This window comes from Pseudoalteromonas sp. SR41-4, assembly GCF_014163985.1.
Taxonomy (GTDB): domain Bacteria; phylum Pseudomonadota; class Gammaproteobacteria; order Enterobacterales; family Alteromonadaceae; genus Pseudoalteromonas; species Pseudoalteromonas rhizosphaerae.
On record NZ_JACJEI010000008.1, the window covers coordinates 100,762 to 157,515 of the forward strand.

The following is a 56,754-nucleotide window of genomic DNA, read 5'->3' on the forward strand; positions in this document are numbered from 1 at the left end:
GGGTTCGAATCCCCTTGGGGACGCCACTTACTTATTTTAAGTAATGTATAAAGCAGTGTGACACCGCACTCTCTATGCACGACGTTAACAAGAGTACTAATCTCTTGGGGACGCCACTTACTTATGTTAAATAAGGAAGTGCAGTGTTATTAAGTAGCTCGCCTGAAACGAGTTAAACCATTCAGTTGTCCTAGTGACACATATTCTGTGTCCCCATCGTCTAGAGGCCTAGGACACCGCCCTTTCACGGCGGTAACAGGGGTTCGAATCCCCTTGGGGACGCCACTTACTATTTTCATAGTCAGTGCAGTGTTATGAAGCAGCTCGCCTGAAACGAGTTAAACTATTCAGTCGTCCTAGTGACACATATTCTGTGTCCCCATCGTCTAGAGGCCTAGGACACCGCCCTTTCACGGCGGTAACAGGGGTTCGAATCCCCTTGGGGACGCCACTTACTTATTTTAAGTAATGTATAAAGCAGTGTGACACCGCACTCTCTATGCACGACGTTAACAAGAGTACTAATCTCTTGGGGACGCCACTTACTTATTTTAAATAGGGAAGTGCAGTGTTATTAAGCAGCTCGCCTGAAACGAGTTAAACCATTCAGTTGTCCTAGTGACACAGAAAATGTTTCTGAGAAGATAATGCCATTCGCCTTGCAGGCTCGGCTCATCTTACGCAGAAATAGCAAATCAGTGATTTGCAAACCAATTTCTGCGTCCCCATCGTCTAGAGGCCTAGGACACCGCCCTTTCACGGCGGTAACAGGGGTTCGAATCCCCTTGGGGACGCCATTTACTTTTTTTAAGTAATGTGCAAGGAAGTGTGACACCGCACTCTCTATACACAACGTTAACAAGAGTACTAATCTCTTGGGACGAAACTTACTATTTATTAGTAAGATGGCTTTTATTAAAAAGCCAGTAACATCAATTTAACTGCATTTCTATAGTTACTTCAGAATTATTCATCCAAGTTAAAATCTAAAATCTAAAAATTAAATATTTTATATAATAATTCCTAAATTTTATTAGTATCTTTCCCTTTCTTATATTCAGCTTAAATAAACTTCATCTATGTTAGCGTACATATAAACGTCCAAATAAATAGGAGGTTATATGGCAAGTGGATGGGCACGAGAGGGTGCAATTCAAGATCAAATTGATGCCAGCGTTAATGATGCTGTGCAATATGCTAGAAGTAATTTAGTTTCTGGAGCTAGTGCCGAGCTATGTGAAGAATGTGATGAACCAATACTACAAGCACGAAGGCTCGCGTTACCTGGTGTGAAGTATTGTGTAAGTTGCCAAGCTGAACTAGAAGGTAAAGGCACGCTTTCTAAAGGGTTTAACCGACGTGGCAGTAAAGACAGTCAATTACGATAAAAAGGTGCATACAGCACCTTTTTTAATATCGTATCAGAGTTGAGCTTAAATAAATAAAAAGCGGATTAGCAAACCTATTACATATATTTGCTAAAATTTACTCATATTTTCTTTCTTCTGAATTAATTCAATTGAGTAGCCATCTGGATCTTTTACAAAAGCAATTTCTGTTGTGCCGCCTTTAACAGGTCCTGGCTCACGGCTAACATTACCGCCAGCGGCCTTGATATCAGCACAGGCTTTATAGATATCATCAAATTCAATGGCGATATGACCATAGGCATTGCCTAAATCATAGCTGTCGGTATCCCAGTTATAGGTCAGCTCAAGTACTGCTGTGTCTTTTTCATCGCCATAGCCTACGAAGGCTAGGGTATAGCGATACTCTTCGTTATCAGCACGGCGTAACTCTTTCATGCCGAGTACTTGAGTATAAAACGCAATTGATTTATCTAGATCAGCAACCCGTAACATGGTGTGTAATAAACGCATTTAAATCCTCTTTAAAATTCACATAAATTTTTGATAACGCAGCTACTCTGTAACTACTGCTGCGCTGTTAAAATATCAATAATCCGATTATAAATTATTTCTGTGAGCAACACAGTATCATTGCCATTAGTATTTATAAACTGCACAACGACTGTATCGATATCTTTATAATAACGAGCAATGCTTGAATACCCTAATACCCAACCTGTGTGCTCATATTTATAGAGTGATGCGTACAAAGCCTGCTCTTGTTCACTAAAAAATGTGCCATTATTTAATGCCACAATAAAGTCGCCCACATCTTGTGCTGTTGCCACATACCCTTGATCGAGTGCTTTAAAGTCATTCTCATAACCTACGTAGTAACCACTCATCAAATCTACTAAATTGATTTCATGTACAGATGAAAACGTATGCGTTAGGCCCAGTGGCGTTAAAATTACATCTTTAATATATTGGTTATGATCATAACCCAGCACGTTAGACATAATTTTTCGCAGCAACAAATAATTGGTATTAGAATAGCCATAGTCAGCATCAGGGCTAAAATCAGCGGGTTTATCGAGTACTAATGCAAGTGGGTCAGGGTAGGTGATTGACCAATCGAAATTATCAGTGTCTGTGTAATTGGGTATGCCACTTTTGTGTTTTACCATCATTCGTAGTGTTATTTTATCTGCGTTTTCAATGCGTCCAATTAATGATGGAAGATAATCAGCCAGTGTTTTATCTACATCAATACGTCCAGCGGCTGAAAGTTTGGTTAAAGCTGCTGCATCATATAACTTTCGAATGCTGCCAATTTTAAAAAGTGCACTAGGGTAAGCGGGGATTTTTTGCTCTCGATTATGCCAACCGTTTGCAAAATATTCAGGTTGCTGTCCTTGTCTATGAATATACACAATAATGCCATCGACTCCTTGTTCAATAGCCTCTTGTGTTTGTTCTTTGATCGTCGCCGGTAGCGGTTGCAAGTAATATAAAGCAAATTTCCAAGGGGCAAAAAAGTATATGCTCATGATGGTGACAATAAATGCAGCAATGCGCATTAAAGTAAGCGTTTTTTTGTTCTTAACTAGCATTATTACGCATCCGCTTCATTTATTTTTGTAGTGTCAGGGTCAGTTCTTTAATCTACTATACTTCGTATTATTTACTCTGTCTTATCTTTAAATTCTGACGTGATATTACCTAATACTAACATGAGCTTAGCACACCAAGTTCTATTAAAGTGGCCTAGAATTATAACGCACTAAACAGCAATATCGTGTGACATTGCTGTTTAGTTATAAGGAGTTCGACTGTATTAAAGTATATTTTTACTTTTGAACTTTGCCCTTAAGAACATAGATTTCACCATCAAAACTCCCTTGAATCGTCAAACCTTGTCCTGCTAACTCTTTAAGGTACTCTATATGTTCCTCTGTAATATGCTGTCCCGGCACCAAAAGAGGAATGCCTGGCGGATAGGGGGTGACTAAACCGGCACAAATACGGTTGTTACTTTTACCGATAGGCACAGATTCGCGCTCGCCATAAAAGGCATCGCTTGGAATACACGCTAAGTCTATGGCTGGTAGATTCTCAGGCAAGCGAGATCGTCGCGTCGATTTTGACAACTTCACTTTACCGCTGTCGAGTTTTTTGAGCGCATTGTAAAGACGAATTATTTTTGAGCGTGTGCCGCCAAGCGTCAGTAATACTAAGATGGTGCTGTGAGTGTACTTCTCTATTTCTAGGCCAATTTCATCCAGCAGGTATTTATGAATATCCTTTAATGAATAAGGTAATTCGCTAATATCGATGAGAATTTTTAGCGGATCGTGACCCATGTTATCACCACTAAAGTGCGGAAATATTTCCATAAAGTCTTGTTTACCTAGCACTTTAATTTGCTTGAGTGAAGCCATCTGTTGTTTAAATTCTTCCACATGGTTCAACAAAGCATTGAGTAACTTATAGCCTTCCATCTCTAACTGCTTTTGGCACACGTCAAGCGATGCGATAAGCTGATATTTTGGCGATGTACTGGCGTAAATACTGTAAATCTCGCGAAAGAAATCAGCATCGAAATCGGGATCGTTAACATGAATATAAGACGCCTGAGAAAACGCCGATACCACTTTATGTGCTGAATGGGTGACGTAGTCAGCGCCAGCATGAATGGCGGAATAGTATCGTAGGCTTGGATGAAACAGAGAGTAAGCAAACCACGCTTCGTCAATAAATACTTTAATACCATGTTGATGGGCAAACTCTACCACCTGTTTCAGATCGCTCAGTAGGCCATCGTAAGTACAACCCGTGAGGACTAGCAATTTCGCATCGGTATTTTGTTCTATCGCCTGTTTAATGTCGGCCAACGACGGCGGCGCGAAGATGCCATATTTTGGATTTAAAATACTCGACAAATAAACAGGTAAACTCGCTGATTGTAAAATGCCATAGTGCACAGATTTATGACAATTGCGGTCGATAATCACTTTATCGCCCTTGCGCAGCAATGTCTGCAAGATGATTTTATTTGAGGTAGACGACCCATTGGTAACGAAATAGGTATGCTTAACCTCAAACGTCGCCGCTGCTGACTCTTGCGCACGGCCAATTGTATTGGTGCTATCTGACAATGAACCTAAAGAGTCCACTGAAACCGACAGATCGCCAACGAACACATTACGACCATAAAACTGATAAAAATCTTTGATATAAGGGGAATTTCTAAAGCTAGAGCCGCCGCTGTGTCCCGGTGTATGCCAAGAATCGTTTGCTTCGCCAACATAACGGCGATACGCCGTCCAAAATGGGGTTTCTGAGCGGTCATCGAAATCGTTGATCATATAGCCTAAAATTGCTTCAGGATCAGAAATCACCTCATCTTTAAAGAAGAAAGACTCAATCTCCTCCGACTCATTAACTATTTCTAGCCCTTTCGTATCATCGCCAATAACATAAACAGGCAACTCAAGGCGGATCCCCTTTAACTGCTCGATAAAGCGACTATAAGTGCGTTCGCCAACCTTATTTTGCAAATCCCAGCTAAGCACTACGGCCTGAATATCGCCATCTTCCTCTACAATGTCCAATGCTTGTTTTAGCTCAAGACGCTCAATAATATCGATATGAATATCATCTCGCTCAAAATTTGGGATGGTTTTCGACAGATTAGTAGAAAGCTCTTGCAAGGTGGCGGGGTCTTGCTCAATTAACAAGATACGAAGTATAGGTAACATAGGAATTCTCGCAATAAAATTTCATAATGCTCAACAGCATAACTAAAGGATTGACGCTTGTGAAATTAATACTTTGAAAATATTCTAATAATTACGCCAAATCACGAATAAACAGATTTTATTTAAATTGATTTTCAAGGTATGGAAAATGAAAGGTGCCAAAGTTAGGCACCTACTTTAATAAACAGAAAAAAAGACTGGAATGCGAATTAATCACTGAGCTTATTCTTATAAGCCTGATAATTGAGGTTTATAATTAATAATCGTTTAAAATGAAGGTGTTTTATCTACAGGTTTGGGTCTATATCTACTCAGTTTTATCTTTAAACTCGCACAAATCTTCAATAATACAGCTGCCACATTTAGGCTTACGGGCTGTACAAACATAACGACCATGTAAAATAAGCCAGTGATGTACGTCTACTTTAAATTCTTTTGGGATCACTTTTTCGAGCTTTTAACCGCGGACCACGTCTTTACCCATAGTAAGCTTAGTACGGTTTGATACACGGTCTATGTGGGTATCTACAGCAATGGTTGGCCAGCCAAAATATAATGAACCTAGAGCGAAAATACTTACTTTTGCAAGACTGCTTTGAGCGAGAAGCAGCCGCTCAGCTAAAATCTGCGCCTATTACGTTATGAAATTTAAAGCCTAAGTTCATAATATAAATTACATTCCTGAGCCATTTTTGATTTGCTTATCTCAAATCCACATTTCTCTAGCACTTTAATAGAAGCAATATTGTCAGTTTCAACACCTGCAAGCAGGATGCTGGCTTTAGCTTGGTTTTTATAATAATTGACCAACGCAGTTAAAACCTCGCTTGCATAACCTTTCCCCCAATATTTTTCACCAATCAAATACCCTATATTAAAAGAGACAGGACTTACATTTTCTTCCGTCTTATGGATAAAAACAAACCCAATAATTTCATGTGATTGCTTTAACTTAATTGCAAGTAAATTGCTTTCATTAAACCTATCATTCAACCAATTAAGTGCTTGTTTAGGCGTTTCAATACCTTGCCAGCCAATAGGGAGTGCCTTCACTACTTGCGGTGTAAGCAGCTCGACTACTTTTTCTACCACAAAAGTTTGATTTTCTAAAAATATCGAAGCACAGGAATAAACCGAAAGATGTTCACTCGTGAATAAACTGTTATCACTTGATATATCATTAGTTGTCATATCTGCCATCCTATTTTCAATTAAGCACTTTCATCTTCTAGCATTGCTTTTCGAAACTCTTGTGTCATTTGATGCCCCTTAATAGCTGGGACTGCGATTGCGCTAAAACATAAATTGCCAAACATAATGAGTAATGCTGTCGCTAAAGCATCTAAAAACCAAGCTATTGGCACACCTAGTACACCAAGATATTGTGGCATAGAAGTTAAGCTCTCAAGCGTACTAATGCCAGTTATACCGTGCAATGCTAAGGCAATCCAAAAGCCAAAACAAAATGGACAACGCCACGCATCATATAGATAAGCTAAAGGTTTAGGCAATCGCTTCACTATCCAATTGAACCAGTTTCCCCAATCAGGAAGCTTTTCCCATATCAATGTATGTAGAGCTAATCCCATCAAAGCCAATGTTAAACTCATCTAAAAATCTCCAGTCATTAAATTGTAGGTATGCCAAATATCGGCTTTTTGTTTTGTTAGAATCTATTATCCATTCAATGTTCGAGTTTTTATATGGATACCTCTACGCTATAATCGGCTTATTGTTCGTTTAGCTGAAAAGGGGGGTAAATGCATTCGGAACATACGATTAGTATTGGGCATGAATTTATTGACAACTTAAGTGGCGAAGAACACGGTTCTCAAACAGAATATATTGTTACCTTTATTAATAAAGGCACTCTAAAAATGCATCATAGAGGAGTAGTGGAATTAGACGCTAATATGTTCACACTAATTCCAGCAGGTATGCCCCATAGTTTAATTGAAGGCGAAAACTTGGATGTGTGGTGGGTCAGTTTTTGCCCAAGTTGCCTTGGTTTCAATGAGAATGATCCCTTAATGCGTCCATTTCGACAAGTTCGATTAGGTGCTCTACCTATTTTAAAGTTGGATGAAAAGCGTTTATCGAGCATAACATTTTTGTTTAATGAACTTCAGCAAGCATTAAAAAATGCACATACTAACTATTTGGAGGTTTATAGGAGTCTACTAATTTTGATTTTATATGAAATTGAGAAGGCCACACAATTAGAAAAGTACGTTGTTACAGGCTCTAACAAAGTTGTCTCAGCGTTGGATTATATTCAGCGGCACTTTTTAGAGCCGATTTCACTGAAAGATGTAGCAAAGGCCATCCATTGCAGCCCATCACACTTAGCTACGTTAGTGAAAAAAGATACGGGATACTCTATTGGAGATTGGATTACTAGGAATCGTTTAACAGAAGCTTGTTCAAGATTGTTACATACAAAAGCTCCCATAAATTTGATCGTTGAAGAGCTTGGTTGGAATGATACTACTCACTTCATCAGACAATTTAAAAAAGCATATGGCGATACCCCAGCAGCATGGAGAAAGCAACAGAGAGCAATATTAAATGAGACATGAAGTACTAATTTTGCAGGGGATCTATTCAACATCCGTTCATGACACAAAGCAGGCTTTGATTACTCTGTTTTCTCTTTAAACTCACACAAGTCTTCAATAATACAGCTGCCACACTTTGGCTTACGCGCCACACAGGTATAACGTCCATGTAAAATGAGCCAGTGGTGCACGTCTACTTTAAATTCTTTGGGGATCACTTTTTCAAGTTTTTGTTCAACCGCAACCACGTCTTTACCCATAGCAAGCTTAGTACGGTTTGATACACGGAAAATATGCGTATCAACTGCAATTGTCGGCCAGCCAAAATATAATGAACGTAGATAGTCAAAGGTAAAACTTATAAGCTGCTTTTAGCCATAAGCGGACGTTAAGTGTTGTACTCGCGGTGCAAATAGAGATGTAATGAAAATTCACTCAATGTTTTAGCTCAATACGGACTACGTCTTCCCTAGTCGGTTATGGATATGAGCTAGTTTATTTCACCTAGATTTAATAAGTTAACTTAAATCCAACAGAAATTGATTACTTAGTATACCCGTCTCTAAAGAGACGGGGGAAGTCCTTTGAGTATTATTCATCAATCAAATAAACTTTTTAAGTGTTTATTCTGTGGCAAACTATTGATGTATTCTCTGTTTTGGTCTTCCGCTTCATAATATAAAGAACGAAGCAAAGGGCCAGGGAAATCATTCAGATTCTTTAGTAATGCTTTTGTAGGCAAATATTCATTTCCCTCTTCAATGCCTTCGATTAACAAAGGTTTATCGACATAATCTTCCAGAAGGTCTATTAAATTATCCCTACCAGAAAAACCGTAAACGTCTCCAATTAAAATGCTAGATTGCCAATCAAGATTGAGAAGGTATTTACTGCCTATATTGATTAATTTTATGCCATCAGTATTCAATGAAATCATGATGTATATTTTATGCTTATCATCTGAAAAGCTAGCTACTCCTTGCTCCCAATCTACCTCTTGGTTTCCAAGTTGATTAACAACACTTTGAAATAATTTATATGAACTCTCTTTACCATCAAATTCCTGCCAAAAGGTTGTTGCTATCCTCTTAGATATTTTTTCATCTGAAAAAATAATTAATGGTTTGATCTTATCTGCTTGTTGCCTAGCCTTTGAACTAAAAACCAGATCACTGTGCGATTTGTATCCGAGCGTTCGAGCTAAAGCATCATTTCTTTTAAAAGAAGATAGATTACTTTTTACGAGATTAGCACGGTTTAAAGCCCATACAATCTTTTCTGATTTTTCTTTAAATTGTTTGAGTTGAGAAGGGTATATTGGAAATTTAGGTGTATCTTGTCCCATCATTGTTAATCCTATGCACATGGCAGCCTTGTGTTTGTAAATATGATAAAGAAAACATATTTATGCTTCACTACGTTCCATTCGCGCTAGCACCAAAACCACCTGATAAGCTAACAAAAATATAATCGTCGTTGACCACATGGAAGGTCTAGGTGACGAACCTAAAATAACCATACAAGATATTTACCGTTATTACAAGGGGTTATTTGACAGGGTAAAAGAAAATCGTTCTATAGATTAGCTAGAAAGGTAACGTTCGCTATCGTATCGTAGCAGACAGAAATTGCTCTGTTTTCTCTTTAAACTCGCACAAATCTTCAATAATACAGCTGCCACATTTAGGCTTACGGGCGGTACACACGTAGCGGCCGTGCAGAATTAGCCAGTGGTGTACGTCTACTTTAAATTCTTTGGGGATCACTTTTTCGAGTTTTTGTTCAACCGCAACCACGTCTTTACCCATGGCAAGCTTAGTACGGTTTGATACACGGAATATATGCGTATCTACAGCGATGGTGGGCCAGCCAAAATATAATGAACGTAGACTTTTGCAAGACTGCTTTAAGCGAGAAGCAGACGGTTGGGTAAACTCGTTTTTGGACAGAAGTGAGTTATAGTTTCATCCAAAAATCAACAGGTGTAGGGGAAGTAAGTCTACATCACTTGGTAAAACGTAAAAATCTCTTAGTTACAATCAAATCAGGTTAGTCTTACACAATAGTAATTATCTGCTTGGCTTTGCTAGAAACTCAAGTCGATAATTTATTTTTTACAAGAGTTTTTTAGTTATAGCGCTATGCCAGCATAAAACATCTCAAACTAAATGGATTTCATAATGTTAAGAAGAATTAGAAAAATTGAAGGTATTGGTAGCTACCACAGTGCAAGAGCGGGAGGCACGCAATTTTCAGATGTGAATATAATCTATGGTGAGAACCGAAATGGTAAAAGTACATTGTGTGACATTTTCTACTCTCTAGCGTCTAATAACCCAGAGTTAATCAAAGATCGTAAGGCTATACCGGAACAAGGAGCTGCGGCTAATGCGATGAGAGTCGAACTACAGTTCGATAACGCGCCAATAACATCGTTTTCAAATGAAACTTGGGCACCGGGATTACCTGCTGATTGTGAATTGCTCATCTTTGACCACAACTTTATCCATCGAAATGTAATAAGCGGCACAGTAAATAATCGTGAAAATTCAGAGAATATTTCTAACTTCATTCTAGGGGAAGAAAGTACAGAGCTTTTTGAGACTCTCAAAGCTGAGAAAGAAGCTTTAGCCATTACAGCTGCAAATTTACGAGCTGCTAAAATTGTTATATCCTTTTGAGAAATTACCAATGATTAAACCCAACTTTAGTCAGTAACATACTTGTAGATCCAATTCCATGTAGCTTTATCTAACCCTGCGTAATCGAGAGTTACTTTTATTACTAACAAGTCATCATTATTATCCATCTTTTTTCTGAGCCTGTCCGATAATTTCTTCGCATTTTCTGTGGTAGATATTAACCAAATCGAATCAAGTGCATGACACCAGCCCGGTGATAACTTTATCTCATCGTATAGCGCATTGTAGTTTTGCCCAGATTTATTTAAATCATAAGTTACACAAAAAACTGTAGGCGAGCACTTTATTGTTTAGAAAGTGTTTACAAATATAAAATCAATGACATACAATGCAAATGATAATTAACATCATTACCTTTAAGGGGAAATTTATGCGATTTATTAGTTCGTTGTTACTATTAAGTTCAACTTTAATTGCTTGCTCATCTGTATCTCAAGCTAGCACGTATAATGGAGCAGAGTGTTATCAGTGCACTAGTTTGGAAAGGCAATCTAAAGCAAATTCATGGGCAATGAATAATATTAGTAAATCGAGTCTTGGCTCAAGCAATTCTAAAACTGTTAATGTTGTAGACTTATATAATAAAGAAATTTCTACCTATAAGGTTTGGTTGGAATCGACTCCACTTCCACCACCAAGACCCCCTGAAGTAGCACCACGCTCATCGTTAACAGCAACATCTAGCACTGTGCAGAAGTATATGAATAATGTTAAGACCTCTATTAAAGGTTTACATTCAAGCGCCCAAAATATTGAGATACAAACTGGAGGAAATACCGGTATAGAAAATGCGTGGTCATTTGTAAATTGTGCATTTTGTAAAGCTGAAATTAATTCTCAGTTAAATGACAGTATGTATTCTTCCATGAGAACAGCTGAAGCAAGTTTGATCACCATAGGTAAAGCGTTTGGTTTACTTAAAACCGATATTCCAGACCAATTTCTTATCCCACTTTCATCAGGTGGTCACATAAAGGTTACTCTTAAATTACTTTCACAACCAATAAAAATTGAAGCAACAATAAATGAGGTGGTGGATGAGCAGGGTAATACAATACCTAAAAATGCTAAGGAACTAGCAGATTTAAGAATAAGAGTAGGCTCTTCTTCACAGGCACATGACATTAACATTACAATAAATAATTTTAACTATTTTATTCCTATTAGAACTGGAACTGTCACTATCAAGGATTGTTCAGGTATTGATGCACCAGCATGTGGTGGTTAAGGTTTAGTTTATATTGAGGGTTTCTTCAAAACCCTCAATTTTATAAAAATGTGTGCTGCCGATTGTTAAAAGAAAACCTATAAAGGCTATCTTGTTAAAATGTAGCGCTGAACAAGAGCATTAGTGCTCCCACATCTTTTTTATAGGTCAATTTTTCTGGGTCTTGAACTGTTGTTGTCATCCCATCAGAGTACTCATCGCGCATGAGAGTTGCTTCAGTATTAACGTAATAACCTAGACCAACGTTCCAAGATACATTCGATTCCTGGTCATATTTCCAACCAAGCATGTATCCAGCACCAAAAGTAGATAGTGGCTCAATGCTGTCTTCACCTATAATGCCAATGGCAACAAAAGGGCCATGGCCAAAAAATTCATAATTATCATTGTTAAAGAAATAGTGACTTTCTAACATTGCCACGGCTGAGTGGACTTCCCATAGTTTGCTAGACGGTACCCGCTAACTTACTTTGGGGCAGAAACGAGTTACGCCTCAATGTCCGTTCATAGCACAAAGCAGGCTTTGATTATTCTGCTTTATCTTTAAACTCACATAAGTCTTCAATAATACAGCTGCCACACTTTGGCTTACGCGCCACACAGGTATAACGTCCATGTAAAATGAGCCAGTGATGTACATCAACTTTAAACTCTGTTGGTACAACTTTTAAAAGTTTTTGTTCAACCGCAACAACACCTTTACCCATGGCAAGCTTAGTACGGTTTGATACACGGAATATATGCGTATCTACAGCAATGGTTGGCCAACTTAAATATAAGGAAGGCAGATGTAACTAGCTTTCAAAATGTTGGTAGTTGAAATCCTAAAGAGCAAAGATCATGTGTTTGCATTAGGCTTCATCGGAACTTTTAGTTACAAAGTTAATTTGGTAACTCATATTAACTGTGTTGTAGTTAATATAATTACAGCACGAGATAGGGAATTATGTATGAAAGAGGATATTGATGAGCTAAAAAGTGAATTTCAAGCAAAACTTCTATCTTGGAATAATATAAAAAGTAAAAAAATTAAAGTTACATTTATATTCATATTTTTCGGTTTGATTGGATTAAAGGTTTTTACTACTATCTTAACTGTTGATTGGCTTGCAGGGTTAATATGATGATCACTTTTCGCCCACTTAACAAACATGATTTTAACTATTCAAAAGTTATAGACCTTTTTTTCGAAGCTTTTCCAAAAGTTCACAGACTACCAGAATGGCTTGTTAAATACAGAATGAGGAATGGAAAAAATGGCTTTGATGTTATTTATGATCATAATAAATGGGTTGGTTTTCTCTACACTAAAGAATATAAACAAATTATCTGTGTAAAGTTTTTTGCTATATCTGAATTGCTCCGCTCAAGTGGTTACGGAAGCAAAGTAATGGATTCTATGAATGAAAAGCATTCAAATAAAAGAATAGTACTCACTATTGAGGAGCTTGATGAAAAGACAGAAAACTATCAACAAAGAGTTAAGCGCAAAGCGTTTTATGAAAAAAATGGGTTCAGTTCTACCGGGTTTATCATAAAAGAGCCAGCTGAGCGGCAAGAAGTCCTTATACGTGGTGGAACTATCTCTCAAGAAGAAATAGAAGCTATGTACAAGCATTTTTTAGGCAATCTATTGTTTTCTTTACTTAAAATCGAAGTATTAAAAATTGAATAGGAATACCGTCATTTGAATGTAATTGATTAGTCATTAGCAGTTAAATAATGCATACAAACAACTAAGATAAAAACTTAAAATTTACTTATTGGCTCAAAAAAGAATAAACATTATTCAGTTTTATCCTTGAACTCACACAAGTCTTCAATAATACAGCTGCCACATTTTGGTTTACGGGCAACACAGGTATAACGTCCGTGCAGTATGAGCCAATGTTGTACGTCTACTTTAAATTCTTTGGGGATCACTTTTTCGAGTTTTTGCTCAACGGCTACCACGTCTTTATCCATGGCAAGCTTAGTACGGTTTGATACACGGAATATATGCGTATCTACAGCAATGGTTGGCCAACCGAATGATAATTATCGTAGATAGGCATTAAGACTTACATACGTATTCATGTTAATAGTTTATTGAAAATAATTTCACTACATCGCATATTGTTAAAACTTAATCGTTTAAGGGGCTTTATAAATGAAAAACCTTTCAATAATATTACTATTTTTAGGGCTGTGTGCCTGCACTAATATAAGTAAAAAAACTAAGACAACAAATATTTCCTCTAATTATGTTCCACAAGAATATGTGAAGTTAACGCATCCTCAGTGGAGTAAGAACGCAAGTTTTTATCAAATTAATACGCGACAGTTCACACCTGAAGGAACATTTGCAGCCGCTGAGCATCAACTACCACGATTAAAAGAACTTGGCGTCGATATTCTTTGGTTAATGCCGATTCATCCGATTGGCGAAGAAAACAGAAAAGGGTCGCTGGGTAGCCCTTATTCAGTAAAAGATTACTACGGTGTTAATCCTGAGTTTGGTACCTTAGATGACTTAAAAAGCTTTGTTAACGCTGCTCACGAATTAGGTATGTACGTTATTCTAGATTGGGTAGCAAATCATAGTGCTTGGGATAATGAATTAAGACATAAGCACCCAAATTGGTATACAAAAAATTCGCAAGGTAATTTTCAACCTACGCCGTGGTGGGATTGGTCAGACATAATCGACTTTGATTATAACGTACCAGAAATGCGTGAATACATGACTGATGCAATGAAGTATTGGGTCAAAGAAGTAAATATTGATGGTTATCGATGTGATGTAGCTGGTTTTGTTCCTCTCGATTTTTGGGAAAACGTTAGGGCGGAGCTAGACGCGATCAAGCCCGTTTTTATGTTAGCTGAATGGGAAATGCGTGATTTACATGCTAAAGCTTTTGATGCTACTTATGCATGGTCTTGGCAGGAAGCTATTCATGATATTTTAAGTGGTCACGCTGATTTAAATAGATTGTTTGTATACTATTCATGGAATGAGGGAGCGTATCCGAAAAATAGCTATCGGATGACGTATGTTTCAAATCACGATGCTAATTCATGGGAAGGAACCGTGTTTGAGCGTTATGGTAGCGAAGAAAAAGTAGCGACAGCAATCGTATTGTCTATTGTCGGTGAAGGTATGCCATTAATTTATAATGGACTTGAAGCTGGGAATATTAAGCGGCTTGAGTTTTTTGAAAAAGATCCTATCGAATGGAAAGAACATAAATTTAAGCCATTGATTCAGAAGCTCTTAGCTTTGCAGAAACAAAATAGTGCGTTGTGGCATGGTAAATATGGCGCGACAATGGAGCGTATTTATAATACTAATCCGACAGAGGTGTTTAGTTTTATCCGCGAAAATACCAAAGATAAAGTGTTTGTTGTGATTAATTTTTCTGATAAAGAGCAAGATATTCAATTTATGGGTCCACAAACAGCTGGAGTATATACAGAGCTATTTAGCAAACAAAAGGCAACGCTTACTGAAGACGCAAGCCTTAAGTTGGCGCCTTGGGAGTATAGAGTTTATGTCCGGTAATGTTTAAAGGTTAAGCGTTTATTTGAGGTTTTCAAATTAAGATAATCATACGTAGGGCACATATCGTATGATTATCTTAATATTTCAATTAAAAATTAGTTACTCAGTCTTTTCTTTAAACTCACATAAATCTTCAATTATACAGCTGCCACACTTTGGCTTACGCGCCACACAGGTATAACGTCCATGTAAAATGAGCCAGTGATGTACATCTACTTTAAACTCTGCTGGTACAACTTTTAATAGCTTTTTTTCTACTTCAACAACGTTCTTACCCATAGCAAATTTAGTGCGGTTTGATACGCGGTCTATGTGGGTATCTACCGCGATTGTCGGCCAGCCGAAGGCGGTGTTGAGTACCACATTGGCAGTTTTACGGCCAACGCCGGGTAGGGCTTCTAGGGCTTCACGATTCTCAGGCACTTCGCTGTTGTGCTTATCAACTAAAATTTGGCACATTTTGTACACATTGGCAGCTTTAGAATTAAACAAACCGATGGTTTTAATGTAATCGCGAAGTTTATCGTGACCTAAATCTAAAATAGCTTGCGGCGTATTGGCGACGGGAAAGAGCTTACGGGTGGCTTTATTTACCCCAACGTCAGTTGCTTGTGCTGATAGCGTTACCGCAACTAACAGTTCAAACGGGCTTGAATATTCAAGCTCGGTTTCTGGATGTGGGTTTTGCTCGCGCAAGCGAGAGAGTATTTCGTATCGTTTTTCTTTATTCATGCAACTTAAACGCACAGTAAATACTGTGCGCTTCCCCTTAAGTTAAACTGGTGACCCTTGCTCGTGGGCCTTTTTCGGCCACTGGTGGTGCTACTTGTTTTGCTTTTATTTGCGCATCAATGACATTTTTAGCAGCAATCAGTAAGCCCAAACCTAAAAATGCACCGGGTGGTAAAATAGCGAGCAAAAATTGATTATCAAAACTAAATACTTCAATGCGTAAAACCGATGCCCATGGGCCCAGTAGTAAATCGGCGCCATCAAATAAGGTACCTTGGCCGATCAACTCACGCATTGCGCCAAGCACAACCAGTACTACCATAAAGCCAGAGCCCATCATTAAACCGTCAAACGCTGATAAATGAATCGGATTCTTAGAGGCATACGCTTCAGCGCGGCCGATAATAGCGCAGTTAGTAACTATCAGTGGAATAAATATTCCTAGCGATTGATATAAGCCAAACGTATAGGCATTCATTAATAGCTGCACTATGGTTACAAAGCCTGCGATAAACATCACAAATACAGGAATGCGGATATCTTTTGGCACGAAATTACGCACCGCAGAAATTGTGACGTTCGAGCCAACTAATACCAGCAGAGTGGCTAAACCGAGGCCCATCGCATTGGTTATCGTTGATGTGACGGCCAGTAGTGGGCACAAACCGAGTAATTGCACGAGGGCAGGGTTGTTTTTCCACATTCCTTCGTTAAACAGTTCTTTTAATTGGCTCATGGCTCACCTACTTGGCATGCGTTATCAGCACTAAATACCGCATCGAAATTGTTTTTTGAGAATAACACAGCGTGTTTTACTGAGCCAACCACGGCACGTGGTGTAATGGTAGCGCCAGTGAATTGATCAAAGTCTCCGCCATCTTTTTTTACTGCCCAGCGAGTATCGTCGTCATCAAGTACAGTTTTATCTTTAAATGAAGTGATCCAAAGAGATTTTTTCATTTCTACTTTATCACCAAGACCAGGCGTTTCTTCGTGTTTAGTAACACGTACTCCGGCAACGTCCCCGTTTGCAAATACGGCAGTTAATAAACTTATATCGCCGCTATAACCTTTTGGCGTCACGTGGCGCATTACTAAAGCAACAGGTTGGCCACCCTTGCGAGCACGATAAACGGTTTGTGGTTTATTACCAAGTAGTGGATCATCAATGATGGCACAATCTTGATAAAGAGTATTATCGTAAAAATTAGGGGCGAGTACATCTTGCAGCTGTAATGAAAGTTGTTTGCGCTCTTGGTCTGCAATACTGTCAGCCGTGAGGTTATGGATAATACCAACAGCGCCGGTAGTGAGCAGGGCAAACAGGGCTAAAATAGCGCCATTTTTTGTCATTGATGAAATAATCATTTATTCACCCCATGGCCATAAGTACGTGGTTGAGTGTAATAGTCTATCAGTGGCACGGCCATATTGAGTAGTAACACAGCAAACGCCATGACATCTGGGTAACCGCCAAAAGTACGGATCAAATAAACTAATAAACCAATCAATGCGCCGTAAATTAACCGGCCGCGATTAGTGGTAGCTGCCGAAACCGGATCCGTGGCTATGAAAAAGGCCCCTAACATGGTTGCGCCACTAAATAAATGAAATACCATACCAGGCTCAGTACCAGGTGCTGCGATATAACCAATTGCGCTGCACACAGCAATTGATGCAAGTACACCAACTGGGATATGCCAATTTATAACTTTGGCTTTAATAAGGTATAAGCCACCGATTAAAAAGCCAAGATTTACCCAGCCCCAACCTTGTCCTAACCAACTATTAAAAATAGCGGCTTGCATGCTTTCAGATACGGTTAAACCATGAGCGATATCAGTCTTGATGGTATCCAAAGGTGTGGCCATTGTTACGCCATCAACCCCAACTCTAAGTTGATCAACACTAAAACCTGCACTGGTAAAGCCATTAAAAATAACGCTAAGCTGTTGAGTAAGACTAATTGGGTTTGCCAGTAAGTCACTAACTGGCATCCAAGTGGTCATTTGCACAGGGAACGAAATAAGCAATAACACGTATGCAGCCATGGCAGGGTTAAATAAATTGAAACCAAGGCCACCATAGAGCTGTTTAACAATGACGATGGCAAAAAAGCTACCGATCACAATAACCCACCATGGGGCGAGTGGCGGAATACTTAATGCTAATAAGACCGAAGTAAGCCATGCACTGCCATCTCCAAGCGCAGGCCATACAGGGCGCTTGCGAATAAGCATAATAATGGCTTCACTGATACTAACCGTGACTAACGCTAAAATTAGCTGGATCAATACACCCGTACCAAAAAAATACAGTTGTGCGATAAGTCCAGGAATACAGGCTAAGATCACTGTTTGCATCAACCTGCTAAGTGATTTATGACTGTGGCTATGCGGCGAACTGGCCATCGTTAGCTTCATTACTTATCACTTCCTTCTTGTTGTAATTTTTTAGCCTTTGCACGGGCAATCGCAGCGGCAACAGCGGCCTTTTTCTTATCTTGTGCGGTCTGTTCTGGTTTATCTTCAGCGATTTCAGCTTCGTTTATCGCTGTAGCCGAAGTTTCATTTTCAGCATCGTCGTTTTCTTCGCTAGCCGCTTGTTCAGCTTTTGCAGCCTTTTTCGCTTTCGCGCGGGCAATGGCGGCAGCGACAGCGGCTTTTTTATCATCGGCAGGTGAGGCTGTAGCGACTTCACTTTCAGAATTGTCGTTTTCTACGCTTGCTGCTTGTGCTGCCTTTTTCGCTTTTGCACGAGCAATAGCAGCAGCGACAGCGGCTTTTTTATCATCGGCAGGTGAGGCTGTAGCGACTTCACTTTCAGAGTTGTCGTTTTCTACGCTTGCTGTTTGTGCTGCCTTTTTCGCTTTTGCACGAGCAATAGCAGCAGCGACAGCGGCTTTTTTATCATCGGCAGGTGAGGCTGTAGCGACTTCACTTTCAGAGTTGTCGTTTTCTACGCTTGCTGCTGGTTCAGCCTGTGCTGCCTTTTTTGCTTTAGCACGGGCAATTGCAGCGGCTACAGCGGCTTTTTTATCATCGGCAGGTGAGGCTGTAGCGACTTCACTTTCAGAGTTGTCGTTTTCTACGCTTGCTGCTTGTGCTGCCTTTTTTGCTTTAGCACGGGCAATTGCAGCGGCTACAGCGGCTTTTTTATCATCAGTAGGTGCAGCAGTCGTGTTATCGCTTTCATCTTCTGATGCCGCCGCTTTTTTCGCTTTAGCGCGGGCAATCGCAGCGGCCACGGCTGACTTTTTATCATCCGGATCAGCAGCTGTACTGCTTGCGGCTTTTTGCTCTTTGTATTTTCGAGCTTGCTCTTTGCGCGCTGCGCGCTCTAATGCTACGTCACTGTTATCTGGTTCAAGCGTTGCTTCTTGATTTTGTTTTTTAGCTTTGGCGCGAGCAATTGCAGCGGCCACAGCTGATTTGTCGTCATCTTTTGCTGGTTTGTTTTTAACGCGTGCTAGAGCATCGGCAATTTTTTGTTTTTCGTCAGCCGATTTTTCAGCAGCTGGTTTGCGTTTATGGCGATTTTGTCGTGCTTCTTGCTCCCGCTCTAGGCGTTGTTTTCGAAGTTCAAAGCGCTCTTTCGCACGTTCAGCTTTAACTTGCTCAGCTTGCTGTTCTTTTATTTCAACTTTAGCCACACGGTAATACTGCACCAGCGGAATTTCACTTGGGCACACATACGCGCAAGCACCGCATTCAATACAATCAAACAGGTTATGCTCTTTCAGTTTGTCGTATTCTTTTGATTTAGCAAACCATTGTAATTGCTGAGGCAACAGTGAAGCAGGGCAAGCATCAGCACAAGCACTACAACGAATACAGGCTTTTTCAGGGCCGGGCTCTGCCAGCTCATCATGATCTGGGGCTAAAATACAGTTAGTGGTTTTTACCACGCCGATACGCACCGTTGGCAAAGTAAAGCCCATCATAGGGCCGCCCATTACAACGCGTTGCTGTGGCACTGGTGAAAAGCCTTGGCAATCAAGTAGATGTTTTATTTCAGTGCCTAATAAAGCCCATACATTACCCGGATTATGAATTGTATTACCTGTTACCGTAATAACACGTTCAATTAGTGGCTTACCTTCATAGACAGCTTGATGAACAGCAAATAAAGTGCCGACGTTTTGTACTAACACACCGATATCTGCTGGAATTCCCCCACTAGGGACTTCTTTATTGGTAAGTAGCTTAATTAATTGCTTTTCACCACCAGAAGGATAAACAGTAGGAACTGTTTGAATGATTATTTTGTCATTATACTCAGCCGCTGCCTGCATGGCTGCGATGGCCTCTGGTTTGTTATCTTCAATGCCAACGATAGTGAGTGTTGGTGTAAGCAATTGCTGCATGATCTCTATGCCAGCAATAATGCCTGCAGCATGCTCACGCATTAGTACATCATCAGCAGTAATATAGGGCTCGCATTCCACTGCATTAACAATAAAATACTCAATTGCTTTGCGACTATCTGCTTTAATATAAGTTGGGAATCCTGCACCGCCCATACCGGCAATACCACGGTCATGAATAATATCGATAAGTTGCTCGTGAGAAAGCTGGCTTGGTGTTGTCACCGGTGCTAACGCACACCAGCTATCTTGGCCATCGGGCTCAATAATTACACACAATTCAGGCAATGCCGATGGATGCGCAGACGGCATTTGGCAAATATCAGTAATAGTACCAGAAGTGGGGGCGTGTATTGGCACCGACCAATTTGCAACAGGCTTTGTAAGTGCTTGCCCTTTAAGTACCTGTTGGCCTTTTTCGACGATCAGTTGACCGTTAGCACCAATATGTTGTTTTAATGGCACAACGAGTTTGTCGGGCAAAGGTAAACGGGCGATTGCTTGACTGTTGGAAATTGTTTTTTGTCCCGGTGGATGAATGCCACCTGGAAACGGCCACACTTTACCTTGTTTTATCTGTGCGATTAGCTTTTCCATAGGGAGCCCTTAATCAATCTGTGTTACTGGGATTGCATCTAGTTGCCATTTCCACGTTTGCTTAGTGGTTTCTACAGGCAGCATATCAATACAGTCAACAGGACAAGGTTCAACACATAAGTCACAACCCGTACATTCATCAATTAAAACAGTATGCATTTGGCGCGTGGCACCAACAATGGCATCGACAGGACAAGCTTGAATACATTTGGTACAACCAATACATTCATCTTCACGTATATAGGCAACGGTTTTTATCGGTTCAGCTTGTTCGCCACCGGCAAGGGGTTTAGCTTCAACACCCATTAAGTCAGCTAATTTTTTTACTGTCGCATCGCCACCTGGTGGGCATTTATTAATTTCATCGCCATTGGCGATGGCTTCTGCATAAGGGCGACAACCCGGATAGCCACACTGGCCGCACTGTGTTTGCGGTAATATAGTATCGATCTGTTCAACAATCGGATTACTTTGCACTCGATAGCGCACAGCAGCAAATCCTAAGATCAAACCAAAAATGAGTGCTAGGGTTCCCAGCGCAATCAAGGCATAAAACAAGGTCATGTTAAAACTTCACTAATCCTGTAAAGCCCATAAAGGCCATCGACATTAAGCCTGCGGTGATCATCGCAATCGATGCGCCTTTAAAGGGGGTAGGTACGTCAGCAGCGGTTAAGCGTTCACGAAGAGCTGCAAATAAAACCAGTACCATAGAAAAACCAACAGCAGCGCCAAAGCCATATACTGCAGATTGTAAAAACGTATGATCCTCTTTGACATTTAGTAACGCAACACCTAAGACCGCACAGTTTGTGGTGATCAAAGGTAAAAATATACCGAGTAAGCGATACAGCGTTGGGCTGGTTTTTCTGACTACCATTTCGGTAAACTGAACCACCACCGCAATCACTAAAATAAAGCTTAGAGTACGTAAATACGTGATATCAAGTGGGATCAAAATATATTGATTAACTAGATAGCTTGTTACAGAGGCAAGTGTTAACACAAAAGTGGTCGCAAGTGACATGCCTATAGCTGTATCCAGTTTGCCAGATACACCCATAAACGGGCATAGACCTAAAAATTGTACTAACACAAAGTTATTAACCAGTACTGTGCCGATCAACAGCAATACATATTCTGTCATGTTCGCCTCAAGCTATAATAAACGCCGACATTATCCTTTTTTATTGGCTGTTTAACAACACGTAGAAGGTAAATAAACGGCTCATTTAATAATGATAGTGAATTGCATTTAGAAATTTATAGCATGATAAATAAAGATTAACTGTTCATTAACCTAGTTACTGACATTTGGAATGATAAAGCAGATCAGGGGAGGGGGAAATAAACTACTAGAAAACTAAAAAGGTGCTCAAAGCACCCTTTAGATTGATTAAATATCTTTTGGCTTTTCGATGTAATAACCTTGCACACCATCAAGACATAAAGTTTCAATAATGTGTTTTTCTTCTTGGCTTTCAACACCCTCAGCAAAAACACTAACACCAATTCGATGCGCGAGGTCGACCATTAAACGCATAAAGTATTGGTTATTTTTATCTTCTTCAAGGCCGCGAGTATAGCTTGCATCCATTTTGATAAAGTCAGGTTTTAAATCGCGGAAAAACTTAAACGAGGTTAAACCAACACCAAATCGTTCTACCGTGATCCGAGCACCAACACGGTGGATCATATCTATAAAGCGTTTACTGGCTTTAATATTTTGCTGTAAGCCAAATTCACTCACTTCGAATACCAGTTTTGAGGCAATATTTGTGTCTTTTAATAAACGTCGCTCTAGCCAAATTACGAACTGATCATTGTGTGCGCTTGAGGCGGTAACATTCAAACCAAAGAATTTTTCAGAGAAATTACGGCTCTTAATTTTTTCCAGTGATGAATTAATGATTAACTGATCAATTTCCATCGCCATATCAAGCTTTTCAGCCATAGCTAAAAATGAAGCGGTAGGCAATACTTGGTTTTCTGTTGTTTTAAAGCGCACTTGAATTTCAGCGTAGGCCTTCATGCTTTTACCAATTGGCATAATGTTTTGCATTACCAGATGTACACGCTCAGCTTCAATTACTTCATTAATCACTTTACGCCAGTTTTGATTGCCAAATCCTGCACTTACATTATTAACTAAATCAGTTTCGCGTTGTATATGCCAGGCGTTAGCTTGTTTTGATTGGGCCATGCTCATAGCATTGTCTACTATCGAAAGTAGCTCACCTAAGGGTTTGCCTTTTTCATAAGCGACGATCCCAGTATTTGCTACTGAGCTTAATTCTTGGTTTTGCTGATATTGAGTAAATCGAGATTGTAAGTTATCACCAAAACGTTCAGATTCCTTGAGAGGAGTGTTAGGCAGCACAATCGCGAAATCTGAGCTATTCAAACGAAAAACTTTACTGCCTGTATATGTGCCGCTGATATGTTTAATAATATCAGCCACAGCTTTGACATACTCGTCACCTTTTTGGTAACCACGAGTTTGGTTGATTGCTTGTAATTCACTACAACGAACCATCGCCAAAGAGCCAAAGGTGCTTTTTTCACTGCTTTCAATGTACTTCTCATAATATTCAACAAACATATTACGGTTGCCAAGTTCAGTAACTACATCTTTATAAGCTTCTTGCTTGATAGAATGTGCGGCATTTTGAATATCATCATGCTTACTTTGTAAAAAGTGCGACAGGCGATTAAAGCTCGGCACTAGGTCAACGCCCAGTTGTTTTATTTTGCTGCTATTAATTGCTGTTTCAAGACCGTTGTTGACTTGATTTTGATTGATATAAACATCAATTATCTCAGCCACTGTCATGCTTATATTTCTATTTAGCTTACTAAACATGGTTTTCATAAACACAATGGGAATAATTGCCATTAAACCTGACACTAAAATAACAATAAACAACGCTTGTTGGAGTATCAACCCAAGGTTATTGGCATTAATAGTAAATTCAACTTTGATATCAGACGCTTGATTAACAGCAAATTGAGGACGGATAGAGTTAAAGCTGGTGTTAACTAATTGCGCAATGGCTGGTAATGAAGTAGGGGATGTAATATTTATAAGTTCTTTACCTTGCTGATCACGCAAAATAAATGAAGAAAAAGTATTACCGTCAGCAAGCACTTGCTGAAGTTTATCTGGTGCTATATCGACAATAGAATGTTTACTAATATAGTTGTTTACCACTGATTGCGTTTTATGTTGTGCATCGCTTACTGCGTTGTCAAACGCTGACGCAACAAAATAGCCACCAATACTTGCAAACAACAGCCAAGATATTAATTGAATAAATATGAGTTTTTTGAAACCAGCCATGTCTTATTCTTTTTAGTAGATCAAAGGGAAGGAATCAGATCCTTGATTAATCAAATTATTTTACACTTATTATATGTGTATTAAAAAGAAATATTTTGATTGTAGTAGAGTAGTGGAATTGTTTAGGAAAGTCTAATTGATTCTTTAAGTTGGCTCCCCCTCCCCGACTCGAACGGGGGACCTGCGGATTAACAGTCCGTCGCTCTAACCAACTGAGCTAAGGGGGAACTACAATACTTAAATTTTATATGATTTGGCTCCCCCTCCCCGACTCGAACGGGGGACCTGCGGATTAACAGTCCGTCGCTCTAACCAACTGAGCTAAGGGGGAACAATAATCATATTACATAAACTTGGCTCCCCCTCCCCGACTCGAACGGGGGACCTGCGGATTAACAGTCCGTCGCTCTAACCAACTGAGCTAAGGGGGAATCGTTTATGGTTGAAAAGACTGGCTCCCCCTCCCCGACTCGAACGGGGGACCTGCGGATTAACAGTCCGTCGCTCTAACCAACTGAGCTAAGGGGGAAGCGTATGTGCCTTTCAACGGGGCGAAATATTAATGACCGCGCTGCAAAGTGTCAACACATAAAACCGGATAAACAAAAAAAAGCAGTCTGTTCGATGTTTTTATGTTCGATCTGGCTGTTTTGTGGCTTTTTTTCTCCCTATTTGAGTCGTGTAGATCGAGATGTGGCATAAAATTATGGTTTCTAACGACTAAAAAACAAACAAGTTAACCGCCAAGCAAATTATAAAAGTGATCATTTATCTAGTTTTGTACGAATAAATTTATGAAATGTACTTTTTTAACGTTAGCTAATAAAAGCGCAAATTCGCAATAATTAAATTTACTTATGCATTTAATTAGTCGTTAACGAAAAATGCCGAGAAAAAAATGACATACAGATCTGAACCCTTAGTTTAGCGACTTAATACCCATGAGAATAGCAAGGAAATATATATATATTTTTTTATTTCAATTGGTTAAATTTATTTTTTCATATTGAATGGGCGTTTAAATAAATGTGACAGATCATTGGTACAGGGGTTAAGTATGTTTTTGTAACTAACAGATCTAAATGATAACTAGGGAATAGGTAAGAATAGATGGGAAAACGCGGGATAAATAAGGGTTTAAGCACTGTTTTATAAAAATAAAGCGCGAAAAGATAAAGCGCGAATTAATGATAAATAAAAGTACGAAACCGTGATAAAAACGGCGTTCATTGATAAATTAAAAGCTAAGCTCAGCTTTTACAACTTTTCCTAATAAACCGAGTGTTTTTAGAATGTAATGAGATTCGGTTTCACCACCTTCAATTGCAAAGCTCAAGTCTTTACGAGTAGGGTGATCAAACAACAAATGAAGCTTAGAATTGGTAAGCTTTAACTTGGCTGCAAAATAACCACCATTCATTGGATTTAAAAACCCATAAATCGAATCAGCATCAATAGTTTTATTACTGGTATCTATAGAAACTAATGCACCTGCTGGAATAAGCGTATGTGACTCTTCGCTTAGTTGAACTTGTAACTTATCAGTATGATTTTCATCACTCAGCTGGCTCTGAGTATGGGCCACAGACGTTGGTGTTAAAGAGTCTAACGCACGATCAATTGCATTTGGTGAAGCTTTAGAATCATCCAGGCGTTTTAATAAAACATTGAGAAATGGCTCATCAACTAAAGCTGAAAACTCCACTAAATAATCGAAAGGGGGATCGCGACTATCCTCATATTTTGATTGAGTGTTTCTATGCACGCCAGTTCGTTCGGCTACTGTTCCGATATCTAAGAACTTACGTTCTCTTAACGTTTTTAAGTACTCATTGAATGCAGGCATTAACTTTATCAATAGTTATGATCGTGGACATGACAGTATTTAATCACACAAGCGAGTGCATACAAAATAAAAATTGAAAATCTGCTTTTCTTCGAAGTGCGATCTCTTCGCACTTCAAAGCGCGAAGTGCGATCCAGCCAAGCAAAAAACTAAAAAATTAATTTCACCTATAAATCAATACCTTAATTGCAATGCACTCACTTGTGTGCAAATAATGCTTGTATGCACAACTTTGTGTGTATATATTTGTGTGCATGAATACAAAATACACACGAAAGGGTGCATAAAATGGAACATGCAAATCGTCCAGGTTGGACGGTAACAGAAATAAAGGCAGCCTTAGAAGTTGAGGGTTGGTCTTGTCGTCAACTTTCATTTAGTCGTGGCTATACATCAAACGCAGTGCAAACAGCTTTACATCGGCCTTACCCCGTAGTTGAAAAAATAATTGCCGAAGTAATTGGCGTCAGTGCCTTTGAAATATGGCCTGAGCGCTATGGGGTAGATGGTAAACCAAATCGTAAAGCAGGCCGCCGTAAATTAATGAGGGTTGAATAATGGAACTATTAACAGCTCACCAGATAGCTGCATTCTTGCTAGTAAGTAAGCGCAGTATTCAATTAAAAGCTAAGGCTGAGGCATGGCCCTATACAGAAGTAAAAGGCCGAGGCGGAAAAGTTCGTAAGTATGCACTTGTTGAACTTCCTGCACATGTTTGTGTGCAAGTGCAACAAGCAATGATTCAAGATAATCAATCTCCAGCAGCTCAAAGTGGCAAAGGATACCTTGCTGTGAACGAGCAAAGTGATCGTTTAAACCAACAACTAGCAACAGAACTTAAGCATCAAAACTTAAAGCAACTTGCAGGGCTTGAGAATATCCCACCCAAAGCAAGTGCGAAAATCTATTTATTAAACGCAGCAAAAGAGTTTGTAAGTGCGAACAGTCTACCTAAAGTTTTAGGGTTTGATCTATTTAGTGAGCGCTATAACCAAGGCTTGTTAGATATACCAGCAGAGCACAAAAGCTTAATCCCATCCGTTTCGCGTATTACCTTATTGCGCTGGCAAAAAACGGTAGATCAAAAAGGCATAGCAGGACTTGCTGTAAAAATTAAGCGCTCAGGCAAATCAATCATCGACTCTGATCCAGAGCTTAGTGATTTTTGCATCGCTATGATTTACCAATACCCACACGTAAAAGCCACGCAAGTAAAAGAAGGTTTAATAGCCCGTTTTTACAGCCAGGGCAAAGCAATTCCAGCTGAGACCACAATCCGTGAATGGCTAACACGTTGGAAGCGCGACAACAGCGCGCTCTACACAAAAATGGCAAACCCAGATGCTTGGAAAAACAAGTATATGAGCGCCATGGGTAAAATGGACGAAAACATTAAACGTATTAATCAGTTATGGGAGTTCGATTCAACCCCGTCTGACGTAATGCTCGTTGATGGCCGTCACTCGCTAATCGGCATTATCGACGTATTTACTCGCCGTTCTAAAGTTGTGATCCACCCAACCAGCGACAGCACCGGTATTTGTTTAGTTATCCGTAAAGCCATACTTGATTGGGGTATCCCTGAAATTGCTCGTACTGATAACGGCAAAGACTACACATCAATTCAAATTACTAGTGTGTTTGATGCACTCGACATAAAGCACGAAACAACACGCCCATTTAGCGGAGAAGAAAAGCCATATATTGAGCGCTTTTTCAAAACGTTTTCGCATGATTTAGCTGAGCTACTAACAGGCTATATAGGTCATAACGTTTCAGAACGTCAAGCAATCGAAGCGCGCAAAACCTTTGCCCAGCGCTTATTAGCAAAGCAGGGCGGCGATAAATCAGCAGTTGATATCAACATGACCGCTCAGCAGCTGCAAGAGTTCGTAGATAACTGGATCGACAACCGTTATCACCACAAGCCACACAGCAACATAGGCAACAAGACACCATTCGAATTATTCGCAGCAAGTCGCGACCAAATCAAAGTGATCAAAGACGAGCGTTTGCTTGATGTAATGCTACAGCCAGTACCTACAAACCGTGGTTTACGCACAGTTGGTAAAGAAGGTATCAAGCTAAGTGGCGGGTTCTATATTGCCCCAGAGCTTGGCGCAATCGTAGGTAGCGAAGTGCTATGTAAATGGGACCCTAAAAACGTAGGCCGTATATACGTATTTAATCGCATGAATAACGAGTTTATTTGTGTCGCGGTAGATCACGAAATTCAGTCCGCAGGTATGACACGCCAAGACGTTGCGCACCACGCAAAACGCAGCCAAGCAGCCGAAACATCACGCCAGCTAAAAGAGCTTAAAAAGACCGCTAAATCAGTAAATGTATCAGATATAGCAAATGAAGTACTCAGCCATTACAGCGAGCAAAATAAAGCATTAGCAACACTGCCTAAACAAAGTGTTGAACACACTAATGTCATTACTCAATCGGCAATTAAAGCACTTGATAGCAAGCCTGTCACAACCTACAGCGACGAACAACTAAGCGAGTTTGAGAGACGCCGTAAGCAGTTAAGTGATGAAACAGCGGCGGCAAATATCAACCCAGTACCGTTATTTAATAACCCACAAGACAAAGCCATGTACCACAAAAAGCAGCGACTAAACAACCAATTAAGTGATGTAGATGCGCTTTGGCTGAATACGTGGGAGCTGCAAAACCGTGCCTTATCAGCACGACTAGATGACCTATTAACAGAAATGAACGCAGCACCAGCTGCACTAACTCAATTGCAAAAACAGTAAAGGAATTAACCATGAAAACTAAAATAGCGATCGTAAGTAACGTAGTAGCCACTCAAATGATGGTTGAAGCACTAACTCAGCGCGCGCATGGCGTGCCAGGCATAGGCTTAATTTACGGTGATCCAGGTCTTGGTAAAACTACCGCAACTGCATGGTTAGTAAACCGCTGCGACGGTATCTATATTCGTGCTACATCAGGTATGAGTTTAACCCAGTTACTGCGCCAAATAGTTAAAGAGTTAAGCGGCCCTGATATTTATACCCGTGAGGCCATGCTTAATTACATCATTGAACACATGGCTATCTCTAATCGCACTCTATTTATTGATGAAGCCGACTACCTATTAAACGACAAAAACACCTTAGAAATCGTGCGAGATATCCACGACCTAACTTACTGCCCAGTAGTATTAATTGGCATGGAATCAGTTCGCCGTAAATTACAGCGTCATCGTCAATTCTATAACCGTATTTCAGAATGGTTAGAGTTTAAGCCAACCCAATTTGAAGATTTACAAATCATCGTTAACGCAGTAATCGAGCCTGTTCTAACTATTCAAGATGATTTACTCAAACAGCTACTTAGTGATACTGACGGCGAAGTGCGTCGCATCATTACAGGCCTATCAAAAATAGAGGCATTCGCACTTGCTAACGGCTTAACAAGTATCGACCTACAACAGTGGGGCTCAAAAGAATTTTTCCTTAAAAAAGCGTAGGGGAAAATCAGTGAGCCGCCAAAAATTACAAGACGCATGGCAAGCAATGAAAATCCTAAAACGGTTTTCATTGCAACAAGTGCGCGACGCAATCGAACACACCACATTAGATAGCTTAAAGGCCTTTGCAAAGCGTCTAGTCGCAGAAAACGCAATTGCTGAACATGTTGATCATGAGGACGTTACATACAGCATGTTAAACGCAAAATATAACCCGTTTGAACAGCCAGTAAATAGTGGTGTAACTAATAAAAATTCAGGGAGACAACGCATGTGGCAATCAATGCGCATCCTAAACGAATTTGATGCAGGACAAGTGGCAAGTACCGCTAATGTGTCGCTGTCATCAGCTCGCTCATATATCTCAATACTTAAAAAAGTAGGGTACATATTTGTTGTAAAAAATGCTCCGCGTTCAGGCTCATTAATAGAGCGAGCAGGGGAGACAACTATTTACCGCATGCTCAAAAATACCGGGCCTAAACGGCCAATTCCCAAAACTAAAGGCGTGTTTGATGCCAATACAAACAAGCTCGTTAAGTTCAAAGAAGTAAAGCGCAAAGCAGTGCAAATAGCTCCCGTTACCTTAGGAGAGGCGCATGACTACAACTAACTGGTTGCAAGTACTTGCTGATGAAACAAAAGCGCAAGGGATGCGCCTCGTAGCTCAAAAACTAGGGGTGAGTAAAGCAACTGTAAGCCAAGTAATAAACGGTAAATACAAGGCAAACACCAAAGTCATTCAGCAACGTGTCGAGGGTGTTTTTATGGCAAGCACTGTTGATTGCCCAATCCTTGATGTGATCCCAATCAACGTATGCCTAGAGCACCAGGCTAAAAAATTTGCAGCAACCAATCATGTTCGCGTTGCACTTTATCGGGCGTGTCGTAATGGCTGCCCTCACTCAAAAATTTGCGAGAGTAAATAACCATGGAACTACGCGACACATTAATAGAACTGCAAAAAAGAGGGCTGCGAGTTATCAGCTCACATAAAGGCTTTAGCCGCCACATCATCGAAGTGGCAGGCAAAGCCCCAGCACATTTACCAGTAATAACCGAAACCAAAAACGGGCAAACGCGCCAAGTTCGCCCAGCAAAACTACACGGTCAAATCATCATGTTTATAGAAGGATAAACCATCATGCCACAAGGTTTTTTAGTTAATCATAAAGGCCATCAAGTGCCGCTTAAAGGCATTCGCCCAGCCGATATTATTCGCCATGAGTTTGTGCAGTCAGCCATTGCCAAAGCTAAAGAGCAAAGCCAAGCCCTTGCTGAATTTAAAAAGCAGCAAATGAGCGAGTTTGACGCATTCATGGGCTTACTAGCCCAAGAGTACGCAGTAGAAATGGGCGGCAAAAAAGGCAATGTCACACTACGCAGTTTTGATCACAAGCAAAAAATCACCCTGCAAGTGCAAGAAAGCATCGAGCTTGGCCCAGAGCTACTAGTAGCAAAAGAGTTAATAGACGAGTGCCTAAACGAGTGGAGCGAGGGCGCTAACGAAAATCTAAAACTCATTATTGAGCAAACCTTTGCCACCGACAAAAAAGGCAAAGTTAGCGTGCAAAAAGTACTTGGCTTGCGTCGCCTTAAAATCACTGACGACAGCGGTAAATGGCAGCGTGCTATGGACATCATAGCCGATGCAATCCAAGTCATAGATTCAACCCGCTTTATTCGTTTTTACGAAAGCGTAGGCGAGCAAGAGCGCGCAATATTACTTGATATAGCAAAGCTGTAAAGGGGAAACATCATGGAAGTTACACCAACAATTCAAGTAAATGAACATAGCGATTTACAAAGCCTTGTAACCCTCGTAGCGAAAAGCAAAGAGCCCGTGAATATCAACTTTGTATTTCAAAACATCACTTTTGTAGTGCAAAGCCAGCTGGTTGGCATCAACCCAACAGTGCAAAAAGGCATAACACAACCCAGTTAAGTAACCAAAAAGTGCGCATGGATGCGGCTTTTTATCAAAGCTTTTTCAATTAGCAAGAGCTTTGATAAACAGCAAACATAGGAGGTTTTATGACTACCCCAAATACACAAGTAACGCCAAGCCTACAACTCAAAGAGCTGGCCGCGCTGGTTAAGTTTTTAGAGCTATCACACACTTTTGCAATTGATAGCAGCGTGTTTACACAGCAAGAAGGCGCAGACATTTGCCAAAGCTATTTAAGTCTACGCGAGCAGTTAGAAGAGTTTAAACGTCATGACTAAGAAAAAACTTATACAGCTAATTCACATAGCTAAAAGCCAACTAGGGCTAGACGACGACACCTACCGCGCCGCATTACTAGGCTCTGCGGGTAAAACGTCATGCAGCCAAATGAGCCTACCCGAGCTAAACCAAGTGCTAGAGCACTTTAAAAAAGCAGGGTTTAAAGCCAAGGCTAAACGCCGTTTAAGCCCCAAATCATCACCAAAGCAACATGGCGAAATAAACAAAATCCGCGCTATTTGGATCACCATGCACAAACAGGGTTTTGTACGCGATGGCTCAGAAACCGCCTTAGATGCCTATGTAGACCGCATGCTAAACCGTGCAATAGTTGGGGCGAACGTCAGTTACCACACCCATTTTTTAACTCAGCAGCAAGCTATACAGGTACTAGAGTCGCTTAAAAAATGGCACAAGCGTGAATTACTAAAAGAGCAACAGGGTGATAATAATGGCTAATCATACAGAACAGCAAACAGAACTATTTGGTAGCAGTGTTGAAGAGCTGCAAAATTGCCTTACTAAGCTATCACCAGATGATGCCGCAGCCGTTCGCAAGCGCTGGCCTAGCAACTTACAATCTCTAGCGTTACTCATAGAGGCTGAGCTGACTAAAGCCAAAGTTAATGATCCACACATAGTAGGTGAGGCTATCACCTTGGCAATAGGTCATTATTTTGGTGGACGTGATGTATACATACCAACAGATCAACGATTAAAAGCAGCACTGCGTGATATCCAAATTTGGCAAGAGTTTAATGGCTATAACATGGAAAACTTAGCCATTAAGTTTGGCTTAACACAACGGCGTGTTGCTGAAGTAATTCAGCAACAGCGTAGTGTGGAGTTTCAAAGGAGGCAGAGAAATTTGTTTTAGCCGTAACTTAATCCCAGGTTAGTCCTTTTCTACCATTTAAATTATTGGTTTTAGAAAGTTTGTAATAGCTTTCTAAGGCTTCGTATTTAAGGTTAGAGAGTTCTTCAATGCCTTTTTTTGTGAGTGATACATTATTTTCGTCATTAATTTCGATTAATTCATCGTCAAAGTTTGAGGATGTTAATTGTTTACCATTTGATGCTTTATAACCTAGATCTTTCAACAACTTATTAATATGTAAAGGTTCTTGAAGTAATGCTTCAAAAAAAATTATTTTGTCAACTTTCTGTGGTGAGAGTTCAGATGAGATAATTTCTTGATTTATCTTTACATTTGAAAATAAATCAAAAATTTTATTTACTTTACTTTTGTATCCTTCAATCTTATGCGCTTCGCTAGTCCTGTAAGAAGTCAATTCTTCTGTTGCTAAAGTAAGTTCATTTTTTAATTTTTCGAATTCATGTTCATAGTAGTTTCTTAATGAATTTGACTCTTCTAAAGTTAAGCTATGAGAACTAAAAAGCTCAGGTAAAGAGTTCATTTGAAACTCTCTAGTATAGGCTATAAATCGGGTGTAGCCTGCAGTAAACAGAGGTAGTAAAAATACAAGAGCTAAGCTTGAAGCTAGAGGAAACACTAAATTAAGACACAAGTCAGAATAGTTTTCAGAAACTGCTTTTAATTTATATACAACATCGAGATTAGAAAAAAATAAAAAATATATAGCTTTCCAGTTAAAAAACAACCACGAAATTATGAAGCTACCTAGCAACGGGTGTGTAACCTTATCAGTTATTGATGCTTTTATTGAGTTAGACATATCGATCAAGGATGACATTGTAAGTCCTTTTTTATATTGTTGTTTTATCTATATTTAACTTAAGACAAAATTAACATGGATTGTAATATGCAAGAAATAAAAAAAAGAATAAATACTCATTTTCTAGATTCAAGTATGCCGCCAATGGTAATGTTAGATGGGCAATGGGGAAGTGGTAAAACTTATTTTATTAGAAACAACTACATGCAAAATACTTCTGACGAACAAGATGCAAAGTTGGGTTCAAAGAAGAAAATATTTTTTTCTTTATATGGCATAAACTCTCTAGATGACTTTAAGGATAAATTACTGTCACACTTAATGCTTGGAAGAGGGGATGGAGAACAGATAGCAACACATGCTACGAGCTTTGTTACGTCTATCTCTAAATATTTGGGTTCAGAAACATCAGGAGCACTTTCAGTAGTAGGCAGTTTAGCTGGTGCTTTGAAGCATTCTTACCTTAATGATATTTCTGATATTATCTTAATATTAGATGACCTTGAGAGGTTAGATGACCCTAAATTACAAGGCCAAATTCTCGGGGAGTGTTTAGAGTTAGCAGAAAAGAAAAGTTTTTATGTATTAGTTTTGGCTAATAGTGAAGCGATTTCGGAAAGTTCTAGACCATTACTCGAAAAATCTTTTTCAGAACTGGTCACCTTTGAATTGACCCATGACGAAGTTTTCAAAAACTGTATTTCGGATACTTCTTTTTCTACTGATGAACAAAGAATTTTAAAAAGTTATAGCACACAATTCCAAAATCAAAGAGCCTTAAAAAGGGGAATTAAGCAAATTGAAAAGATTTGGTCGAATATAAATAATAAAGAATATCTTCACGTTGAAGAATCATTTACTAACCTTTGCAGTCAAGTTTTGGCTGTTGTTTATGCTAAATATGAATTGAATGGGGATTATAAAACATTAGCGTATTGTCTTTCATCAGTAAGGGCAAAATCATCTGTTAGTTTTGTTATTAAAGCTAAACAAGGTATTGAAGAAGTAAAGTTATCAGAAAAACAACAGAGATATGCTTCATTATTAAGAAATTTGGTGTATGAAGAAAATATATTTAAATCAATTTTTTATGGTGCATGTAATTTTACTGACCCAATAAAAGACCTTGGCCTAGTCAAAATTGAATGTAAATATTGGAAATTACTTAGTCGCGATTTAACACGCATAGAAAATCAAGAAGACTTTGACGAGCAAGTTTTAGCGCTTAAGGACTACTTATTTAAGCAATTAAAGTTGGATTGTTTTGAGTGGTTTTTAGCGGCTAATATATATATGGAGTTAATAAGTAATAATTACTTATTGATAGAGGCTAGTACTGAATTAAAAGCTTTAGAGGAAGCTGTTACTATAGATAAATTTGAGGTTGGAAGGGCTAACAGAATTTTAAGTATGGGCGATACAGAATCTGGATTAGAACCTTTGAAAGCAACGTTACTATTAATAGCAAACACTTTAGATAGTCAAAAGTCTACGGATAAACTCATGTTAGAATTCAGTGAAGATGTCTATGCTACAATTCTTCGATTACAAGCAAAAGATAAAACAGAGCTTATTTTTGATAAAATTGATCCAAAATCGATATACAGTTTAATTGAGAATAACTGGGATCATAGAGATATTTTATATTTTACTAACTATTTGACTGATAGGTATTTTAACTTTCCTGTCCCGAAGTTTTTTTCAGAAACGAGCTTTTTTAAAGAACTCGATTCATCATTAAAAAGTCTAGACTTTGATAGTACCCTCAAAAAAGGCTCGTTAATTAATCTAAAATTGCAAGTTGAAAGTATAATTAATACATTAAATAAGCTTGAATCAAGCTATTTCCCGAAACCCCGCACGGCCATTAATTAAAGCTAACTAACCACAATACCGAAAAACAACAAGGTTTTTCGGTATGCTCCCAACTCTAAATTACTTTAAACAATCACCAGAAATACAAGCAGCGCTTGCCCCGTACTCGCTTAAATTTGCCCAGTGCATATTAACTATTTTGTATTTAGAGGGCGGTTTACGCAGTGACGGCGGTTTAAACGATCTAGCCTCAGACCGTGGCGGCCTTACAAAGTACGGCATTAGTCAACGTGCATACCCAAACCTAGACATTAAAAACCTAACCCTTGCCCATGCTGTACGGCTTTATCACCGTGACTATTGGCGTGCAATGTACTGCGAGCAAGTCCCCGCAGGTGTTGATTTTATGCTGCTTGATGGTGCAGTGCAGCACGGCGCACCCGCAATGACCCAATTAACTCAGCGTCTGGTTAACTCAAAGCCTGATGGCCGTATGGGACCAAAAACCCTAGCCGCTATCGTAGAGCGCCCAGCACTTAGCTTAACCGTATTGCTCAGCGTAAACCGTGGCCGTAAGTACGCCCGTATTTGCGCGAATGACCCAAGTCAAAAACCAAACCTTGAGGGCTGGTATAACCGCCTAGCTCACGCCTCTGAATATGCTGTTAAACAGCTGTTAGAGGTGCATTAAATGGGCAGCAATTGGGAGTGGTCATATCGCAAAGGCCGCGATGACCGTATGAAACAAGAGGTTGATGCGCGCATGCACAATATGCCATTCGACCCGCGAAAAATCCCCCTACACAGCCACTGCGGCACAATGCAAAGCTATTTCAACAAGGGCTGGCAATCAGTAAGAGCCATCGACATACAGCTACGCGTAGACGGCCAACAAATCTATAAAAACGCCCGTGCAGCCCTTAAAAAACGTTTTGGAGAATCCAATGGTCGCTAAAGTAAAGCCACTCACCACAGCACAAAATACCGTCATTAAAGAGCTAGCGCTTACTTTAGTGTTTAGCGAAATAGAGCAGCACGTAGTAAAGCCAAGCTACGAAGAGGCCACCGGTAAAAAATACGACTCACAACACCCTGAGTCATTTACCAACACCATGCTAGACAGCAACCCCAAGGCTAAACAGGTATGGCACGCCTTGCAGGCTGCAATAAAAAAAGAGCACAAGCGCCAGCACAGGCTTTTCAAGGAGCAAGAGAATGGCAATTAAAAATTGGTTTAACGTTGTCGAGCCTGTCACCAAATTGATTGACAGCCTCTTTACCAGTGACGAAGAACGCCAAACCGTTACCAATGAACTCAAACGTATCGAGAACACAGCGCAAAGCCAAGTACTAGAGCTTGAGGGCAAAATTGTAGAACTACAAGGCAAAGTGCTAGAGGCGCAATCGCAAATCATTACAGCCGAGGCCAAAGGCGAAAGCTGGTTACAGCGTAATTGGCGGCCTATTACCATGCTGACTTTTTTGATTTTGATTTGCCTTGATTCCTTTGGTGTGCTGGCGTTTCGCTTATCTGAGCAAGCATGGGACTTACTGCAACTAGGTATTGGTGGTTATGTAATTGGCCGCACCGTTGAAAAAGCTGCACCGGGCGTTAAGCAAGGCATTAAAAACGTAATTGAAAAAGTAAGGAAACCAAATTGAGCAAATTTGACGATGCGCAAAAAATAGAACAACACCTGCTAGATGCTGCGCTATCCATGCATCGAGAAAAATCAAACAAACCAGGTGCAGAGTTTATGCACTGCCAAGAGTGCGGCATTGACATACCCGCAGCACGGCGTAAAGCGGTTAAAAACTGTAGTACCTGTGTTGAGTGCCAATCACTTATTGAAATACAACAACAGCATTACAGGGCTTAGCATGGATTTTATTTTGGAGTGGTACAAAGCCATTTTAACGGTAGGTATTGCCATAGTTGGGGCCGCTGCATTGGCTTGGCTGCGCAGTACCTTTGTTACTAAGAAAGCACATGAAGATATTTCAAAAGCGTTAGAAACCCGTTTAAGCGCTGTCGAGAAAACCATCGAAGACTTGCCCAACTCAGAAGATCTACACGAGCTAGATAAACGCTTGATCGAAGTCAGCGGCAAAATTGACGGCTTAAATCCCCAGCTAACCGACCTAAAACGCCTAACTGATCTACTAATGGAAAACGAACTTAGAGGCGCGCGCAGCAGCGATAGCTAAGCCAACAATAATTTACTACAGGAAAAAACCATCATGGCAATGTTACAAGTTCAAGCCGAACATCAACGAATTAGCATTTTAATCGCCCTTAAAGAATCCGCCGATTACGGTGCAAACAGCAGTATGTTAGCCGATGTGCTACAGCGCTATGCGTTGGGTTGTAGTCGTGATCAGCTTAAAACCTTACTTAATTGGTTAGGGCAAAACGGCTATATAACACTCGATAAACTCACAGAAAACACATGGGTTGCCCGTATTACGCAATCAGGCATAGACGTAGCTGAGGGTACAAGTGTTGTTCCTGGCATTAAACGCCCAGGGCCTCGGGGGTAACTATGAGTGAGTCAATCCGCAGAGGCCAACCCAGCAAAGTTGATTTACTGCCAGAAGATATTAAAAAGCAGCTCGACTCAATGCTACGTGATAAGCGCTTTAGCCAAGGTGAAATACTCGATGCTGTAAACAGCCTTATTATTGAATCTGGTTTAGATGAAGGCGCAACTATTAGCCGCAGTGGCTTAAGCCGTCATGCCCAAAAAACCGAAGCCATAGGCCAAAAGCTACGCGACCTGCGCGAGTCAACCAAAGCACTCACCGCAGAGCTGGGCGAAAAGCCCACAGGCGATACCACCAAGCTTATTTTAGAAATGGGCCGCTCGCAGTTGTTCCGCGCTATGCAGCAGCAAATGATGAACCCCGACGAAGATGCAGCGGTAGACATCGACACCATAAAAGACGCCATGCTCGCAGCTCAGCGCCTAGAGCAAACCGCCATGGCCGCCCATAAACGCCAGCAAGAAATAGAAAAAGCCTATGCTGAAAAGCTCGCTAAAGACCTAGACCAAAAGGTTAAAAACGAAAACTTACCGCAAACCGCAGACGACATGCTGGCCTTTTTCAAACGCGACATATTAGGGCTAAAGCATGACTAGCACCGCGCAAAGTATTACCCAAACTAACGAATTACCACTTAGCAAAGTGGCAGGTTCTTTAGCGGTTGCCATGGGCACAGACATACTTTTTGGTTATCAAAAAGCATGGATGGAAGATGATGCAATAGTTAAAATTGCCGAAAAGTCTCGCCGTACAGGGTTAACTTTTGCCGAAGCGCTAGACGACGTACTAAGCGCAGCTGCACCCGCAAACGCACAAAACACCTATTACCTTGGCTCAGATAAAGAAATGGCTAAGGAGTTTATAGACGCTTGTGCATTTTGGGCGCAAAAGCTCAACATGGTTATGAGCGAAGTAGAAGAGGGTATATTTGAAGAAAAAGACCCCGACGGTACAAAGCGATCAATCAATACCTTTGAAATAAAATTCCCAAGTACGGGTAAAAAAATAGTAGCGCTCAGCTCAAACCCGCGCAACTTACGTGGCCGCCAAGGTAACGTTGTAATAGATGAAGCTGCATTCCATGACCGCTTAGATGAAGTACTTAAAGCTGCCATGGCGCTTACTATGTGGGGCGGGCGAGTACGTATTATTTCGACCCATAACGGGGTAGACAACTTATTTAATACCTTAATAACCCAAGCGCGGCGCGGCCTTAAAAAGTATTCCGTGCATCATATTCCTATTGATAAAGCACTTAGGCATGGGCTTTATAAGCGCATTTGTTTAGTGAGTGGACAAACGTGGACACAAGCAAAAGAAGACGCATGGCTCGCTAATCAAGTTGATTTTTACCCCACTGCCGATGCCGCAAACGAGGAGCTTTACTGTGTACCAAGCCAAGGCGCAGGGCAATACCTAAGCCGCCGCCTACGTGAGCGTGCCTTAAGCGACGACTGTAAAGTACTGCGCTATGAAGCCCCAACCGACTTTGAAAGCTGGACCGAAGAGCAACGCGTAAAAGACGTAGCCACTTGGTGTAAGCAAAATATTGATGATTTAATTAGTGGGTTAAATCCTGATCTAACCCATGCATTTGGTGAGGATTTCGCACGTAAAGGCGATTTAACCGTATTCAGTATTGGTGAGATAAACCAAGACACCAGCCTAATTGTGCCGTTTATGGTAGAGCTGCGTAACGTTACCTACGAGCAGCAAAAGCAAATCATGCTTTATATTTGTGACCGTTTACCAAAACTGCGCGGCCTAGCGTTTGATGCCACAGGTAACGGCGGTTATTTGGCCGAAGCCGCAAGCCTTAACTATGGCACTGAGCTAGTTGATTGTGTGCATTTATCACAAGCCTGGTATCGCGAGTGGATGCCAAAACTAAAAGACTACTTTGAAACCGACAACATCACATTACCTAAAGACCAGGACGTACTCGACGACCTAGGCCAAATCAAACTTAAAAATGGTATTGCTCAAGTTGATAAAGGTAAAAACACCGGTAGCGACGGCAATAAACGCCACGGCGATAGCGCGGTATCAATCGCTATGCTAATCCGCGCCGCTGAAATGGACGGCAGCGCCATCGAATTTACACCACTGCCTAGTAAAGCTAAGCAAAGCGTAAATAGCATGCGGCCAGACCACAGCGACGACTTTGCAAGTGATCGTAAAGCCGCATGGTAGCGCACCGCTTTAGGGTGTTTTATCAAGAGATATTCACAGCCCAAACGCAGCAGCTTGATATAACCGCCGCCAGTTTAGCCAAGGCCCACCAACACACATTAACGCTTGATATATACGTACTAAGCATTAAGCCCATCATTAAAGTTAGAGTAAACCCATGACCCAAATAGTAGATATTCACGGCAACCCAATTACATCAACCGACTTTAAGCAAACCCAAACCGAGCAAGATAGCCGCGTGGGCATGCTAATGCGCCAGTTTGCTGAGCACCCAAGCGAAGCGCTTACCCCAGCCAAATTAGCGCAATTACTAAAAGATGCCGACGCAGGTAACTTAGCGGCCATGGCCGACTTAGCCAAAGACATGGAAGACAAAGACGGCCATCTATTTAGTGAGCTTACCAAGCGCCGCCGAGGCTGGCTTAAATACGATTGGTCAGTAGAGCCGCCACGTAACGCAACAGAGCAAGAAGAAAAAGACGCTGCTGCAATACAAGAAATATTAGAAGATGCCACTTGGTTAGAGGATCTAATTTTTGATTGTAGCGACGCAATACTAAAATCGTTTTCGTGCAATGAGCTGAACTGGGCGTATGACGGTGGCGAGCATATTATTACCGGTTATGAATTTCGTGATCAAAACCTATTCCAAACCCATCCAGATAACCGCAACCAGTTAATGCTGCGCGACAACAGCTATACAGGCCAAGCGTTAAACCCGTTTGGCTGGTGCGCGCATATTCATAAATCCAAATCGGGTTATATTCACCGCACCGGGTTAACCTCAACGGTGGCATGGCCGTACTTATTTAAAAACTATTCAATCCGCGACCTTGCTGAGTTCCTAGAGATTTACGGCTTACCGCTGCGCTTAGGCAAATACCCAAATGGCGCAAGTGATGACGAGAAAGCCACTTTGTTACGTGCTGTGCTTAGCATCGGCCATAACGCTGGCGGCATTATTCCAAAGGGAATGGATATTGAATTTCAAAATGCGGCTAACGGTCAATCAGATCCATTTGAAGCCATGATCAAGTGGTGTGAAACCACCCAAAGTAAAGCGGTGTTAGGCGCAACGCTTACTAGTCAAGCCGACGGTAAAACCAGCACAAACGCGCTTGGTAATGTACACATGGACGTACTAGACGACATAACAGAGAGCGATTTAAAACAAGTAGCCAACACCATTACACGCGATATTATTTACCCTATGCACGCGCTTAACTCTAAAAGTTACTCAGGCGCACGCCGTATTCCGCGCTTTAAATTTGACACCAGCGAAGCCGAAGACATTGCCCAGTTAGCCCCAGCACTTAAAATACTCACCGAAGTTAATTACCCAATTCCTGCAAAATGGGTGAGCGAAAAAACCCAAATCCCACTCCCTGAAAAGGGCGAGGCTATTTTAAGCTTAACTCCAATAACAGAGCCACAAACCGCTTTAAAAGGCTTTGCCGCACTTAAATCAGCAACGCAAAAAGACAACGCCGACTTATTGGCTGAGCAGCTAGCCGCACAAGCACAAACGCACTTAAATAGCATGAGCGATGCTGTAACCGAGCTTGTTAAAAATGCCAGCAGCTTAGAAGAAATACGAGACGGCATACTTGAATTAGAGCCGCAAATAAGTGCAGAGGGTTTTACTGAGATAATGGCAAAGGCAATGGCAGCAAGTGAGTTGTTAGGCGCGCTAGAAGTGGATGAGGGCCGTTAAATGGCTGTTAGATATGGCTCACTGCCATTTGACGATGGCATAAACTTTTTTCGGCAAAAGCTAAATACACCTAGCGCTAGTTGGGATGACGTATGGCAAAGCGCCCACAATCGCGCATTTATGGTGGCTGGTGTTACCAAAGCCGATATGCTTAACGATTTTTACACCTCAGTTGATAAAGCGATCAGCGAGGGTAAAAGTTTAAATTGGTTTCAAAAAGAGTTTGATAATATCAAATCGCGTTACGGTTGGGAGCATAACGGCCAGCCAGCTTGGCGCAGCCAGTTAATATACGAAACCAATATTCGCCAAGCCTACAACGCGGGCCGTGAAGGGCAAATACAGGCGCTTAAAGCAAGCCGCCCTTATGCGTTATACAAACACGGCGATAGTGAAACCCCACGCATAATACATTTAAAATGGCACAACTTGGTGCTACCGGTTGATGATCCATGGTGGGATGCCCACAGCCCCGGTAATGGTTGGGGCTGCAAATGTAAAAAATACAGCCTAAGCGAGCGTGAGCTTAAACGCCGTGGCCTTACTGTAGGCACCGCGCCCGATGATGGTAGTTATACTTGGACTAATAAAAAAACGGGTGAAGAGTTTGAGCTACCATTGGGGATTGATCCGGGCTTTGACTACACCCCCAAGAATACCGCTCAGCTAACAAGCCAGGTTAAAAAGCAAATAGCAGATAAGCCACCGATCGCAAAACGCATAGAGGATTACCAAGCAACCCGCATTGTACCATCGGCTTATAGCAGCGCTAAAAACGTTACAGCGCTAAAGCTTGATCCGCTATTAGCCCAGCTAGACATTGAAGTACTTGAAGGCTTAAACGACTTTCTAACAGCCAAAAAAACTAAAACCGTATTTGTAAATCAAACCCAAATGAGTGCAGGTTCTAAAGCAAATGCAGCTATACGTAGTGAGGTGGGCGAGTACTTAGGCGTAGATGAATTTTATGCACGCATGCAATACAGCATTCGCGGTGCTAAAAACTGCGGGGGCTTTACCTCTGTAGGGTATGAGCACATAGTCGTAAAAGTGAAAAGCGCTCAAAACTTAGCTAAAGTTGATATGCAAGCGCTAAAAGACAGTGCAGCACTCACGGTGCAACGCTCAGCAAACAACAAAGGCGAATACCCGTATAATTGGCACGGTGAGACAATAAAACGTGATCACACTATTTCGCATGAGGCTAATTCATTAGATAAACACCAGGCGCATAGTTTAGTGTCTACATGGCTGCACGAACTCGGACACCAAGTGCATTACTATGCAGGTGCGCCAGAGCTTTTAAAAAATGCCTTGCCCGTAACTTATTACGGTGCGGTCAATAAATATGAGCAATTTGCAGAGGCATTCACCGCCTGGGCGCTGGCTCGCAAAGAGCTTAAAAAATGGCAGCCAGAGCTTGTAAGCTGGATAGACCAACTAGTAAAAGATGCCGCTAAATCACAGGATAAAAGACGATGAAATTAATAGAGCAAGCACAGCAGCTGCTACAGCAAACCCCGTACACATTACAAACGTGTAGAGATTTTGCAAAGCTAGAGCAACAAGCTAAAGGGCAAGAGGCTAACCAAATTGCTGATTTACTGCCCGCTCTAATTGCAGGGCTGGACCAGCAAACCCACATGCAAGCATTTGACGAAGGGCTAGTGTAATGGCTGGTGCGCGTATTGAAATAAGCACAGAGGGTGCAACGGCCATAAGTGATGTGTTAACCCAGTTGGTAAAGAACCTAGATAACTTAGCCCCTGCACTTGGCAATGTAGGCGAGCATTTAATGTTGACCCACCGTGATCACTTTGATGAGCAACGCAGCCCAGATGGCGACCCTTGGCAGCCGCTTAGCCCAGACTACGCCAAGAGTAAAAAAAAGAACAAAGATAAAATACTCAGGCTAAACGACATACTACGCGACACGTTCGCTTATAACGTAGGTGACGAATCGTTGGAGTTTGGTACAAACATGGAGTACGCCGCTATTCATCAATTTGGTGGTAGCAGCGATATGATTCCAAGATTAGCAGCAATTCCAGCAAGGCCGTTTTTGGGGCTATCAGATGAAGATGAAAAAGAAGTGATTGAGTTACTCGCTGAATTTTTGTTATAAGTAAAGTAGTCAATGGAAAATAGCTATTATGCTCGGATATGAATGATAATCTTAAAAAAATTAGATTTAATTAATTCAAAACAGCAGACATCATCATTAAAGTTTGAAAATGTTGTTTTTAAATTTAATGTTATTAAATGTAGTGAGTATATAAATTCATTTGTATTTACTAATTGTAGATTTGAAAAAGGTCTAAAGATAGAAAGGCTTACTTCAGGTAGTCATATTCAATTCGAAAACTGTGAATTTCTTCATCAAACTGGTTTACATATAGCAGATTGTCAATTCCATACTCTGAGCCTCAGAAAGTGCTACATGACTGGCTGTGGAGACGACTATTTTGATATATCTACGAGTATATTGAGTCAGACTATTTTAATTGAGAATTCAATTATTGAAACAGTAAGTGTAATTCACAGTAATTTTAATTTCGAATCATATAACTCTAAATTCCGTAAAAAATTTAGATTTTATATTTCTGAGCCTTCGACGGAAAGCCCTCAAGCCGTTACAGTGTCAGAAGAACAACTTTCTGAATTCTATCTATATTTTGGTTCTACTATTTTTGATAGAGCAGAAGTAGATATAAGGGTTGCAACAATTAAAAGGATTTCGTTTGAGCAAATAGATGATAGGAATTCTCATAATGACCAACTCGAGATTCACCAAGAAGGTATGTTAAGTATTAAGTCTAATTTGATAAAAAATATATTCATAAAAAATGTTTCTTTTACGTGTTCATATATAGACTTGGAGAATGTTCCTGTTCAAGTGTTCGAGGCTTCAAGTGCTGTATTGGGAAGTACTTTTAATTTTTCGATAAATAAACTTATTGATGAACAAAGTAGAAAAGTTGTAGCTTTAGAAATTATAGATTGTACTTTAAAAGAAAGTCGCTTTTCTGGTAGAGAGTTTGATAGACGTTTAGATTTTTCAGATACTTTTTTTACTTCTCCTCCAATCTTTTATGAAACTAAGATTCCAGAAGGTAGTATTTTTCCTAATAGTCTGCATTTTGATGTTGAAGGCAAAATCGAATATATAAATGCTTTCAGATATTTAAGGAAAGTAATGGAAGAACGAAGAGATAGAGAGCTTGAAGGCGAGTTTTTTTTACTCGAACAAGATTCAAAATTCTTACTAGATAGAAAAAAAGGAAAATTTGATTTTTTTAGATGGTGCTATAAAGAACTATCAATTTATGGAACTGATTACGATAGACCTATATATATTCTAGCTATGTCAACAATAGCATTTATTTTATATTACTATACGATAATTACGGCTCGTTGGGGAGAACCTCAATCAGGTATCGACGTAGCTGTATTATCGCAATCAGCCCACTTTGCTTTAAAACAAGTTATTATGCCTTTTTGGTCACTTAGAGATATGACGCCAATTCTTCCAATAGGGGAGTTCGATGGTTTATTAATGTTCTTAGCGTTGATTCAAAGCTCTATTTCAACAGCTAGCATAGCTTTGTTAATTTTAGCAATCAGATGGAAACTCAAGAGAGGTTAAGAGAACAACCTATAGGGGGAGTTTAAGGTTGTTTTTTTATAGTAGATACAATATGTTTAATTTTTCATTCATAAGCTTAGAATGCATTTTAAACTCGGTTTAAACAGGGTTGCATTGCTGATATTGACTCGTGTTTTACTGTGACAAACCAAAATCTACTTTTTAACCTGTAAATACCCCTTATAAATTCCCGAAACCCCGCACGGCCAACCAATTCAAATCTAAATCCATACTGAGCACAGATTATTCAAACTGTGCTCAGCCATGAAAAAACCATTTACCAAACAAAGCTTACTTGAAACCACCATAGGATTAGCTGTTTTATCAGCAAACCAGCCGGCTGATTTAGGTTTTGCTGCGTGCCGCTTTGCAAGCGAAATTAATGAGCAGGGTATCAGTGAGCGCGTAATGGTGATGCCAGATGGTTACTTTAAATCACACGACGGCCGCCCATTCGATGTGCCAGCCAATGCCTGGTTACTTGACCAAGCTGCATTTGATCTACTGAAAAGTACAGCCAGCAACCGTACCAACGATTACCATTTTGACTACGAGCACCAAACCTTACACGCCGAAGAAAACGGCAAGCCAGCCCCTGCAAGTGGGTGGTTTAACCCAAGCGATTTAGAGTATGTACCAGGCGAGGGGCTTTATGCTCTTAATGTTCGTTGGACACCTAGCGCCCGCGCACACCTAAAAAACGACGAATACCGCTTTATAAGCCCTGTTTTTCATTACGACAAACAAACAGGCCGCCCAACCAAATTACGCCACTTTGCCCTGACTAATGACCCTGCGGTAGACGGTATGGACAAAGTAGCCGTTTTAAAAACTTCTAAAACCCATGTTAACAATGGAGATACACCCATGAACGCAGCTCAAAAATTGCTGAGCTTGCTAGGTGTCACTGTGGATGGTGATAACGTCACCGATGCAGATTACACCAAAGCAACAACAGCACTCGCAGCTTTAAAGGCCAAGGCCGATGAAGCCGACACGCTCACCACCCAGCTAAGCAACGCCAATGACGCCGTTGCAGCACTTAAAGCTAATAGCCCTAATACAGAGGTTAATTTAGCTAAGTACGTGCCTGTAGAAACCTACAACGCTTTGCACACTGAAATGGTCGCGCTTAAAAGCAGCAGCGCCACGCAATCGGTTGAGCAAGAAGTAAATAAAGCCAAACAAGACGGCCGCATTATTGCGTCAGAAGTTGAATACTTAACATCGTTAGGTAATCAGCAGGGCGTTGCAGCGTTAAAAGCTGTGTTAGATGCTCGTTCACCAATTGCAAGCCTTACCGCTCAGCAAACCACTTATACACCTAAGCCAGAAAACGACAAAGATGGCTTAGCAGCACTCACCGCAGAAGACAAGTATGCCGCAGATCAACTAGGTCTAAGCCATGCTGCCTTTGCCAAAGCTAAACAGGAGCAAAACTAATGGCTTTAGTGACCCCAGCATTATTAACTGCTTTATTTACCGCGTTTAAATCTGAGTTTGAAGCAGGTAAATCAGAAGCCACACCGCAATACACAAAAATTGCTAGTGTAATTAAATCAACCTCGGCCAGTAATACCTACGGCTGGTTAGGCAAGTTCCCAAGCCTGGCTAAATGGGTGGGTGATCGTAATGTTCAAAGCATGAAAGCGCACGCTTATACCATTACCAATGACGATTACGAGTCAACTGTAGGCGTAGACCGCAACGATATTGAAGACGATAACTTAGGCGTGTATTCCCCAATTTTTAAAGAAATGGGCAGCGCGGCGGCAATTCACCCGGATGAAATGTGTTTTGAATTACTCGCAGCGGGTTTTACAACCTTGTGCTACGACGGACAAAACTTTTTTGATACTGACCACCCAGTAGCACCAAATGCCGACGGCACTGGCGCAGCAGTATCAACAGCGAATATGGCCGAAGATGCTGCTTACGAGGGGGAGCCGTGGTTTGTGCTAGACACCTCAAAAGCCCTTAAGCCGATTATTTTTCAAGAACGTAAAAAACCACAATTACTTGCCATGACCAAAGTTGATGACGAGGCGGTATTTACATCTAAACAGTACCGTTACGGCGTTGATTGCCGTGATGCCGCAGGGTTTGGTTTTTGGCAGCTTGCGTTTGCTAATAAACGCGCGTTAACGCCAGATAACCTATGGGACAGTATTGAGAGAATGAAGGCTTTTAAAGCAGATGGCGGCCGCAAGCTAGGTGTTAAGCCAATGATGTTAGTTGTTCCTGCCAGCATGGAAAAGCTAGCTACACGTATGTTAGAGCGTGAGCTTGACGCAAGCAGCTCAAACGAACTTAAAGGCCGTTTAGAGCTATTAGTCGCTGATTACCTTTAATCCCATCAATAGTTAAACCCTAATAAGTACGGGGCGTTATAGCCCCATACTTTGAAACCAGGAGTAATAATGAAATGGCTAAAACGCTTAAACTCAGCCTTATCTCTGCTGTTATTGTCAGTTGCATGCAGCCAACAGGCTACCGCCGAGCTGGTCTCAGTTTCAACCACGGTAAAAATGAAATCCCCGCTGATGGTCTTGACCAAGAGCAGCTTGATGCAATTGAAAATGATCCACGCTTATCGGTGCAAGCTATACCGCTCGATGCGAGTACTGCGCCGCAATCACAGCTGGACGCAAATAACCTGGGTGCAGATTTAGACAACCCTTTGCTCTATGCAAACGTTGATTACACCCAAGCCCCAATTGAGCTACAACCCGTTATTGCATTGATGATTGATGCACAGTTTGCAGAGCAACCTAGTTGTGCTCAGGTTTCTTATGAAGCACCAGGCGAAACCGAAGGCGAAGTAATTAAAGTTAAAGTACCTGCGCTTACTCGTGATTTAGCGTGGCAATGGCTACAAGAAGCAGCCAAAGCAGGCGAGGGCGAGTAAATGGCTTACGCAACAATAACCGCAATGCAACAGCGCTTTGGCGAGCGTGATATTATCTATTTAAGTGAGCGCGAAGATGGCCCCGTTGATGTAATTAATACCGCAGTTATTGAGCAGGCTATAAACGATGCAAGCGACGTGATTAATGGCTATTTAGCTGGGCGTTATGAGTTGCCGCTTGTCACCGTTCCTAATCTACTTGAGCAGTTTTGTTGTGATATTGCTCGCTACAAGCTTGGCACAAACGATGTGCCTGAGCATGTAGAAACCCGCTATAAGGACGCAATTAAATTTTTAATGTCAGTAGCAAAAGGCGAGCTAAGTATAGGCGTTGACGCACTAGGCCAGGACGCCAAAGTGCAAGACACCGCCACAATACAAAGCGCAGGGACTGTGTTCTCACGTGAAAAGTCAAAGGGGTTTATTTAATGTTTGAAATTACCACTGACTATTTTGCAGCTCAAAACCCGCTTAAACAGGCACTTGAACAAGTACCAGGCATTAAGCGCGTTTACTTGAGTGATGAACTGACAGACATTAAGGAAGACCGCCAAACAACACCAAGCCTTCATTTAATGTATTACTCCGATAATTTACCAGAGAGTAAAAACGCCGGTTATTTAATGAAGCTAACGCAAACATGGATAGTTGTATTAGTTGTTCGTAAGCAAGATAAAGCAGGCGAGCACTTAACAAACATTATTCGCGCTATGGCGGGCAAAGTACTTAACGGTACGGGGCCATGGCTTAGAGTAAACACCCCAGCTAAACCTCAATTCACTAGCGGCCATGCGTACTATCCGCTGGCTTTTACATGTCAAATGACTCTTAAAGGAGCGCTTTAATATGAGCGACGGTATTTTACTCGCGGGCAACATTTTTGTTGATCGCTTAAACGAACAAGGCGTAAGCACCGGCCAAATCTTTGGCCCAATTAACACCACTAAGCTCGGTATTAAAACTGAGGCTGATTCAGTCGTCCGTACATCAAATAAAAAAGCCAGCAAAGGCCAAGTGCTAGACAATGTGACAATTGCAAAGCCAGCGGCCATTACATGGGAGTTTGATGATCAACCAGCCGAAATGGTGGCTTTAGCATTAATGGGCGAAGTTGCAGCCATTAACGATGCGGCGGGTACGTTAACAGATAAAGAAGTGATATTACCTGATAATCAGTCGTGGGTTGCCGTTGGTGGTAAAAACTTTACTGATGACGTAGTTGTTAAGCAAGCTACTGAAACTAAAGTTGCAGGCGTTGATTACGAGTTTAACTTTGCACTCGGCATGATCCGTTCAATACAAGGTGGTTCATTAGCTGCTGGTGGCAGTATTACCATTACGGGCAGTTATAACGCGCGCAGTGGTAAGCGCATTAAAGGCGGTACTAAGTCACAAACACGTTTACGTATTTTTGGTGAAGGCACTAACTTAGCCAACGGTAAGCAAGTCAACTTTGAAATTTACGACACTTCGATGATGCCAACTAAAGAGCTTGATTTAGCCGGTAGTGAGTTTGTAAGTGCAGCATTGGAAGGCACAGCAAAGCTTGTAAATGGCAAAGACGAACCATTCTACATTGACGAGCTAGACGCTTAACCAATTACCTCGTACCAAAAGGCTCAGCCCGAGCCTTTTTATTCCCCCGTTTAAACACCGTTTAAAACTGAGTTAACCCATGGCAGATAAAACCCTCGAACTAGCCCTACGCGTTGTTGCAGAAGCAACGGGCAAGCAAAATATTGAGCAACTGGTTCAAGAGCTGCGCAACATTGAGCAAAGTGCCGATGCCGCTAATCCTGCTGCTGATAAACTCAGTGAATCACTAGACCAAACCGATACCAGTGCCAAGAAAACCAGCCAAACAGCAGGCAAGCTTGCCAATGAATTAGACGGGTTAGCTAATCAGGCTGATCTAATACGTGCATTTGAGCAGTCAAAACAAAAATTAGAACAACAAGAAATAGTCACAGCGGCTGCCGCTCACGCACTTGAACAATTACAAACCGAAGCCAAAAACACTGATAAGCCATTTGTGCAACTCGCGCGCTCATTAGAAGCCGCTGAGAAAGACCTAACGCAAATGCGCACCGAGCTTACACAGCAAACGAGTAAGCATGCAGCATTACAAACAGCCCTTAAACGCTCTGATGTTGATACTAATAACCTGCGTGCAGCCAAGCGTGACTTAGCTGCCCAGTTTGATAAATCTGGCCGCTCTGTCGATAAGTTTAGTAATGAATTGCGCCAAGGCACTACAGCCCAACGCGCTCAAGCACAAAGCTTAGACGGTGTAATTGGCAAAGTTATCGCACTTGCAGCGGCTTATGTGGGGTTTGATCGGGTAGCTCAAGCCGTAAGCCAGGTATTTAGCACCGGTGATAAATTTGAAAAGCTCGGCGTGCAAATGCAGGCGCTTATGGGCGGCATTGCAGGCGGCGAAAAAGCCACCGCATGGGTAAAAGAATTTACTAAAAACACCCCGCTACAACTGGGCGAAGTTAGCCAGGCGTTTGTAAAACTTAAAGCGTTTGGCCTTGATCCTATGGATGGCACCATGCAGGCCATTACCGACCAAGCATTAAAGCTCGGCGGCGGGTTTCAAGAGGTTGAAGGTATCAGCCTTGCACTCGGCCAAGCGTGGGCAAAACAAAAGCTCCAAGGCGAAGAAATACTGCAACTTGTTGAGCGCGGTATCCCAGTTTGGGATCTACTTGAAAAAGTCACGGGTAAAAACACCGTCGAGCTGCAAAAGCTATCAAGCGCAGGTAAGTTAGGCCGTGATGTAATTAAAGGCTTAATAGATGAAATGGGCCGCGCAAGTGCTGGCTCTGCTGCTGCACAAATGGCGCTCTTTAGTGGGCAAGTGTCAAACGCTAAAGACAACATGGAGCAATTTTATAACCTTATAGCGCAAAGCGGCGCAATGGATTGGTTAAAAGCCAATATTACCGCGCTTAATATTGAATTTGCAGCAATGGCGAAAGATGGCCGCTTGCAAGAATGGGCGCAAAAAATTAGCGACACAATCGTAAGCACAGGTAATGCAATTAAAGGTGCAGCTACCACGCTTTATGAATACCGCGAAGAAATAGCCACAGTAGCTAAAGTATGGCTGGCGCTTAAAGTCGGTAACTATTTTAGCAGTGTGATCAGCGGCGCAACCACGGCCATTGCATCACTAAGAACCTACACAGCTGCTATTGGCTCTACCACAGTCGCAACTAATGCCGCAGGCATTGCAGCAGCTAAATGGAGTACTGCGCTTAAGGCTGTAGGTAAAGCAGGATTATATACCTGGTTAATTACCGAGTTAATCGACGTTGGTTTACTGTATAAAGATTTACTGGTTGCTGAGGAATCACTCAGGAAGTCGCAACAAGCAAGTGTAATACAAGCCAAAGCATTAGCAGATGAATTGCAAATGCTGGCGAACTCTACGGGTTTGATCATCCGTAATTCAGCAGAATTAGACGCATTGATAGAAAGCGGAAAGCTAGTGTGGGACGAAGCCACCCAGCGCTATATCAATATTGAATTTCAACAGCGCAAATTAGCCGAAGCCACAGCAGCTGCAACAGAGGCTGAGCAGAAGCGCCAAGAACTGCTTACGCTCTCACTCCCCGAAGCGCTTAAAACCATCCAGTCATTAGAGCAGCAGGCAACAAGCTTAGACGGTGTAAAAGTTGGTGTTGATGGTTTTATACAAAGCATAGAATCTGCCCGTGTTGCAATTGCTGGCGCTGGTGAGCAGTACCAGGGCCAGTTAGCCATTTTAGATGCGCTAAAAGTAAAGTTTGAAGAACACGGCGCATTACTTGAACGTCAAAAAATATTCGCGGGCGATGTAGAAAAAGCCTATGCGGAGCTAGGCTTAACGTCATCAAAAGCGCTCGATGATACCGCTAATAAATTACGCGCAGCCTATGAGCTAATGCAGGAGTCAGAGCAACCCTTAGCCGTACAACGCCAAGCCTATTTAAAGTGGGCTGAGGCTGCCATTGCCGCCGCAGACGCAACAGATAAAACCGTTCCCTCTAGTATTCAAGCCGCAGCTGCTGCACTGGGGTTAACGAAAGAACTCGATAAGCTCATTGAAAAAGCAAATGCTTTAAAACCTGTTACTGATACAAACAGCGATGCAGTAAACCGCTTTACCCGCGAGTTAGAGCAAACCCGCGACGCAATAAAAACTAATCAGCAAGTAATGGCGAGCAGCACGGCCACTGCTGAGCAAAAAGCCCAAGCGCAAGCCGCGCTGACCATTCAACAACAGCGCTTAACTAACCAAACAAGTGATTTAACGCGCGTTCAGCAGCTAGAGCTTAAAAGTTTAGGTGAATTACAACGCGAACATAGCCGCTTAACAGATGAACTTGAGCGCTTAAATGATCGCTATCAAGCAGGCAATTTAACAGCGCAACAATATAACTATGAAAAACAGCGCTTAGGCGATGTATTAAGCGTTGTAAATAACCTGCTAGGTGACTTTAAAGGCGCACAAGATGCCGCCACAGCATCAACCCGAGCAGGCACGCAAGCCACTAATGATCAAGTTAAGGCGAACGAATCAGCATCAAAAAGCTTACGTGAGCAAAAAGAAGAATTAGAACGTGTTGCCGCCTCAGCAAATCGCGCCTCAAGCAGTGTAAATAAATACAATCAATCACAACGTGCCAGCGTAAGTGATGTAGTCGATTATCAGGAAGAGAACGGCCGCAGTGCATACGATTTAGACTCAAAAGAGATCAACGAAGAGCGCGAACGCCGCGCTTATGCCGATACTCAAAATACACATTTTAGTAAATTTAGCGGCCAAATTGATAACGCCAGCAGTAGCAAAGCGCTGACTGATTTATACAACAAAATCAATAAACAGCTTACATATCTAACGCGTGAGCAAAAGAGCACGTTAAACGCAGCCATTAACGCACAACAGCAAGCGATAAAAGCGCAAAGCACCACTCAAAAAGCTGTTGAACAAGTACAGTCTTATACGCCTGCACCAACACCAAGCTATACGCCGCCTACAAACAATTATACGCCCAGTAATAACGCCTCTAACGGCGATTTAAACAGCCTTACAACTGCTGTACGTGAATTGATCACCATACTTAAAAGCCAGCAGACTTTTACTAGTAACACCAACGGTAAAACAGTCCGGTTAGAACTTGCATTACCTGGCGGGCAATCGGCCAGTTTATTAGCTCAGTTTGAAGAGCAATTTTTACAAAAACTTGAACAGTTGAGTAACACCCAATGATCGTAATTAACGCACAACAATTAGATAACTTTGTCTGGCTCAATGAGTTTGATTATTTACCAGTAGCCGAGCAAACCGAACGCGCATTAAACGGCGCGCAGCACATTGAAAAAACGCCGATACCACAAGGCCGCCCAATCTATTTATACAGTGATTTTGAAGACGCTAGCGTATTTACACCATTGCATGAGCATGCACAAACAACCCTCACCTCGTTTGAAATAACCATACGCGGCACGGTATTTAATGTTGTGTGGGACCACAGCCAAAAAGCTGTTGAAGCCGTGCCGCATACGCACTTTTCCGACTCAGCACCTACACACTTTCAAAACGTAAACCTACGTTTAAAAACCGTTTAAGGCCAAATAATGAAAAGAACCGATTTAAAAATATTTAAGCCGCAACGCATTGGCAACGAGCCACACGCTGGCGGACACCGCACCAGTAACGCGATTGTTAGCGGTAAACTTAACGATGTGTTTAGCTCAATCAGTGATATTGACCATGCCCGATCATCATTTGATCTCGTCAAATTATACCCAGCATTAAGCACAGACGATTCAAGCCGTTTGCAAGACGCGCATATATTTCTAAGCGACCAGCCAGACGACCCGCTTGTAAACGTATTGCTTGTTGAAGCTAAAGACCTCAAAGACACCGATACCGTTGCAGAAATGCTGCCTTATCTTGGGCTTGCTAGCACTAAATTTCACGGCACCAGTATAATTACTGCACCAGTGGATGCGCAGGGCCAAGAGCTAAGCGTGGAATCAATTACACGCACGTTAACGCCAAGTATTACCACAGTTAATACAAAGATAGGACTTAAACCCGATTCAGAGCCATTTAGTATTTACCGTACTAAGCGCATTTTAAGCTACGGTGAAATTACTCAAATAAACATTAGTGTTGATGATGTTTTAGAAGCTGAGCCTACATTTTATGGTGAGTATCAATACACATGGTATTACGACACCAGCTACTTGGACCAGCCCAGCAACGTGATAAGAGGCGTTAAAACACTGAAAATCAATGCTGGAGCTGGTGAGCTTAATTCACTGCGTTATCAAAATGGTACATTCTCTTGTGCAAAATTGAACCCCGCCGTGGCTAAAGACCAATATTTCACGCTTTACTATTTATCAAATCAAGATTTTAGGTTTCATTCATTTACAACGAGTGCAGTGATCACCTTGGGCGCTGGTGAAACCGTTTTAAAAGGCTCGGCTAAGCTTAAAAAAACGGGTGACGAAACAGTATATAAAGACGATAGCCAAGGCCGTTTTATATCCGGCGGCTATGTGTTTGCGACCATTGATTATGATACTGGCGTAATCACAGAAATTGATAGCGTTGATTATAACGGAACAGTAACCGAAAACCTTGGCGCATTAATTCAAAAAGGTGCGTTAACAATCAATGCTAAGCGCTGGCAGTTACCGAGCAGTAACTTTGCGCGTGACTCGGTTTATATTACGTTTGAAACCGTAGCGGGTGCCACGTTCTCAGCGTCTAGCGACTTAAGCGGTAATATCACAGGCACTAATTGCACAGGTACAGTAAGCGCAACGGGCTATGTAGATTTAGCATTTAGTGAAGATGTTAAGCCCGACTCAATTCGCTTTGATTATAACGAAATTGAAGTAACCACAGTACCCGCGCCGCCGGGTGGCTTTGATACTTCAACGCTACCAAATAATGGCACTGTGCCAATTTTTCATACGTTTAACCCTGTTAGCGTACAGAACCGTGAACGCACAGCGGCTGCGAGCTTAACCATCGGCCAAACGATTAACGTTTTAGCTGATGCTGACTTTATCGATATTGTTGACAGTTTAGGTGCAAGTTGTTGGTCTGTGACTGATGACAATTACAGCTATGATTCTGCAACGGGTAATATCACAATAAACGCAGGTATAAGCGCATTTTCACCGCCGTTTATTATCACTGCAATTCAGTCTGAACTTGCATTGATTGACGCAATAGACAGCAACACATTAAGCCTACTAACACCGCTAAACCGTGCTTATCCCGCAGGCGCAACGGTTAGCAGTGTGCAAGTGCTGGGTGACTTTCAAGCGCAAACAAAAGACGAACGCACACTCGCGGCATGGCAAAACAATTTTGGTGATACTGGCGCGGCTGCATCAAGCGCTATCAATACAACTCAATATCCAATTGAACTAACCAACATTGGTGCAATAGCACAGCGCTGGGCCATCGTGTTTACATCAACCACCGCTTACAACGTAATCGGTGAGTCGGTAGGCAACATTTACAGCGGCGATACGCTAAACGACTGTGCGCCGATTAACTCATTCGCGGGCGCACCGTATTTTATATTACGCGCCGATGCGTTTGGCGCAGGACTAAACCCCGGTGAAGTTTTTTTATTCGAGACTCTAGCGGCCAGTAAACCAACAATGGTTACACGCTCAGTATCACCCGGGCATTCTGAAATAGTACGTGACAATTCAACACTCAGTTTTCGTGGAAATAAGGATTAAAATTATGGCTTTACCAGTAACAGTTTATAGATGGGACGACCCCGGCGCGCCGCAAATAGTAGATGGCAGACCTAGTGAATTTATTAATGTTTTTAAAAAGTGTCTAGTTGAAGGGTACGGTGATAAACAGCCGCTAGGTTGGCAAGTGCAGCTTGAAGAAGCAATAAATAAAATATCTTTTACTAATGATGTCACCGCTGGCGGTTCTGGTGGCAGCTTTGTTTTGAAATCAGCTTTAGGAGGTGATGAAGTAGGTGAGAAAGTTATTATTCAATGTTGCCAATCATTCATTGATTTTGAAAATATTATTCAAGCGTCACCAAAGTCAACATATAAAATGAAGGGTGGCACCTTTGGTTATGATTTGTTCCCTCAATGGTTGGTAATAGGTACATCGCATGCGTTTTACTTTATTACTAAAATGACAACGCATCAGTCTGTATCAAGCCTTCAAAATCTTTATTACCCTGCTTTTTTTGTTGGTGATTTTAATAAAATAATTCCAAGCGACCAAAATAGATTTATTTTATTCGGAGGTTATACAGGACTAAATGATGACACTAACCCCGGTTCAACCGCGTATTTATCAGGAAAATTAGTCGACGGCGCGGCATCATCATCAATAAAAGGGTATACGCTAGACTCTCCTCCAAGTGTTTGGCAGTACACAATAAGAACACTTCTTGGTTCAGGTCGAAATAATATTGAAGATTCAGTGGTAAAAAAAGAAACGCCA

Annotated in this window: 61 protein-coding genes, 7 tRNA genes and 4 pseudogenes (1 of these 72 only partly in view); 46 read left to right on the plus strand and 26 right to left on the minus strand. The window is 41.3% G+C overall.

The genetic code is table 11. From position 1 onward, the window contains the following. Nucleotides 1-209: 209 nt before the first annotated feature. The 4 genes from H5180_RS08785 (at nt 210) to H5180_RS08800 (ending at nt 1,388) form a co-directional block, all read left to right on the plus strand. Nucleotides 210-285: transfer RNA gene (locus H5180_RS08785), tRNA-Glu, on the plus strand. A 90-nt stretch (nt 286-375) separates the two neighbouring features. Beyond that, nucleotides 376-451: transfer RNA gene (locus tag H5180_RS08790), tRNA-Glu, on the plus strand. Between the two features lie 270 nt (nt 452-721). Further along, nucleotides 722-797: transfer RNA gene (locus H5180_RS08795), tRNA-Glu, on the plus strand. A 324-nt stretch (nt 798-1,121) separates the two neighbouring features. Continuing rightward, complete coding sequence (locus H5180_RS08800) at nt 1,122-1,388, plus strand: DksA/TraR family C4-type zinc finger protein (RefSeq protein ID WP_145240701.1); 267 nt, start codon at nt 1,122-1,124, stop codon at nt 1,386-1,388. A gap of 90 nt (nt 1,389-1,478) precedes the next feature. On the opposite strand, the gene gloA is transcribed toward H5180_RS08800, so the two are convergent. The 6 genes and pseudogenes from gloA to H5180_RS08830 form a co-directional block, all read right to left on the minus strand. Next, on the minus strand, nt 1,479-1,880 hold the full coding sequence (gene gloA, locus H5180_RS08805; protein ID WP_145240703.1) for a lactoylglutathione lyase: 402 nt from the start codon (nt 1,878-1,880) through the stop codon (nt 1,479-1,481). Nucleotides 1,881-1,933: 53 nt separating this feature from the next. Beyond that, a complete protein-coding gene (locus H5180_RS08810) occupies nt 1,934-2,965 on the minus strand; it encodes a serine hydrolase (RefSeq protein WP_182758115.1) in 1,032 nt (343 codons plus the stop codon). A gap of 234 nt (nt 2,966-3,199) precedes the next feature. Next, complete coding sequence (locus H5180_RS08815; protein WP_145240707.1) at nt 3,200-5,110, minus strand: aminotransferase class V-fold PLP-dependent enzyme; 1,911 nt, start codon at nt 5,108-5,110, stop codon at nt 3,200-3,202. Between the two features lie 307 nt (nt 5,111-5,417). After that, nucleotides 5,418-5,660: pseudogene (locus H5180_RS08820) on the minus strand (endonuclease III); the annotation flags it as partial. A gap of 98 nt (nt 5,661-5,758) precedes the next feature. Further along, on the minus strand, nt 5,759-6,301 hold the full coding sequence (locus H5180_RS08825) for a GNAT family N-acetyltransferase (RefSeq protein WP_182740328.1): 543 nt from the start codon (nt 6,299-6,301) through the stop codon (nt 5,759-5,761). Nucleotides 6,302-6,321: 20 nt separating this feature from the next. After that, nucleotides 6,322-6,720: a hypothetical protein gene (locus tag H5180_RS08830; protein ID WP_182740327.1), complete on the minus strand. Its 399-nt coding sequence runs from the start codon at nt 6,718-6,720 to the stop codon at nt 6,322-6,324. Between the two features lie 150 nt (nt 6,721-6,870). Here H5180_RS08830 and H5180_RS08835 point away from each other — a divergent pair, with 150 nt between their 5' ends. After that, the gene (locus H5180_RS08835; protein WP_182758067.1) at nt 6,871-7,689 is read left to right on the plus strand and encodes an AraC family transcriptional regulator; all 819 of its coding nucleotides are present in this window, start codon (nt 6,871-6,873) and stop codon (nt 7,687-7,689) included. A 59-nt stretch (nt 7,690-7,748) separates the two neighbouring features. Here the strand turns inward: H5180_RS08835 and H5180_RS08840 are convergent. The 3 genes and pseudogenes from H5180_RS08840 to H5180_RS08850 form a co-directional block, all read right to left on the minus strand. Beyond that, a pseudogene (locus H5180_RS08840) lies at nt 7,749-7,994 on the minus strand (endonuclease III); the annotation flags it as partial. A 272-nt stretch (nt 7,995-8,266) separates the two neighbouring features. Continuing rightward, on the minus strand, nt 8,267-9,016 hold the full coding sequence (locus H5180_RS08845; protein ID WP_182732479.1) for a hypothetical protein: 750 nt from the start codon (nt 9,014-9,016) through the stop codon (nt 8,267-8,269). A 256-nt stretch (nt 9,017-9,272) separates the two neighbouring features. Further along, nucleotides 9,273-9,617, minus strand: coding sequence for a hypothetical protein (locus tag H5180_RS08850; protein ID WP_404936338.1), 345 nt, complete (start codon nt 9,615-9,617; stop codon nt 9,273-9,275). Between the two features lie 231 nt (nt 9,618-9,848). On the opposite strand from H5180_RS08850, the gene H5180_RS08855 reads away from it, so the two are divergent. After that, on the plus strand, nt 9,849-10,349 hold the full coding sequence (locus H5180_RS08855; protein ID WP_182758068.1) for an AAA family ATPase: 501 nt from the start codon (nt 9,849-9,851) through the stop codon (nt 10,347-10,349). A gap of 391 nt (nt 10,350-10,740) precedes the next feature. Continuing rightward, a complete protein-coding gene (locus tag H5180_RS08865) occupies nt 10,741-11,598 on the plus strand; it encodes a hypothetical protein (RefSeq protein WP_182758069.1) in 858 nt (285 codons plus the stop codon). Between the two features lie 94 nt (nt 11,599-11,692). On the opposite strand, the gene H5180_RS08870 is transcribed toward H5180_RS08865, so the two are convergent. Both H5180_RS08870 and H5180_RS08875 read right to left on the minus strand, forming a co-directional pair. Next, nucleotides 11,693-12,019 (minus strand): hypothetical protein, encoded by a 327-nt coding sequence (locus tag H5180_RS08870; protein WP_182758070.1) that lies wholly within the window; start codon nt 12,017-12,019, stop codon nt 11,693-11,695. Between the two features lie 106 nt (nt 12,020-12,125). Further along, nucleotides 12,126-12,365: pseudogene (locus H5180_RS08875) on the minus strand (endonuclease III); the annotation flags it as partial. Nucleotides 12,366-12,548: 183 nt separating this feature from the next. On the opposite strand from H5180_RS08875, the gene H5180_RS08880 reads away from it, so the two are divergent. After that, the gene (locus H5180_RS08880; protein WP_182735430.1) at nt 12,549-12,722 is read left to right on the plus strand and encodes a hypothetical protein; all 174 of its coding nucleotides are present in this window, start codon (nt 12,549-12,551) and stop codon (nt 12,720-12,722) included. After that, complete coding sequence (locus H5180_RS08885; RefSeq protein ID WP_138623005.1) at nt 12,719-13,273, plus strand: GNAT family N-acetyltransferase; 555 nt, start codon at nt 12,719-12,721, stop codon at nt 13,271-13,273. The genes H5180_RS08880 and H5180_RS08885 overlap by 4 nt, the downstream gene beginning before the upstream one ends. Before the next feature lie 110 nt (nt 13,274-13,383). Here H5180_RS08885 and H5180_RS08890 read toward each other — a convergent pair. Further along, a pseudogene (locus H5180_RS08890) lies at nt 13,384-13,632 on the minus strand (endonuclease III); the annotation flags it as partial. 115 nt (nt 13,633-13,747) lie between these two features. On the opposite strand from H5180_RS08890, the gene H5180_RS08895 reads away from it, so the two are divergent. Continuing rightward, nucleotides 13,748-15,139 carry an alpha-amylase family glycosyl hydrolase gene (locus H5180_RS08895; RefSeq protein ID WP_145240713.1) on the plus strand — a complete coding sequence of 464 codons (1,392 nt, stop codon included), beginning with the start codon at nt 13,748-13,750 and terminating at the stop codon, nt 15,137-15,139. Nucleotides 15,140-15,238: 99 nt separating this feature from the next. Here the strand turns inward: H5180_RS08895 and nth are convergent, their stop codons facing one another. From nth to H5180_RS08960, 13 genes are all read right to left on the minus strand, one after another. After that, a complete protein-coding gene (gene nth / locus H5180_RS08900) occupies nt 15,239-15,871 on the minus strand; it encodes an endonuclease III (protein ID WP_145240715.1) in 633 nt (210 codons plus the stop codon). Between the two features lie 37 nt (nt 15,872-15,908). After that, nucleotides 15,909-16,607: an electron transport complex subunit E gene (locus H5180_RS08905; RefSeq protein WP_145240717.1), complete on the minus strand. Its 699-nt coding sequence runs from the start codon at nt 16,605-16,607 to the stop codon at nt 15,909-15,911. Then, nucleotides 16,604-17,239 (minus strand): electron transport complex subunit RsxG, encoded by a 636-nt coding sequence (rsxG, locus tag H5180_RS08910; RefSeq protein ID WP_182758071.1) that lies wholly within the window; start codon nt 17,237-17,239, stop codon nt 16,604-16,606. Before rsxG ends, H5180_RS08905 begins: the two co-directional genes overlap by 4 nt. Further along, nucleotides 17,236-18,294 carry an electron transport complex subunit RsxD gene (gene rsxD, locus H5180_RS08915; protein WP_182758072.1) on the minus strand — a complete coding sequence of 353 codons (1,059 nt, stop codon included), beginning with the start codon at nt 18,292-18,294 and terminating at the stop codon, nt 17,236-17,238. The genes rsxG and rsxD overlap by 4 nt, the downstream gene beginning before the upstream one ends. Next, complete coding sequence (gene rsxC, locus H5180_RS08920; protein WP_182758073.1) at nt 18,294-20,834, minus strand: electron transport complex subunit RsxC; 2,541 nt, start codon at nt 20,832-20,834, stop codon at nt 18,294-18,296. The genes rsxD and rsxC overlap by 1 nt, the downstream gene beginning before the upstream one ends. A gap of 9 nt (nt 20,835-20,843) precedes the next feature. After that, complete coding sequence (gene rsxB, locus H5180_RS08925; protein ID WP_145240725.1) at nt 20,844-21,398, minus strand: electron transport complex subunit RsxB; 555 nt, start codon at nt 21,396-21,398, stop codon at nt 20,844-20,846. A 1-nt stretch (nt 21,399) separates the two neighbouring features. Further along, nucleotides 21,400-21,981 carry an electron transport complex subunit RsxA gene (gene rsxA, locus H5180_RS08930; RefSeq protein WP_145240727.1) on the minus strand — a complete coding sequence of 194 codons (582 nt, stop codon included), beginning with the start codon at nt 21,979-21,981 and terminating at the stop codon, nt 21,400-21,402. 249 nt (nt 21,982-22,230) lie between these two features. Then, nucleotides 22,231-24,174, minus strand: coding sequence for an EAL domain-containing protein (locus tag H5180_RS08935; protein ID WP_145240729.1), 1,944 nt, complete (start codon nt 24,172-24,174; stop codon nt 22,231-22,233). 150 nt (nt 24,175-24,324) lie between these two features. Then, nucleotides 24,325-24,401, minus strand: a tRNA-Asn gene (locus H5180_RS08940). A 27-nt stretch (nt 24,402-24,428) separates the two neighbouring features. Beyond that, nucleotides 24,429-24,505, minus strand: a tRNA-Asn gene (locus tag H5180_RS08945). A 23-nt stretch (nt 24,506-24,528) separates the two neighbouring features. Beyond that, nucleotides 24,529-24,605, minus strand: a tRNA-Asn gene (locus H5180_RS08950). Nucleotides 24,606-24,626: 21 nt separating this feature from the next. Further along, nucleotides 24,627-24,703 (minus strand) — tRNA-Asn (locus H5180_RS08955). A 708-nt stretch (nt 24,704-25,411) separates the two neighbouring features. Further along, the gene (locus H5180_RS08960; RefSeq protein WP_182758074.1) at nt 25,412-26,020 is read right to left on the minus strand and encodes a helix-turn-helix domain-containing protein; all 609 of its coding nucleotides are present in this window, start codon (nt 26,018-26,020) and stop codon (nt 25,412-25,414) included. 288 nt (nt 26,021-26,308) lie between these two features. Between H5180_RS08960 and H5180_RS08965 the strand changes: the two genes are divergently transcribed. From H5180_RS08965 to H5180_RS09015, 11 genes are all read left to right on the plus strand, one after another. Beyond that, nucleotides 26,309-26,578: a helix-turn-helix domain-containing protein gene (locus tag H5180_RS08965; protein WP_016707852.1), complete on the plus strand. Its 270-nt coding sequence runs from the start codon at nt 26,309-26,311 to the stop codon at nt 26,576-26,578. Continuing rightward, nucleotides 26,578-28,788: a Mu transposase C-terminal domain-containing protein gene (locus H5180_RS08970; RefSeq protein ID WP_182758075.1), complete on the plus strand. Its 2,211-nt coding sequence runs from the start codon at nt 26,578-26,580 to the stop codon at nt 28,786-28,788. Before H5180_RS08965 ends, H5180_RS08970 begins: the two co-directional genes overlap by 1 nt. 11 nt (nt 28,789-28,799) lie before the next feature. Then, nucleotides 28,800-29,507, plus strand: a complete 708-nt coding sequence (locus tag H5180_RS08975; RefSeq protein ID WP_016707850.1) for an AAA family ATPase — start codon at nt 28,800-28,802, stop codon at nt 29,505-29,507. A 10-nt stretch (nt 29,508-29,517) separates the two neighbouring features. Continuing rightward, complete coding sequence (locus H5180_RS08980) at nt 29,518-30,120, plus strand: hypothetical protein (RefSeq protein ID WP_182758076.1); 603 nt, start codon at nt 29,518-29,520, stop codon at nt 30,118-30,120. After that, nucleotides 30,107-30,436 (plus strand): helix-turn-helix transcriptional regulator, encoded by a 330-nt coding sequence (locus H5180_RS08985; RefSeq protein WP_016707848.1) that lies wholly within the window; start codon nt 30,107-30,109, stop codon nt 30,434-30,436. Before H5180_RS08980 ends, H5180_RS08985 begins: the two co-directional genes overlap by 14 nt. Before the next feature lie 2 nt (nt 30,437-30,438). Continuing rightward, the gene (locus H5180_RS08990) at nt 30,439-30,645 is read left to right on the plus strand and encodes a hypothetical protein (protein WP_182740183.1); all 207 of its coding nucleotides are present in this window, start codon (nt 30,439-30,441) and stop codon (nt 30,643-30,645) included. A 6-nt stretch (nt 30,646-30,651) separates the two neighbouring features. Next, nucleotides 30,652-31,254 carry a DUF3164 family protein gene (locus H5180_RS08995; RefSeq protein WP_182758077.1) on the plus strand — a complete coding sequence of 201 codons (603 nt, stop codon included), beginning with the start codon at nt 30,652-30,654 and terminating at the stop codon, nt 31,252-31,254. A 12-nt stretch (nt 31,255-31,266) separates the two neighbouring features. Beyond that, complete coding sequence (locus H5180_RS09000) at nt 31,267-31,452, plus strand: hypothetical protein (RefSeq protein WP_182758078.1); 186 nt, start codon at nt 31,267-31,269, stop codon at nt 31,450-31,452. Between the two features lie 89 nt (nt 31,453-31,541). Next, a complete protein-coding gene (locus H5180_RS09005) occupies nt 31,542-31,733 on the plus strand; it encodes a hypothetical protein (RefSeq protein WP_064668447.1) in 192 nt (63 codons plus the stop codon). Continuing rightward, nucleotides 31,726-32,193, plus strand: coding sequence for a gp16 family protein (locus tag H5180_RS09010; RefSeq protein ID WP_182758079.1), 468 nt, complete (start codon nt 31,726-31,728; stop codon nt 32,191-32,193). The genes H5180_RS09005 and H5180_RS09010 overlap by 8 nt, the downstream gene beginning before the upstream one ends. Continuing rightward, nucleotides 32,186-32,611, plus strand: a complete 426-nt coding sequence (locus H5180_RS09015; RefSeq protein WP_182758080.1) for a Mor transcription activator family protein — start codon at nt 32,186-32,188, stop codon at nt 32,609-32,611. Before H5180_RS09010 ends, H5180_RS09015 begins: the two co-directional genes overlap by 8 nt. 7 nt (nt 32,612-32,618) lie before the next feature. Here the strand turns inward: H5180_RS09015 and H5180_RS09020 are convergent, their stop codons facing one another. Then, complete coding sequence (locus H5180_RS09020) at nt 32,619-33,449, minus strand: hypothetical protein (RefSeq protein ID WP_182758081.1); 831 nt, start codon at nt 33,447-33,449, stop codon at nt 32,619-32,621. Nucleotides 33,450-33,518: 69 nt separating this feature from the next. Here H5180_RS09020 and H5180_RS09025 point away from each other — a divergent pair, with 69 nt between their 5' ends. The 25 genes from H5180_RS09025 to H5180_RS09145 form a co-directional block, all read left to right on the plus strand. Next, entirely contained in the window at nt 33,519-35,306 is a 1,788-nt protein-coding gene (locus H5180_RS09025) for a P-loop NTPase fold protein (protein WP_182758082.1), read from the plus strand. A 43-nt stretch (nt 35,307-35,349) separates the two neighbouring features. Continuing rightward, on the plus strand, nt 35,350-35,937 hold the full coding sequence (locus H5180_RS09030) for a glycoside hydrolase family 108 protein (RefSeq protein ID WP_182758083.1): 588 nt from the start codon (nt 35,350-35,352) through the stop codon (nt 35,935-35,937). Continuing rightward, entirely contained in the window at nt 35,938-36,201 is a 264-nt protein-coding gene (locus H5180_RS09035) for a hypothetical protein (RefSeq protein ID WP_182758084.1), read from the plus strand. It abuts the gene before it with no gap. Then, nucleotides 36,191-36,472, plus strand: a complete 282-nt coding sequence (locus H5180_RS09040) for a hypothetical protein (RefSeq protein WP_182758085.1) — start codon at nt 36,191-36,193, stop codon at nt 36,470-36,472. The genes H5180_RS09035 and H5180_RS09040 overlap by 11 nt, the downstream gene beginning before the upstream one ends. Continuing rightward, nucleotides 36,462-36,908, plus strand: a complete 447-nt coding sequence (locus tag H5180_RS09045) for a 3TM-type holin (RefSeq protein ID WP_182758086.1) — start codon at nt 36,462-36,464, stop codon at nt 36,906-36,908. Before H5180_RS09040 ends, H5180_RS09045 begins: the two co-directional genes overlap by 11 nt. Next, nucleotides 36,905-37,126, plus strand: a complete 222-nt coding sequence (locus H5180_RS09050) for a TraR/DksA family transcriptional regulator (protein WP_182740195.1) — start codon at nt 36,905-36,907, stop codon at nt 37,124-37,126. Before H5180_RS09045 ends, H5180_RS09050 begins: the two co-directional genes overlap by 4 nt. A 1-nt stretch (nt 37,127) precedes the next feature. After that, nucleotides 37,128-37,454, plus strand: coding sequence for a DUF2730 family protein (locus H5180_RS09055; RefSeq protein ID WP_064668437.1), 327 nt, complete (start codon nt 37,128-37,130; stop codon nt 37,452-37,454). A gap of 33 nt (nt 37,455-37,487) precedes the next feature. Then, complete coding sequence (locus tag H5180_RS09060; protein WP_182758087.1) at nt 37,488-37,787, plus strand: hypothetical protein; 300 nt, start codon at nt 37,488-37,490, stop codon at nt 37,785-37,787. 2 nt (nt 37,788-37,789) lie between these two features. Then, nucleotides 37,790-38,386, plus strand: a complete 597-nt coding sequence (locus H5180_RS09065; protein ID WP_182740197.1) for a DUF3486 family protein — start codon at nt 37,790-37,792, stop codon at nt 38,384-38,386. Continuing rightward, complete coding sequence (locus H5180_RS09070; protein ID WP_182758088.1) at nt 38,379-39,983, plus strand: terminase large subunit domain-containing protein; 1,605 nt, start codon at nt 38,379-38,381, stop codon at nt 39,981-39,983. The genes H5180_RS09065 and H5180_RS09070 overlap by 8 nt, the downstream gene beginning before the upstream one ends. Nucleotides 39,984-40,140: 157 nt before the next feature. After that, nucleotides 40,141-41,697, plus strand: coding sequence for a DUF935 domain-containing protein (locus H5180_RS09075; RefSeq protein WP_182758089.1), 1,557 nt, complete (start codon nt 40,141-40,143; stop codon nt 41,695-41,697). Further along, entirely contained in the window at nt 41,698-43,179 is a 1,482-nt protein-coding gene (locus tag H5180_RS09080; RefSeq protein WP_182758090.1) for a phage minor head protein, read from the plus strand. Continuing rightward, complete coding sequence (locus tag H5180_RS09085; RefSeq protein WP_182758091.1) at nt 43,176-43,370, plus strand: hypothetical protein; 195 nt, start codon at nt 43,176-43,178, stop codon at nt 43,368-43,370. Before H5180_RS09080 ends, H5180_RS09085 begins: the two co-directional genes overlap by 4 nt. Next, nucleotides 43,370-43,822: a phage virion morphogenesis protein gene (locus H5180_RS09090; protein WP_182758092.1), complete on the plus strand. Its 453-nt coding sequence runs from the start codon at nt 43,370-43,372 to the stop codon at nt 43,820-43,822. Before H5180_RS09085 ends, H5180_RS09090 begins: the two co-directional genes overlap by 1 nt. Before the next feature lie 42 nt (nt 43,823-43,864). Beyond that, on the plus strand, nt 43,865-45,343 hold the full coding sequence (locus tag H5180_RS09095; RefSeq protein ID WP_182758093.1) for a hypothetical protein: 1,479 nt from the start codon (nt 43,865-43,867) through the stop codon (nt 45,341-45,343). A gap of 264 nt (nt 45,344-45,607) precedes the next feature. Continuing rightward, nucleotides 45,608-46,786, plus strand: a complete 1,179-nt coding sequence (locus tag H5180_RS09100) for a phage protease (RefSeq protein WP_182758094.1) — start codon at nt 45,608-45,610, stop codon at nt 46,784-46,786. Continuing rightward, a complete protein-coding gene (locus H5180_RS09105) occupies nt 46,786-47,694 on the plus strand; it encodes a Mu-like prophage major head subunit gpT family protein (RefSeq protein ID WP_182758095.1) in 909 nt (302 codons plus the stop codon). Before H5180_RS09100 ends, H5180_RS09105 begins: the two co-directional genes overlap by 1 nt. Before the next feature lie 74 nt (nt 47,695-47,768). Further along, complete coding sequence (locus H5180_RS09110) at nt 47,769-48,251, plus strand: HI1506-related protein (RefSeq protein ID WP_182758096.1); 483 nt, start codon at nt 47,769-47,771, stop codon at nt 48,249-48,251. Continuing rightward, nucleotides 48,252-48,680: a gp436 family protein gene (locus tag H5180_RS09115; RefSeq protein ID WP_182758097.1), complete on the plus strand. Its 429-nt coding sequence runs from the start codon at nt 48,252-48,254 to the stop codon at nt 48,678-48,680. Further along, nucleotides 48,680-49,096, plus strand: a complete 417-nt coding sequence (locus H5180_RS09120) for a hypothetical protein (RefSeq protein WP_182758098.1) — start codon at nt 48,680-48,682, stop codon at nt 49,094-49,096. The genes H5180_RS09115 and H5180_RS09120 overlap by 1 nt, the downstream gene beginning before the upstream one ends. A 1-nt stretch (nt 49,097) precedes the next feature. Continuing rightward, nucleotides 49,098-49,847 (plus strand): hypothetical protein, encoded by a 750-nt coding sequence (locus tag H5180_RS09125; protein WP_182758099.1) that lies wholly within the window; start codon nt 49,098-49,100, stop codon nt 49,845-49,847. 79 nt (nt 49,848-49,926) lie between these two features. After that, the gene (locus tag H5180_RS09130) at nt 49,927-53,511 is read left to right on the plus strand and encodes a tape measure protein (protein WP_182758100.1); all 3,585 of its coding nucleotides are present in this window, start codon (nt 49,927-49,929) and stop codon (nt 53,509-53,511) included. Then, nucleotides 53,508-53,870: a hypothetical protein gene (locus H5180_RS09135; RefSeq protein WP_182758101.1), complete on the plus strand. Its 363-nt coding sequence runs from the start codon at nt 53,508-53,510 to the stop codon at nt 53,868-53,870. Before H5180_RS09130 ends, H5180_RS09135 begins: the two co-directional genes overlap by 4 nt. Before the next feature lie 9 nt (nt 53,871-53,879). After that, the gene (locus H5180_RS09140; RefSeq protein ID WP_182758102.1) at nt 53,880-56,018 is read left to right on the plus strand and encodes a hypothetical protein; all 2,139 of its coding nucleotides are present in this window, start codon (nt 53,880-53,882) and stop codon (nt 56,016-56,018) included. A 4-nt stretch (nt 56,019-56,022) separates the two neighbouring features. Next, nucleotides 56,023-56,754: the 5' portion of a hypothetical protein gene (locus H5180_RS09145; protein ID WP_182758103.1), read on the plus strand. 258 nt of this gene lie beyond the right edge of the window; 732 of the gene's 990 nt are visible here — the first part of the coding sequence; the start codon lies at nt 56,023-56,025; the stop codon falls past the right edge of the window.

Excerpts from the sequence above, each read along its gene's own strand:
- H5180_RS08970 (WP_182758075.1), top strand. The coding sequence starts at position 26,578 with ATGGAACTATTAACAGCTCACCAGATAGCTGCATTCTTGCTAGTAAGT.
- H5180_RS08885 (WP_138623005.1), top strand. The coding sequence starts at position 12,719 with ATGATGATCACTTTTCGCCCACTTAACAAACATGATTTTAACTATTCA.
- H5180_RS09055 (WP_064668437.1), top strand. The coding sequence starts at position 37,128 with ATGGATTTTATTTTGGAGTGGTACAAAGCCATTTTAACGGTAGGTATT.
- H5180_RS09035 (WP_182758084.1), top strand. The coding sequence starts at position 35,938 with ATGGGCAGCAATTGGGAGTGGTCATATCGCAAAGGCCGCGATGACCGT.
- H5180_RS08905 (WP_145240717.1), bottom strand. The coding sequence starts at position 16,607 with ATGAGCCAATTAAAAGAACTGTTTAACGAAGGAATGTGGAAAAACAAC.
- H5180_RS09060 (WP_182758087.1), top strand. The coding sequence starts at position 37,488 with ATGGCAATGTTACAAGTTCAAGCCGAACATCAACGAATTAGCATTTTA.
- H5180_RS09110 (WP_182758096.1), top strand. The coding sequence starts at position 47,769 with ATGGCTAAAACGCTTAAACTCAGCCTTATCTCTGCTGTTATTGTCAGT.
- H5180_RS08975 (WP_016707850.1), top strand. The coding sequence starts at position 28,800 with ATGAAAACTAAAATAGCGATCGTAAGTAACGTAGTAGCCACTCAAATG.
- H5180_RS08800 (WP_145240701.1), top strand. The coding sequence starts at position 1,122 with ATGGCAAGTGGATGGGCACGAGAGGGTGCAATTCAAGATCAAATTGAT.
- H5180_RS08990 (WP_182740183.1), top strand. The coding sequence starts at position 30,439 with ATGGAACTACGCGACACATTAATAGAACTGCAAAAAAGAGGGCTGCGA.
- H5180_RS08865 (WP_182758069.1), top strand. The coding sequence starts at position 10,741 with ATGCGATTTATTAGTTCGTTGTTACTATTAAGTTCAACTTTAATTGCT.
- H5180_RS09075 (WP_182758089.1), top strand. The coding sequence starts at position 40,141 with ATGACCCAAATAGTAGATATTCACGGCAACCCAATTACATCAACCGAC.
- rsxA (WP_145240727.1), bottom strand. The coding sequence starts at position 21,981 with ATGACAGAATATGTATTGCTGTTGATCGGCACAGTACTGGTTAATAAC.
- H5180_RS08935 (WP_145240729.1), bottom strand. The coding sequence starts at position 24,174 with ATGGCTGGTTTCAAAAAACTCATATTTATTCAATTAATATCTTGGCTG.
- H5180_RS09135 (WP_182758101.1), top strand. The coding sequence starts at position 53,508 with ATGATCGTAATTAACGCACAACAATTAGATAACTTTGTCTGGCTCAAT.
- rsxB (WP_145240725.1), bottom strand. The coding sequence starts at position 21,398 with ATGACCTTGTTTTATGCCTTGATTGCGCTGGGAACCCTAGCACTCATT.
- H5180_RS09040 (WP_182758085.1), top strand. The coding sequence starts at position 36,191 with ATGGTCGCTAAAGTAAAGCCACTCACCACAGCACAAAATACCGTCATT.
- H5180_RS08985 (WP_016707848.1), top strand. The coding sequence starts at position 30,107 with ATGACTACAACTAACTGGTTGCAAGTACTTGCTGATGAAACAAAAGCG.
- H5180_RS09090 (WP_182758092.1), top strand. The coding sequence starts at position 43,370 with ATGGCTGGTGCGCGTATTGAAATAAGCACAGAGGGTGCAACGGCCATA.
- H5180_RS09100 (WP_182758094.1), top strand. The coding sequence starts at position 45,608 with ATGAAAAAACCATTTACCAAACAAAGCTTACTTGAAACCACCATAGGA.
- H5180_RS09015 (WP_182758080.1), top strand. The coding sequence starts at position 32,186 with ATGGCTAATCATACAGAACAGCAAACAGAACTATTTGGTAGCAGTGTT.
- H5180_RS09070 (WP_182758088.1), top strand. The coding sequence starts at position 38,379 with ATGACTAGCACCGCGCAAAGTATTACCCAAACTAACGAATTACCACTT.
- H5180_RS09095 (WP_182758093.1), top strand. The coding sequence starts at position 43,865 with ATGATAATCTTAAAAAAATTAGATTTAATTAATTCAAAACAGCAGACA.
- H5180_RS08880 (WP_182735430.1), top strand. The coding sequence starts at position 12,549 with ATGAAAGAGGATATTGATGAGCTAAAAAGTGAATTTCAAGCAAAACTT.
- nth (WP_145240715.1), bottom strand. The coding sequence starts at position 15,871 with ATGAATAAAGAAAAACGATACGAAATACTCTCTCGCTTGCGCGAGCAA.
- H5180_RS09085 (WP_182758091.1), top strand. The coding sequence starts at position 43,176 with ATGAAATTAATAGAGCAAGCACAGCAGCTGCTACAGCAAACCCCGTAC.
- H5180_RS09115 (WP_182758097.1), top strand. The coding sequence starts at position 48,252 with ATGGCTTACGCAACAATAACCGCAATGCAACAGCGCTTTGGCGAGCGT.
- H5180_RS08825 (WP_182740328.1), bottom strand. The coding sequence starts at position 6,301 with ATGACAACTAATGATATATCAAGTGATAACAGTTTATTCACGAGTGAA.
- H5180_RS09020 (WP_182758081.1), bottom strand. The coding sequence starts at position 33,449 with ATGTCATCCTTGATCGATATGTCTAACTCAATAAAAGCATCAATAACT.
- H5180_RS08830 (WP_182740327.1), bottom strand. The coding sequence starts at position 6,720 with ATGAGTTTAACATTGGCTTTGATGGGATTAGCTCTACATACATTGATA.
- H5180_RS09000 (WP_182758078.1), top strand. The coding sequence starts at position 31,267 with ATGGAAGTTACACCAACAATTCAAGTAAATGAACATAGCGATTTACAA.
- H5180_RS09130 (WP_182758100.1), top strand. The coding sequence starts at position 49,927 with ATGGCAGATAAAACCCTCGAACTAGCCCTACGCGTTGTTGCAGAAGCA.
- H5180_RS08965 (WP_016707852.1), top strand. The coding sequence starts at position 26,309 with ATGGAACATGCAAATCGTCCAGGTTGGACGGTAACAGAAATAAAGGCA.
- H5180_RS08815 (WP_145240707.1), bottom strand. The coding sequence starts at position 5,110 with ATGTTACCTATACTTCGTATCTTGTTAATTGAGCAAGACCCCGCCACC.
- H5180_RS08845 (WP_182732479.1), bottom strand. The coding sequence starts at position 9,016 with ATGATGGGACAAGATACACCTAAATTTCCAATATACCCTTCTCAACTC.
- H5180_RS09105 (WP_182758095.1), top strand. The coding sequence starts at position 46,786 with ATGGCTTTAGTGACCCCAGCATTATTAACTGCTTTATTTACCGCGTTT.
- H5180_RS09005 (WP_064668447.1), top strand. The coding sequence starts at position 31,542 with ATGACTACCCCAAATACACAAGTAACGCCAAGCCTACAACTCAAAGAG.
- H5180_RS09065 (WP_182740197.1), top strand. The coding sequence starts at position 37,790 with ATGAGTGAGTCAATCCGCAGAGGCCAACCCAGCAAAGTTGATTTACTG.
- rsxD (WP_182758072.1), bottom strand. The coding sequence starts at position 18,294 with ATGAAGCTAACGATGGCCAGTTCGCCGCATAGCCACAGTCATAAATCA.
- H5180_RS08995 (WP_182758077.1), top strand. The coding sequence starts at position 30,652 with ATGCCACAAGGTTTTTTAGTTAATCATAAAGGCCATCAAGTGCCGCTT.
- H5180_RS09030 (WP_182758083.1), top strand. The coding sequence starts at position 35,350 with ATGCTCCCAACTCTAAATTACTTTAAACAATCACCAGAAATACAAGCA.
- H5180_RS09120 (WP_182758098.1), top strand. The coding sequence starts at position 48,680 with ATGTTTGAAATTACCACTGACTATTTTGCAGCTCAAAACCCGCTTAAA.
- H5180_RS09125 (WP_182758099.1), top strand. The coding sequence starts at position 49,098 with ATGAGCGACGGTATTTTACTCGCGGGCAACATTTTTGTTGATCGCTTA.
- H5180_RS09010 (WP_182758079.1), top strand. The coding sequence starts at position 31,726 with ATGACTAAGAAAAAACTTATACAGCTAATTCACATAGCTAAAAGCCAA.
- H5180_RS08855 (WP_182758068.1), top strand. The coding sequence starts at position 9,849 with ATGTTAAGAAGAATTAGAAAAATTGAAGGTATTGGTAGCTACCACAGT.
- H5180_RS08835 (WP_182758067.1), top strand. The coding sequence starts at position 6,871 with ATGCATTCGGAACATACGATTAGTATTGGGCATGAATTTATTGACAAC.
- gloA (WP_145240703.1), bottom strand. The coding sequence starts at position 1,880 with ATGCGTTTATTACACACCATGTTACGGGTTGCTGATCTAGATAAATCA.
- H5180_RS09080 (WP_182758090.1), top strand. The coding sequence starts at position 41,698 with ATGGCTGTTAGATATGGCTCACTGCCATTTGACGATGGCATAAACTTT.
- H5180_RS08895 (WP_145240713.1), top strand. The coding sequence starts at position 13,748 with ATGAAAAACCTTTCAATAATATTACTATTTTTAGGGCTGTGTGCCTGC.
- H5180_RS09140 (WP_182758102.1), top strand. The coding sequence starts at position 53,880 with ATGAAAAGAACCGATTTAAAAATATTTAAGCCGCAACGCATTGGCAAC.
- H5180_RS09025 (WP_182758082.1), top strand. The coding sequence starts at position 33,519 with ATGCAAGAAATAAAAAAAAGAATAAATACTCATTTTCTAGATTCAAGT.
- rsxG (WP_182758071.1), bottom strand. The coding sequence starts at position 17,239 with ATGATTATTTCATCAATGACAAAAAATGGCGCTATTTTAGCCCTGTTT.
- rsxC (WP_182758073.1), bottom strand. The coding sequence starts at position 20,834 with ATGGAAAAGCTAATCGCACAGATAAAACAAGGTAAAGTGTGGCCGTTT.
- H5180_RS08960 (WP_182758074.1), bottom strand. The coding sequence starts at position 26,020 with ATGCCTGCATTCAATGAGTACTTAAAAACGTTAAGAGAACGTAAGTTC.
- H5180_RS09045 (WP_182758086.1), top strand. The coding sequence starts at position 36,462 with ATGGCAATTAAAAATTGGTTTAACGTTGTCGAGCCTGTCACCAAATTG.